This is a genomic window from Pelomonas caseinilytica (assembly GCF_021353235.1).
Classification (GTDB): Bacteria; Pseudomonadota; Gammaproteobacteria; order Burkholderiales; family Burkholderiaceae_C; genus Pelomonas; species Pelomonas caseinilytica.
The window spans coordinates 111,507-165,116 of record NZ_JAJTWT010000004.1 but is presented as its reverse complement, the minus strand read 5'-3'; the positions used below and the strand labels follow the sequence as shown (position 1 = coordinate 165,116).

57 protein-coding genes (1 of these 57 cut by a window edge) are annotated in these 53,610 nt (G+C 72.0%); 33 read left to right on the top strand and 24 right to left on the bottom strand.

Annotation, left to right across the window (positions count from 1 at the left end; genetic code table 11):
- Positions 1-82, bottom strand: the 5' portion of a protein-coding gene (locus LXT12_RS11410) for a DUF3079 domain-containing protein (protein ID WP_233392115.1). It extends 134 nt beyond the left edge of the window; 82 of the gene's 216 nt are visible here — the first part of the coding sequence; its start codon is at positions 80-82; its stop codon lies beyond the left edge, outside the window.
- 59 nt (positions 83-141) lie between these two features.
- Between LXT12_RS11410 and LXT12_RS11405 the strand changes: the two genes are divergently transcribed.
- Entirely contained in the window at positions 142-1,392 is a 1,251-nt protein-coding gene (locus tag LXT12_RS11405) for an NnrS family protein (RefSeq protein ID WP_233392113.1), read from the top strand.
- 4 nt (positions 1,393-1,396) lie between these two features.
- Positions 1,397-2,074 (top strand): Crp/Fnr family transcriptional regulator, encoded by a 678-nt coding sequence (locus tag LXT12_RS11400; RefSeq protein ID WP_233392112.1) that lies wholly within the window; start codon positions 1,397-1,399, stop codon positions 2,072-2,074.
- A gap of 19 nt (positions 2,075-2,093) precedes the next feature.
- Here LXT12_RS11400 and LXT12_RS11395 read toward each other — a convergent pair whose 3' ends face one another.
- The 3 genes from LXT12_RS11395 to LXT12_RS11385 all read right to left on the bottom strand — a co-directional run bounded on the left by LXT12_RS11395 (position 2,094) and on the right by LXT12_RS11385 (position 5,511).
- Positions 2,094-3,023: a hypothetical protein gene (locus tag LXT12_RS11395; RefSeq protein ID WP_233392111.1), complete on the bottom strand. Its 930-nt coding sequence runs from the start codon at positions 3,021-3,023 to the stop codon at positions 2,094-2,096.
- 77 nt (positions 3,024-3,100) lie between these two features.
- Positions 3,101-3,751 carry a Sua5/YciO/YrdC/YwlC family protein gene (locus LXT12_RS11390; RefSeq protein WP_233392110.1) on the bottom strand — a complete coding sequence of 217 codons (651 nt, stop codon included), beginning with the start codon at positions 3,749-3,751 and terminating at the stop codon, positions 3,101-3,103.
- A 5-nt stretch (positions 3,752-3,756) separates the two neighbouring features.
- A complete protein-coding gene (locus LXT12_RS11385; RefSeq protein ID WP_233392108.1) occupies positions 3,757-5,511 on the bottom strand; it encodes an ABC transporter ATP-binding protein/permease in 1,755 nt (584 codons plus the stop codon).
- A gap of 223 nt (positions 5,512-5,734) precedes the next feature.
- Between LXT12_RS11385 and LXT12_RS11380 the strand changes: the two genes are divergently transcribed.
- The 8 genes from LXT12_RS11380 (at position 5,735) to LXT12_RS11345 (ending at position 10,982) form a co-directional block, all read left to right on the top strand.
- Entirely contained in the window at positions 5,735-6,154 is a 420-nt protein-coding gene (locus LXT12_RS11380; protein WP_233392105.1) for an Hsp20/alpha crystallin family protein, read from the top strand.
- A 28-nt stretch (positions 6,155-6,182) separates the two neighbouring features.
- Positions 6,183-6,935 (top strand): SDR family NAD(P)-dependent oxidoreductase, encoded by a 753-nt coding sequence (locus LXT12_RS11375; protein WP_349255022.1) that lies wholly within the window; start codon positions 6,183-6,185, stop codon positions 6,933-6,935.
- Between the two features lie 158 nt (positions 6,936-7,093).
- Entirely contained in the window at positions 7,094-7,795 is a 702-nt protein-coding gene (locus tag LXT12_RS11370) for a PEP-CTERM sorting domain-containing protein (RefSeq protein WP_233392102.1), read from the top strand.
- 171 nt (positions 7,796-7,966) lie between these two features.
- Positions 7,967-8,218 (top strand): response regulator transcription factor, encoded by a 252-nt coding sequence (locus LXT12_RS11365; protein ID WP_233392100.1) that lies wholly within the window; start codon positions 7,967-7,969, stop codon positions 8,216-8,218.
- 10 nt (positions 8,219-8,228) lie between these two features.
- Positions 8,229-8,408 (top strand): response regulator transcription factor, encoded by a 180-nt coding sequence (locus LXT12_RS11360; RefSeq protein WP_233392098.1) that lies wholly within the window; start codon positions 8,229-8,231, stop codon positions 8,406-8,408.
- Positions 8,409-8,638: 230 nt separating this feature from the next.
- Positions 8,639-9,751, top strand: coding sequence for a hypothetical protein (locus LXT12_RS11355; protein ID WP_233392096.1), 1,113 nt, complete (start codon positions 8,639-8,641; stop codon positions 9,749-9,751).
- Positions 9,752-9,838: 87 nt separating this feature from the next.
- The gene (locus tag LXT12_RS11350; RefSeq protein WP_233392094.1) at positions 9,839-10,381 is read left to right on the top strand and encodes a hypothetical protein; all 543 of its coding nucleotides are present in this window, start codon (positions 9,839-9,841) and stop codon (positions 10,379-10,381) included.
- A 31-nt stretch (positions 10,382-10,412) separates the two neighbouring features.
- A complete protein-coding gene (locus LXT12_RS11345; RefSeq protein ID WP_233392092.1) occupies positions 10,413-10,982 on the top strand; it encodes a hypothetical protein in 570 nt (189 codons plus the stop codon).
- 68 nt (positions 10,983-11,050) lie between these two features.
- On the opposite strand, the gene LXT12_RS11340 is transcribed toward LXT12_RS11345, so the two are convergent.
- From LXT12_RS11340 to LXT12_RS11330, 3 genes are read right to left on the bottom strand one after another with little or no spacing between them, the layout of a single operon-like run.
- A complete protein-coding gene (locus tag LXT12_RS11340; protein ID WP_233392089.1) occupies positions 11,051-12,244 on the bottom strand; it encodes an efflux RND transporter periplasmic adaptor subunit in 1,194 nt (397 codons plus the stop codon).
- Positions 12,245-12,246: 2 nt separating this feature from the next.
- Entirely contained in the window at positions 12,247-14,625 is a 2,379-nt protein-coding gene (locus LXT12_RS11335; RefSeq protein WP_233392087.1) for an ABC transporter permease, read from the bottom strand.
- Positions 14,625-15,365, bottom strand: a complete 741-nt coding sequence (locus tag LXT12_RS11330; protein ID WP_233392085.1) for an ABC transporter ATP-binding protein — start codon at positions 15,363-15,365, stop codon at positions 14,625-14,627. The genes LXT12_RS11335 and LXT12_RS11330 overlap by 1 nt, the downstream gene beginning before the upstream one ends.
- A 112-nt stretch (positions 15,366-15,477) precedes the next feature.
- Here LXT12_RS11330 and LXT12_RS11325 point away from each other — a divergent pair, with 112 nt between their 5' ends.
- On the top strand, positions 15,478-16,299 hold the full coding sequence (locus LXT12_RS11325; RefSeq protein WP_233392082.1) for a universal stress protein: 822 nt from the start codon (positions 15,478-15,480) through the stop codon (positions 16,297-16,299).
- A gap of 172 nt (positions 16,300-16,471) precedes the next feature.
- On the opposite strand, the gene LXT12_RS11320 is transcribed toward LXT12_RS11325, so the two are convergent.
- Positions 16,472-17,857 (bottom strand): phenylacetate--CoA ligase family protein, encoded by a 1,386-nt coding sequence (locus tag LXT12_RS11320; protein WP_233392080.1) that lies wholly within the window; start codon positions 17,855-17,857, stop codon positions 16,472-16,474.
- Between the two features lie 177 nt (positions 17,858-18,034).
- Between LXT12_RS11320 and LXT12_RS11315 the strand changes: the two genes are divergently transcribed.
- The 7 genes from LXT12_RS11315 (at position 18,035) to LXT12_RS11285 (ending at position 24,679) form a co-directional block, all read left to right on the top strand.
- Complete coding sequence (locus tag LXT12_RS11315; protein WP_233392078.1) at positions 18,035-18,526, top strand: hypothetical protein; 492 nt, start codon at positions 18,035-18,037, stop codon at positions 18,524-18,526.
- Positions 18,526-20,562, top strand: a complete 2,037-nt coding sequence (locus LXT12_RS11310; RefSeq protein ID WP_233392077.1) for an alkaline phosphatase — start codon at positions 18,526-18,528, stop codon at positions 20,560-20,562. Before LXT12_RS11315 ends, LXT12_RS11310 begins: the two co-directional genes overlap by 1 nt.
- Positions 20,559-21,161 (top strand): TVP38/TMEM64 family protein, encoded by a 603-nt coding sequence (locus LXT12_RS11305; protein WP_233392075.1) that lies wholly within the window; start codon positions 20,559-20,561, stop codon positions 21,159-21,161. Before LXT12_RS11310 ends, LXT12_RS11305 begins: the two co-directional genes overlap by 4 nt.
- 45 nt (positions 21,162-21,206) lie before the next feature.
- Entirely contained in the window at positions 21,207-22,346 is a 1,140-nt protein-coding gene (locus LXT12_RS11300) for an MFS transporter (RefSeq protein WP_233392073.1), read from the top strand.
- 61 nt (positions 22,347-22,407) lie between these two features.
- Complete coding sequence (locus LXT12_RS11295) at positions 22,408-23,175, top strand: class I SAM-dependent methyltransferase (RefSeq protein WP_233392072.1); 768 nt, start codon at positions 22,408-22,410, stop codon at positions 23,173-23,175.
- Positions 23,175-23,978, top strand: a complete 804-nt coding sequence (locus LXT12_RS11290) for a DUF2520 domain-containing protein (protein WP_233392069.1) — start codon at positions 23,175-23,177, stop codon at positions 23,976-23,978. The genes LXT12_RS11295 and LXT12_RS11290 overlap by 1 nt, the downstream gene beginning before the upstream one ends.
- A 146-nt stretch (positions 23,979-24,124) precedes the next feature.
- Positions 24,125-24,679: a protein phosphatase CheZ gene (locus tag LXT12_RS11285; protein ID WP_233392067.1), complete on the top strand. Its 555-nt coding sequence runs from the start codon at positions 24,125-24,127 to the stop codon at positions 24,677-24,679.
- A 12-nt stretch (positions 24,680-24,691) separates the two neighbouring features.
- Here the strand turns inward: LXT12_RS11285 and LXT12_RS11280 are convergent, their stop codons facing one another.
- On the bottom strand, positions 24,692-25,513 hold the full coding sequence (locus tag LXT12_RS11280) for a M90 family metallopeptidase (RefSeq protein WP_233392065.1): 822 nt from the start codon (positions 25,511-25,513) through the stop codon (positions 24,692-24,694).
- Between the two features lie 117 nt (positions 25,514-25,630).
- Here LXT12_RS11280 and LXT12_RS11275 point away from each other — a divergent pair, with 117 nt between their 5' ends.
- Positions 25,631-26,800 (top strand): YbfB/YjiJ family MFS transporter, encoded by a 1,170-nt coding sequence (locus LXT12_RS11275; RefSeq protein ID WP_233392063.1) that lies wholly within the window; start codon positions 25,631-25,633, stop codon positions 26,798-26,800.
- Here LXT12_RS11275 and LXT12_RS11270 read toward each other — a convergent pair whose 3' ends face one another.
- Positions 26,801-27,046: a hypothetical protein gene (locus tag LXT12_RS11270; RefSeq protein ID WP_233392061.1), complete on the bottom strand. Its 246-nt coding sequence runs from the start codon at positions 27,044-27,046 to the stop codon at positions 26,801-26,803. It abuts the gene before it with no gap.
- 64 nt (positions 27,047-27,110) lie between these two features.
- Here LXT12_RS11270 and LXT12_RS11265 point away from each other — a divergent pair, with 64 nt between their 5' ends.
- The 3 genes from LXT12_RS11265 to LXT12_RS11255 all read left to right on the top strand — a co-directional run bounded on the left by LXT12_RS11265 (position 27,111) and on the right by LXT12_RS11255 (position 29,828).
- Positions 27,111-29,162, top strand: coding sequence for a S9 family peptidase (locus LXT12_RS11265; protein WP_233392058.1), 2,052 nt, complete (start codon positions 27,111-27,113; stop codon positions 29,160-29,162).
- A gap of 79 nt (positions 29,163-29,241) precedes the next feature.
- Positions 29,242-29,433: a hypothetical protein gene (locus LXT12_RS11260; RefSeq protein ID WP_233392056.1), complete on the top strand. Its 192-nt coding sequence runs from the start codon at positions 29,242-29,244 to the stop codon at positions 29,431-29,433.
- Between the two features lie 44 nt (positions 29,434-29,477).
- Positions 29,478-29,828 carry a hypothetical protein gene (locus tag LXT12_RS11255; RefSeq protein WP_233392054.1) on the top strand — a complete coding sequence of 117 codons (351 nt, stop codon included), beginning with the start codon at positions 29,478-29,480 and terminating at the stop codon, positions 29,826-29,828.
- Here LXT12_RS11255 and LXT12_RS11250 read toward each other — a convergent pair.
- The 4 genes from LXT12_RS11250 to ylqF form a co-directional block, all read right to left on the bottom strand.
- Positions 29,818-30,342: a hypothetical protein gene (locus tag LXT12_RS11250; RefSeq protein ID WP_233392052.1), complete on the bottom strand. Its 525-nt coding sequence runs from the start codon at positions 30,340-30,342 to the stop codon at positions 29,818-29,820. The genes LXT12_RS11255 and LXT12_RS11250 overlap by 11 nt on opposite strands.
- A 256-nt stretch (positions 30,343-30,598) precedes the next feature.
- On the bottom strand, positions 30,599-31,801 hold the full coding sequence (locus LXT12_RS11245) for an acetyl-CoA C-acetyltransferase (RefSeq protein ID WP_233392050.1): 1,203 nt from the start codon (positions 31,799-31,801) through the stop codon (positions 30,599-30,601).
- Entirely contained in the window at positions 31,801-33,195 is a 1,395-nt protein-coding gene (locus LXT12_RS11240) for a wax ester/triacylglycerol synthase domain-containing protein (RefSeq protein WP_233392048.1), read from the bottom strand. Before LXT12_RS11240 ends, LXT12_RS11245 begins: the two co-directional genes overlap by 1 nt.
- A 66-nt stretch (positions 33,196-33,261) precedes the next feature.
- Positions 33,262-34,215 carry a ribosome biogenesis GTPase YlqF gene (gene ylqF, locus LXT12_RS11235; RefSeq protein WP_233392046.1) on the bottom strand — a complete coding sequence of 318 codons (954 nt, stop codon included), beginning with the start codon at positions 34,213-34,215 and terminating at the stop codon, positions 33,262-33,264.
- 106 nt (positions 34,216-34,321) lie between these two features.
- Here ylqF and LXT12_RS11230 point away from each other — a divergent pair, with 106 nt between their 5' ends.
- Positions 34,322-34,717: a cold-shock protein gene (locus LXT12_RS11230; protein ID WP_233392045.1), complete on the top strand. Its 396-nt coding sequence runs from the start codon at positions 34,322-34,324 to the stop codon at positions 34,715-34,717.
- 6 nt (positions 34,718-34,723) lie between these two features.
- On the opposite strand, the gene LXT12_RS11225 is transcribed toward LXT12_RS11230, so the two are convergent.
- From LXT12_RS11225 to LXT12_RS11205, 5 genes are all read right to left on the bottom strand, one after another.
- Entirely contained in the window at positions 34,724-35,041 is a 318-nt protein-coding gene (locus tag LXT12_RS11225; RefSeq protein ID WP_233392043.1) for an energy transducer TonB, read from the bottom strand.
- A gap of 29 nt (positions 35,042-35,070) precedes the next feature.
- The gene (locus LXT12_RS11220; protein WP_233392041.1) at positions 35,071-36,618 is read right to left on the bottom strand and encodes a methyl-accepting chemotaxis protein; all 1,548 of its coding nucleotides are present in this window, start codon (positions 36,616-36,618) and stop codon (positions 35,071-35,073) included.
- 208 nt (positions 36,619-36,826) lie between these two features.
- Positions 36,827-38,107 carry a c-type cytochrome gene (locus tag LXT12_RS11215; protein WP_233392039.1) on the bottom strand — a complete coding sequence of 427 codons (1,281 nt, stop codon included), beginning with the start codon at positions 38,105-38,107 and terminating at the stop codon, positions 36,827-36,829.
- Positions 38,104-38,781, bottom strand: a complete 678-nt coding sequence (locus tag LXT12_RS11210) for a c-type cytochrome (RefSeq protein ID WP_233392036.1) — start codon at positions 38,779-38,781, stop codon at positions 38,104-38,106. Before LXT12_RS11210 ends, LXT12_RS11215 begins: the two co-directional genes overlap by 4 nt.
- Complete coding sequence (locus LXT12_RS11205; protein WP_255763580.1) at positions 38,778-39,455, bottom strand: YggS family pyridoxal phosphate-dependent enzyme; 678 nt, start codon at positions 39,453-39,455, stop codon at positions 38,778-38,780. Before LXT12_RS11205 ends, LXT12_RS11210 begins: the two co-directional genes overlap by 4 nt.
- Positions 39,456-39,483: 28 nt before the next feature.
- On the opposite strand from LXT12_RS11205, the gene LXT12_RS11200 reads away from it, so the two are divergent.
- From LXT12_RS11200 to LXT12_RS11190, 3 genes are all read left to right on the top strand, one after another.
- Positions 39,484-40,527: a type IV pilus twitching motility protein PilT gene (locus LXT12_RS11200; RefSeq protein ID WP_233392034.1), complete on the top strand. Its 1,044-nt coding sequence runs from the start codon at positions 39,484-39,486 to the stop codon at positions 40,525-40,527.
- 108 nt (positions 40,528-40,635) lie between these two features.
- Positions 40,636-41,772: a PilT/PilU family type 4a pilus ATPase gene (locus LXT12_RS11195; protein ID WP_233392032.1), complete on the top strand. Its 1,137-nt coding sequence runs from the start codon at positions 40,636-40,638 to the stop codon at positions 41,770-41,772.
- A gap of 4 nt (positions 41,773-41,776) precedes the next feature.
- Entirely contained in the window at positions 41,777-42,667 is an 891-nt protein-coding gene (locus LXT12_RS11190) for an NAD(P)-dependent oxidoreductase (protein ID WP_233392030.1), read from the top strand.
- Between the two features lie 132 nt (positions 42,668-42,799).
- Here LXT12_RS11190 and LXT12_RS11185 read toward each other — a convergent pair whose 3' ends face one another.
- The 3 genes from LXT12_RS11185 to LXT12_RS11175 form a co-directional block, all read right to left on the bottom strand.
- Positions 42,800-43,411 (bottom strand): BON domain-containing protein, encoded by a 612-nt coding sequence (locus LXT12_RS11185; RefSeq protein WP_233392028.1) that lies wholly within the window; start codon positions 43,409-43,411, stop codon positions 42,800-42,802.
- A 20-nt stretch (positions 43,412-43,431) separates the two neighbouring features.
- Complete coding sequence (locus tag LXT12_RS11180; protein ID WP_233392026.1) at positions 43,432-44,010, bottom strand: SIS domain-containing protein; 579 nt, start codon at positions 44,008-44,010, stop codon at positions 43,432-43,434.
- 183 nt (positions 44,011-44,193) lie between these two features.
- On the bottom strand, positions 44,194-44,586 hold the full coding sequence (locus LXT12_RS11175; protein WP_233392024.1) for a YraN family protein: 393 nt from the start codon (positions 44,584-44,586) through the stop codon (positions 44,194-44,196).
- Here LXT12_RS11175 and rsmI point away from each other — a divergent pair.
- A complete protein-coding gene (rsmI, locus tag LXT12_RS11170; RefSeq protein WP_233392022.1) occupies positions 44,579-45,502 on the top strand; it encodes a 16S rRNA (cytidine(1402)-2'-O)-methyltransferase in 924 nt (307 codons plus the stop codon). The genes LXT12_RS11175 and rsmI overlap by 8 nt on opposite strands.
- Here rsmI and LXT12_RS11165 read toward each other — a convergent pair.
- Together LXT12_RS11165 and LXT12_RS11160 are read right to left on the bottom strand one after the other, a co-directional pair.
- On the bottom strand, positions 45,480-46,655 hold the full coding sequence (locus tag LXT12_RS11165; RefSeq protein WP_233392020.1) for a PQQ-dependent sugar dehydrogenase: 1,176 nt from the start codon (positions 46,653-46,655) through the stop codon (positions 45,480-45,482). The genes rsmI and LXT12_RS11165 overlap by 23 nt on opposite strands.
- Positions 46,656-46,757: 102 nt before the next feature.
- Positions 46,758-47,108 carry a hypothetical protein gene (locus tag LXT12_RS11160; protein ID WP_233392018.1) on the bottom strand — a complete coding sequence of 117 codons (351 nt, stop codon included), beginning with the start codon at positions 47,106-47,108 and terminating at the stop codon, positions 46,758-46,760.
- Positions 47,109-47,240: 132 nt separating this feature from the next.
- Here LXT12_RS11160 and tldD point away from each other — a divergent pair, with 132 nt between their 5' ends.
- The 6 genes from tldD to LXT12_RS11130 all read left to right on the top strand — a co-directional run bounded on the left by tldD (position 47,241) and on the right by LXT12_RS11130 (position 53,478).
- Positions 47,241-48,704, top strand: a complete 1,464-nt coding sequence (gene tldD / locus LXT12_RS11155) for a metalloprotease TldD (protein WP_233392016.1) — start codon at positions 47,241-47,243, stop codon at positions 48,702-48,704.
- Positions 48,705-48,970: 266 nt separating this feature from the next.
- Positions 48,971-50,101 (top strand): 3-deoxy-7-phosphoheptulonate synthase, encoded by a 1,131-nt coding sequence (locus LXT12_RS11150; protein ID WP_233392015.1) that lies wholly within the window; start codon positions 48,971-48,973, stop codon positions 50,099-50,101.
- 14 nt (positions 50,102-50,115) lie between these two features.
- The gene (locus tag LXT12_RS11145; protein WP_233392013.1) at positions 50,116-50,427 is read left to right on the top strand and encodes a hypothetical protein; all 312 of its coding nucleotides are present in this window, start codon (positions 50,116-50,118) and stop codon (positions 50,425-50,427) included.
- 64 nt (positions 50,428-50,491) lie between these two features.
- Entirely contained in the window at positions 50,492-52,384 is a 1,893-nt protein-coding gene (gene htpG, locus LXT12_RS11140; RefSeq protein WP_233392011.1) for a molecular chaperone HtpG, read from the top strand.
- A gap of 4 nt (positions 52,385-52,388) precedes the next feature.
- Positions 52,389-52,622, top strand: a complete 234-nt coding sequence (locus LXT12_RS11135) for a DUF167 domain-containing protein (RefSeq protein WP_233392009.1) — start codon at positions 52,389-52,391, stop codon at positions 52,620-52,622.
- A gap of 4 nt (positions 52,623-52,626) precedes the next feature.
- Positions 52,627-53,478: an alpha/beta fold hydrolase gene (locus LXT12_RS11130; RefSeq protein ID WP_233392007.1), complete on the top strand. Its 852-nt coding sequence runs from the start codon at positions 52,627-52,629 to the stop codon at positions 53,476-53,478.
- The last annotated feature ends 132 nt before the right edge of the window (positions 53,479-53,610 follow it).

Genomic DNA, 53,610 nt, shown 5'->3' with positions numbered 1-53,610 from the left:
GCGCGTCGGCCGAGCAGTAGCGGTCGCAGCCCCAGCAGATGCGTCCAGGGTTGGCGGGCTTGATGGGGAATTTCTTGGCCATGGTGAAGGCGCTGCCAGGCTGGACCTGACGTCACCATCGCAGGGTGCCCGAACCGGGCGATGACGGCCTTGACGCAGTTCAAGGCGCAGCCCGCAACCTGGCAGCCCCGGCGACTCCTCGACGCGCCTCACCGCCTGGGCTTCGCCCTCGGCGCCGCCGCGATGGCGCTGCTGGCGCTGTGGTGGCTGGCGGTGCAGGCGGCCGTGGCTCTCGGTGGCGCGAGTGGCCTGGCGTGGGCCCTGCCGGCGGCCCTGGCCCACGGCCTGCTCTTCACCTTCGGCTTCATGCCGGCCTTCATGGCGGGCTTCCTGTTCACGGCCGGGCCGCGCTGGCTGGAGCGCCCGGCGGTCCAGGCGCGCAGCCTGCTCGGCCCGCTGCAGCAGTGGGCCGCGGGCGTGGCCCTGTTGCTGGCCGGCGCGCACACGCATCCGTGGCCGGCCGCCCTGGGCCTGGCGGCGCTGGCCGCGGCCTGGCTGCGGTTGATGCTCGGCTTCGCCGCGATGCTGGGCGCCAGCCGCGTGGCCGACCGCCTGCATGCCCGCTGCATCCTCGCGGCCGGCAGCCTCGGCGTGGCGGCGCTGCTGCTGGCCTGCGCGGCCCTGCTCGTCGGCGACATGCACTGGCTGGACGTGGCCGTGCGCGTCGGACTCTGGGGCTTCGTGGCGCCGGTCTTCGCGGCGGCCTCGCACCGCATGATCCCTTTCTTCGCCGCTGCGGGCCTGGCCCGGCTGGAGGCCTGGCAGCCGAACGCGATGCTGCTGCCCATGCTGGGCGGCCTGGCGCTCGGCGGCCTGGCCGACGTGGGGGCGCTGCCGCCCGGGTTGGCCGCGCCGCCGCTGGCCCTGGCGTCGGCCGTGCTGCTCTTCGTGGCGCTGCGCCGGGCCTGGCTGCACCGCACGGCGGGGCCGTCGCAGCGCCTGTCGTCCATGCTGCAAGGGGGCTTCGCCTGGCTGGGCCTGGCGCTGGGCCTGCAGGCCGCCTCGCTGGCCCGCCAGGCCGGCGGCGAGGCGGGCTTCGGGGCGGCCCCGCTGCATGTGCTGACGCTGGGTTGGATGGGCAGCACCCTGCTGGCCACGGCCACGCGCGTGGCCGCCGGCCATGGCGGCCGGCCTCTGGCCGTGGACGGCGCGGGCTGGGCCCTGTACCGGCTGCTGCAGCTCGCCGTGCTGCTGCGCCTGGCGGCCGGCCTGGGGCTTGCGCACGCCGGGCTGGTGCTGGCCGCGGCGGCCTGGGCGGTGGTTGCCACGGGCTGGGCGGGCCGGCTGCTGGGCTGGCTGGGCCGGCCGCGCGCCGACGGCCGGGCGGGGTGAGCGCATGGACAGCGTCGACATCGAAGCCCGGCTGCGGCGCCTGCCCCTCTTCAGCGAGGTCGACGCGGCGTCGCTCGCCCGCCTGGCCGCGGCGGTGCGGATGCGTCCGCTGGAGCGCGGCGCGCTGGCGCTGCGTGCGGGTGACCGCTGCGAAGCCTTCTTCGTCAACCTGGGCGCGCCGATCAAGCTCTTCGTGCTCGCGCCCAACGGGCAGGAGAAGGTCATCGAGCTGGTCGCCGCCGGCCAGAGCTTCGCCGAGGCCCTGATGTTCCTCGGCCGGCCCAGCCCCGTGACTGCCGAGGCCCTCGGCCAGACGCGCCTGCTGGTGCTGCCGCGCGCCGCGGTGCTGGAGGCCATGGCGGCCGACCAGCGCCTGGCCCTGTACATGCTGGCCGGCCTGAGCCGGCGTCTGCACGGCCTGGTGGGCGACGTGCAGGCCTATGCGCTGCAGTCGGGCGTGCAGCGCGTGATCGGCTACCTGCTGAGCGATACGAAGGGCGACGGCCCGGGCCTCGTCGAGCTGCCGGTCAGCAAGGCGACGCTGGCGTCGCGCCTGTCGCTGACGCCGGAGTATTTCTCGCGCGTGCTGCGCGAGCTGGAGGAAGGCGGGCTGATCCGCGTGCAAGGGCGGCGCATCCACATCGCCTCGGTGCGCCGCCTGGCCGCCTATCCCGGCCCCTGATGGCGCGGTGCGTGGCGGCTCAGCCGCCGGTGTCGAACAGCAGGGCCTGGTCGCGGGGCTGCTCCACCAGCAGGCGCACGCGGGCGTCGGGCGCCTCGTCGACACCCAGCTCCGCCAGCAGCGCGCGCAGTTGCTCGAAGCCCAGCTGCGGCGTGGCGCGCAGCACCAGGGCCAGCCGCCAGGGCCACTCGGGCGTGCCGGGGCCGACGACGACGCGGTCCACGCTGCGGTGCTGCTGCAGCTGAGCGAGCAGGGCCGGCGAGGGCGTGAAGCGCTGCCACAGCGCCAGCACCCCGGGCAGCGGAACACGGGTGGGCGGCGGCTTGAGCGTCAGGCATTCGAGCTGGCCGGTGCGCCGCCAGGCCTGCAGGCTGGACAGCAGGCGGTGCTCGCTGCGGCCCAGGCGCCGGGCGCAGTCCGAGAAGGGGCGGGCGCACAGGCTGAGGCCGCGTTCCAGGCTGGCGGCAAGGTCCGGGTCCTCGCAGGCGAGGGAGGCCTCGGCCTGGGGTTCGGTCAGCCTGAGCCTGGCCTTGGGCGGGCAGGGCAGGCGCCTGAGCTGGCTGAGCAGTGCCGCTTCGTCGATGGCCTCGATCTCGGCCCAGACGGAGGGCAGGGGCGGGGCCGCCTGGGCGTTTTCGATGCGATAGCAGCCGGGCAACCGGGCCAGGGCCGTCGTCAGTGCGGCGGCGGCGGCGACGCCGCGGGGCGCGAAGGCCAGCCGCCAGCGCTCGCGCAGCATGGTGTCGCCCCAGCGCGCGCGGATCTGCTGCAGGGCACCGCTGCGGTGCAGCTCGCGGCAGGCGGCCAGCAGCTCGCGCGGCGTGGCGCCGCTGCGGGCGGCCATCTGCCGGAAGGGCGAGGGATGCAGCGGAAAGCCCTGCTGCCAGCCCTGCATCAGGGTCTGGCGCAGGCTGGCGCAGCAACTGGGCGGAGGAACGACGGTGGACATGATGGCCGATGCTCGGCGGCGCGCCGAGCCTGAACCTTGATCTTGTTCAAGACCTACGGCGGGTTCATTGACCCGGGTCAAGGGCTGTCGCAAGCGATCTGACGACCTAGGGATGCGGACGGGCCGGGCTCGGCCGGAAGGTCCGGCGCGATGGGCGCGTCTGTAGCGGCGGGCGCGAAGGCGTCCCGCGCCGGTTCCGGCAGCGGGCCGGCATCGACGGCGAGGTCGGTGCCGGCCTGCCAGCGCGGCGGCAGCTCGTCCACCGACTCCGGGCCCGGTCCCCACGCGGCGGGCGCCAGCAGCAGGGCTTCGTCGAACTGGGCCAGCAGCGCTTCGGTCGCCGTGTGGCCGGCGAAGTAGAGCCGGGCCAGGCCGCGCGCGGCTGCGGCCAGCCGTCGCGGCACGCGGCGCGTGCAGGGCAGGGTGTGGGCCAGGTCGCCCGGCCTGCCGGCACGGATGGCGCGGAAGTCGTCGTCGTCGATGCGTAGGTAGACGGCCGCCTGCGACAGGTCGCGGCACAGCAGCACCGGCGGGTCGCGTTCGGGCGTGCCGGCCAAGCGCGCCAATCGAGCGGTGGCGGCCTTGTCGTCGAGGCGGCAGGCCGGCAGGTAGCCGGCGGCCGTGGGCAGCACGGCGATGCCGCCGGCGCGGATGACGCCGGCCGCGTGGCCGAGCAGCCGCGGCTGCGGGTTCAGCGGATGGACGGTGTAGTGCAGGAAGTGCGGCATGGCGGTCAGGCCTGGTCGGCGCGGGCGGCGCGGGCGGCGGGCGCGGTGGCTTCGGCGGCCTGGGTCTCGGCGGGCCGGGTCCTGCGCAGCTCCCAGCGCCCGCCGCCGATGAGATTGAGCACGCGGCGGTGGAAGCCGGCGACGGCGGCGCGGTGGGCGATGCTGATCAGCGTGGTGCCGCGGTCGCGCAGGCGCTCGTAGAGGCGGCGTTGGTTGGCGTCGTCCAGGGCGCTGGTGGCCTCGTCGAGGATGGCCACGCGCGGCGCGTGCACCAGCAGCCGCGCGAAGGCCAGGCGCTGCTGTTCGCCGCCGCTGAGCAGCTTCTCCCAGTCCTCGCTGCGGTCCAGGCCGGCCTCGCTCTCGGCGAGGTGGCGCAGCTGCACCTCGTCCAGCACCTTCAGCAGGGCGGTGTCGTCCAGCGCGGTGTGGGTGCTCGGGTAGATGAGCTGGCTGCGCAGCGTGCCGCTCTGCAGGTAGGGGCGCTGGGGCAGGAAGAACACGTCCTCCTGCGGCGGGTGGTGGATGCGCCCGCTGCCATGGGTCCACAGGCCGGCGATGGCGCGCAGCAGCGAACTCTTGCCGCAGCCGCTGGCGCCGGTGATCAGCAGCGACTCGCCCGGCGGCAACGTCAGCGACAGGTTCTCCACCAGCACGCGCTCGCTGTCGGGCGCCTTGACGGTCAGCTTGGAGAGCTTGAGGTCGTGCGCCGCCTGGCGTTTGATGCCGCCGTCGGGCGGTGCCGCCTGCAGGGCGGCGGCCATCACGTGCAGGCGGTCGATGCCGGCGACGAAGCGCGACAGGCTCTCGAAGTTGTCGACGATGAGGGACACGGCGCTCAGCACCGCCGCGAAGGCCCCCCCGGCCTGCACGGCCTGGCCCACCTCCAGCCGGCCCGCCAGCACGTCGGCGGCCAGCACAACGAAGGGCACCAGCAGGCTCAACTGGCTGAAGGAGCGCTGGAAGAGGTTCAGCATGAACTGGGCGCGGATCAGCTTCCTGGTGTTGAGCAGGGCGGCGCGCAGGCGCTGGTCGAGCTGGTGGCGCTCCTGCTGCTCGCCGCGGTAGAAGGCGATGGATTCGGCGTTCTCGCGCAGCCGCATCAGCCGGAAGCGGAAGTCCGCCTCGCGCTTGAGCTGCCAGAAGTTCAGCCGGATCAGCGGCCTCCCGAACAGCCCGATGGACAGCACCGTGCCGACGACGGCGTAGACGACGAGGAAGCCCACCAGCATCTTCGACAGCCCCCACAGCACGGTGCTGAAGGCCACCAGCTGCATGACGGAGCCGAGCAGGATGAGCAGGAAGTTCAGCGAGCGCCCCGTGAAGGTGTTGACGTCCTCGGCGATGCGCTGGTCCGGGTTGTCCACGCCGGCCAGGCGGAAGTAGGCGCGGTCGCTCAGGTAGGCGTCGAGGAAGCGGCGCGTCAGCCAGCGCCGCCAGTCGTTGGCATAGGCGTCGCGCGAGGCGTAGTAGAAGGCGTAGACCGGCACCGCGAAGCCCACCACCCACAGCATGCCGCGCACGGCGGCCCAGAAGCGGCCCTCGTCGCGCGCCGACAGGGCCGAGGTGAGCTCGCCGGTCTGCTTGTTGAGCATCACCGCGAACTGCGTGTCCAGCAGCATCAGCACGATCAGCCCCGCCAGCACGGCCCAGGCGACGGCGCGCCGGTCGCCCGTCCAGTAGGGTCGGGCGACGACGAGGAAGCGGCCCCAGGCGGAGGTCGTGTCGGTGGCGGCAGGTGCGCGCGTGGCGCTGGCGGTCATGGTGGGGGCGGCGGCGTGGCAGACGCGCCAAGCCTAGGACCGCCCCCGGGCGCCAGGGTGTCGGACGGCACGCCGAGCCGGCGTCGCCTGCCGCCCCATGCCGGGCACGCCGCTTGACGTGGCGCAAAGCTTTCGGCCGCTGGCTTCCTAAGCTTGTGATCGGCCGGCAGCTTCCAGTCCACTTTTCGGGTGCCCCGCTGGCCGGCGCCCGCAGGAGCCCACCATGAGTGCCTTGACCCGCCTCGACCCGCTCGACGACATGTTTCCCCAGCTCTTCCGCGGCTTCATGACGCCGCTCGCCCAGCGCCACCCCGCGCCGGCCGACATCCGCATTGACGTGAGCGAGACCGACCAGGCCTACACCGTGCAGGCCGAGATCCCCGGCGCGAAGAAGGACGACATCCGCGTCTCCGTGGACGGCAACGTGGTCTCCATCTCCGCCGAGGTGAAGAGCGAGAAGGAGGAGAAGCAGGGCGAGCGCGTGCTCGTGCGCGAGCGCTACTACGGCAGCGCCTCGCGCAGCTTCCGCCTGGCCAGCAACGTCGACGAGAAGGCCGCCGAGGCCAAGTTCGAGAACGGCGTGCTCAAGCTGACCCTGCCGAAGCGGTCGGGCGGCAGCAACACGCTGATCAACGTCCGCTGAGCCAACTGGGAGACCCGCGATGACTCCGCTGCTCAAGGACAAGGTGGCCCTGGTGACGGGCGCCGCCTCCGGCATCGGCCGCGCCGTGGCGCTGGCCTATGCCCGTGAAGGCGCCCGCGTGCTGGTGTCCGACCTCCAGCCCGAGGGCGGGGAGGAGACCGTGCGCCTCGTGCGCGAGGCCGGCGGCCAGGCCTGCTTCGCCCCGGCCGACGTGGCCGACCCGACCGCCGGTGCGGTTCTGGTGCGCCGCGCCATCGAGGCCTTCGGCCGGCTCGACGTCGCCTGCAACAACGCCGGCATCGGCGGCGACCTGGCGCCCACCGCCAGCTACCCCGACGAGGCCTGGCAGCGCGTCATCGCGGTCAACCTCTCCGGCGTGTTCTACGGCATGAAGGCCCAGATCACGCAGATGCTCGCCCAGGGCGGTGGCGGCGCCATCGTCAACATCGCCTCCATCCTCGGCCAGGTCGGCTTCGCCAACGCGCCGGCCTACACGGCGGCCAAGCACGGCGTCGTCGGCCTGACCCAGGTTTCGGCGCTGGAGTACGGCGCCCAGGGCGTGCGCATCAACGCCGTCGGCCCCGCCTTCATCCACACGCCCATGATTGCGCCGCTGGAGGGCGACCCCGCCACCCAGCAGGCCCTGGTCGCCCTGCACCCCCTCGGCCGCCTCGGCGAGCCGGCGGAGGTGGCTGAGCTGGTGCTGTGGCTGAGCAGCGAGCGGGCGTCGTTCGTGACGGGGGCGTATTACCCGGTGGATGGCGGCTATCTGGCGCGTTAGGCCGTCGACCCCCTAGGGTGACGGCCGCCGCTCCGCGTCCTCCTTGCGTTCGCTCAAGGCTGCCGCAGCCTCGGTGACCAAGATCGCATCTCGGCCGTCGATGGTGATGGCCGGTGCGGGTGGCCGCCCTGGCCACCACCCACGCAAGGACCGCGACCATGACAGGCGACTTCAAACCCCGTGCTGCGGCACTGATCTTCACGTTGGCAACCTTGGCGTCGAGCCATGCCGCGACGGCGCTGGCGCCGCTGGAAGGCCGGACGATCACCGGTGCCAAGGTGGACGCCTACGACCCCAGGGCGGTGATGGAATACGACCCGAACATGAATCTCACCTGGCTGCGCGACTGGAACGCGAGCGGCCCCAGGAGCTGGGCGGGTCAGCTGGCCTGGGCGTCCAACCTGCAGGTGGGCTCCTTTGCCAACTGGTCGCTTCCGACCTCGCGCAACCCGGACGGCAGCGGCCCGTGCGCGCTGTACAACTGCACGGGCAGCCAGATGGGCTATCTGTTTTACGAGGTGCTGGGCAATACCGACCATTCGTTCACGAACGCCGGTCCGTTCCAGAACATCCAGCACTATGGCTACTGGTCGGGCACGGCGGACGCGGAGCATCCGGGGAGCGCCTGGTTCTTCCACCTCTACGACGCGGACACCGTTGGCAATAACCGCGGTTTCCAGTGGCGTTCGGATCAGACGGCTTGGCAGGCCGCGGTCGCGGTGCGCCCCGGCGACGTGGCTGCGACCGTGCCTGAGCCCGCATCCTCCGCGCTGATGCTCGCCGGCTTGGCGACGGTGGCGTTGGGCGCGGCCGCGCGAGCGAAGCGACGCGGCGGGCACGCCTATCAACCGGTCGGTTAGTATCAATCGCGGTGCCGGCACCGGGCCGGGCCGCACGATGCCGGGCCCTGCAGGCATACGTGCAACGCGCTGGCGATCGACCGGTGCGAGGGAGGGAGCCATGCTTGCTGGAATGCGCCATTCGCGGAGCTCGGATGCGAGCGCCGCCCCCTCTCGATGGCCGGCGGGCGGTTGACCCATGGCGCCTCGCCGTTCACGGCCCGGGAGGGCGACATCCTCGATGCCATCGCCCATGGCCTCAGCTGCCGGGAGATCGGTGCCGCGCTGGGCATCAGCGAGTCCACCGTGCGCAAGCACCGCAGCAACATGTTCGCGAAGGTGGGAGCGCACAACGCCGCGGGGCTGGTCGTCGTCGCGCGGCTGCGAGGCTGGCTGAGGCAGCCCCAGGGGCCTCCAGGCCGCAGCAGCGCTCTCCGCGCGTGAACGGGCGGTGATGGCCCTCGTCCTGCAGGGCCGCACGAGCAAGGAGATCGCGCGCGAGTTCGGGATCAGCAGCCTGACGGTGCGCAAACACCGCGAGAACCTGCTGAGGAAGCTGGGCCTGCGCAGCACGGCCCAGCTGATGGCGCTCGGCCCGGCAGGCTCCGACGGCGCCGGTAGCGCCGAAGGCTGAGGCCTACGACATCGGGAGTATGGACGGCGCCGGGCGCGGCGCCGCACGATGGGCGCACAAGACGTCGGCGGGCCTCGCGGCCCGACACGACGCCAGGGACGGTCAAACCAACCTCGATCCATGGCCGCCGGCGCCCGTCGCCGGGACTGCGGTGATGGGATTTGCCGCCAATCCGCTGAAACGGGGCGTCAGCACATCTCTTCCCTCATTCACTCGACATGGAGATCGTTATGTCTGGATCGACCGAACAAGGTTTTCAAACCCTCACCCAGCCCAACGGGATCGAGGACGAGAGCGGCACGGCATGGAACGTGCAGCTGACGCGGCTGCTGCGCAACACGGACCGGTATGCCTGGGGCAACTGGACGCTGGACCCGACCATCCGGGTCGGCGCCCTGGGTTGGTTCAACCCCACGGACAGCCAGTTCCAGTGGGCGCAGAAGGACATCGAGGTCCCGTCCGGCATCGTGGCCTCGAGTTCCGACTGGCACCTCGAGCAGGGCGACGTGAAGCAGTCATCCGTGGGCGTGAAGTTCGACGTGCCCTACTTCGACCCCACCACCGGCACCACCGTGACGGTGGGCGTGCAGAGCAGCTGGGACTTCGGCACCAAGGGGTCACTGACGTCGTCGGGCTCGGCCTTCGGCGTGGAGTACGTCGAGGACCCCGCCAGCGTCATGCTGGCCAAGTACGACGAGATCCTGGAGGTGGCCCGGAAGTACAACAAGGCCCACGACGGCAAGATCGACCAGGGGTTCGGGATGATCACCCGCGTCTGGCTCACCGACGGGTGCGTGAACATCGGCTCGCGCGAGGACAACAGCGAGTTCAGCATCGTCGGCTCGGTGGACGGTGTGTCGGCCATGACGGGCAGCGACCAGTCCGCCTCGCTGAAGGGCTCCTACAAGAACACCACGTCGACGAACAACGTCGAGAAGCGCATCTTCCCCAGCAAGGTCAACGAGGTCGAGAGCAAGCCGGTGGCCTACGCCTACGAGTTCACGTCGTTCGCGGGCCGGGTGATCATCCCGCGCTGGGTGGGCGAGATCCCCTATCTCAACCTGTGGCTCGACAACGGCGGCTCCTACATCGTCCACGCCACGGTGACCTACAACCTGGGCAGCGAGAGGAAGGAGCACAAGGTGCGCGTCTCCGGTGGCCTGGATGGCCAGATCACCGGCATCCCGCTGGAGGCAACCAACTTCGACATCCGCATGGACTTCACGGCCGGCGATACGCAGTTCCTGCGTGTCGATCACCCGCTCAACACCTGGGAACTCGGGCGCGGCCACATCAAGCTGACCGGCTGGTGGCCGGGCCGCACCGGTGCGGCCTGGGTCTGACCCGCCCGCTCGCCAGCCAAGGCCCCGCCCGGCCGCCTGCTGCGCCGGGCGGGGCTCGCCCCTCATTCATGAACCCAGGAAACCATGATGAACAAGTCCATGCTTCTGTCCTTGTCGATGGCCCTGCTCGCCGCCTGCGCGCAGTTGCCGCCCGCACCGCCTCCGCCGCCCGATGAACCGGAGGTGGGGGTCGCCTTTCCCTACCCGCTCTACCGCGGGGTGAGGGTGGTGGCCGGCACCGGCAACCAGATCGACTGGAGCGCTGCGAGCTTCGGTGTCTCCGGCCCCGCACCCAACCTCTCGTTGTTCAACAACATGAACAACCCGCTGCTGTTCCCGTGCTGGCTGAGGATCTCGGTCGACGTGCCGGGCAACGCGCCGCCGCCCGTGCCGGGAGCCATCGCCGACCTGACCATCCCCAACCCGCCCCCGGGCGGCGCGAACGCGGGGCCATGGCCGGTCTTCTTCGACAACAATCCGCTGGGCCACTGGTCCATCGCGAAGGCGACGATAGGAGGCGTCAGCAACGCCAATTCAAGCGCCCGTGCCGCGGCCGTCTTCAACGCCATGGCGCATTCCCGCCTGCCCACCGCCATCGTCAGGGACGGGAGTGCGCAGGGCTGTCACTGACCCACCCCGACGCTGCACTGGAGGGATGCCGATGGCCTTCGTCGTTCACTGCGGGCGATGCAGGCTCCCGGCCTCCCGTTGCGGCCTGCTGCTCGCGCAGTGGCAGCGTGCAGCCGCCCGGCAGGGCGCCTTCGTCCACGAGGAGGCGCTGAGCCGCCTGCCCACGCTCGCGCCCGAACTGCTGGCCTGCCTGGGCCTGGCCGAACCCGGGCAAGCCCTCGGCTGGCTGCGAGCCGGCCGAGAGGGCGCGAGCATGGCCTTGTCGCTGCAGATGCTGGCGTGGACCACCCCGCTGCCCACGCTGCCGCCACGGACGTGGCAGGCCATGGCCAACGAGGCGCATGCCGCTGGCCTGCCGCCCGGGCTGGCGCGGCGGGTGGTGACGGGCGCTTCGCTGGCGCAGTGGCTGGGCGCCCTCACCGGGCAGCACATGCGCTCGCCCGCCGATGCCCACCTCGGGCGCTGGGTGCGAGGGCGGACCGCGCTGCGCCTGCTGCCCTGCCTGCGGCCCGTCGGGGCCGATCCCGATCACGATGCCATCCGGCGCATGCTGGACGGGCTGGCTCCGGACGACTGGCTGCTGGTCAACGCGGTCTGGTAGGCCCGGCCCTGCCCACCTCATCACACGGCAACCAGCGCGATGCGGCAGCCAGCGCCGCCGTCACCCCTTCAAATCTTCCGCCCCCTCACCCGACCGCCATCCGCCAGCCCCGCCGGCGGATAGATCACCACCCGCGTGCCCGCCGCCGGCCCCTGCGTGACGCAGGCGTGCGTGGCGCTGCGGGCCGCCACCTCCACCGGCTGCAGCCGGGCCCGCGAGCCGTCGACGACGAAGACCGCCATGCCGAGCGCGTCCGTGCGCGGGAAGACCGCCGCCAGCGGCACCTGCAGCGCCCGCGGCCGGGCCTGCACGACGATGCGCACGCCGACGCGGAAGCCGTCGCCGAGCGAGCGCCATTGCTCGGGCGGGCTGGTCAGCTCGATGAGGGCGCGCACGCGCTGCTCTTCCACGCCCAGGGCCGAGACCTTGGTGAAGCCGCCGGGCTCCACCAGCCGCACGCGGCCCTGCAGCTCGCCCGGGCCGCCCCAGCGCTCGATGTGCACGGGCTGGCCGGGCCGCAGCTTGACGGCCTCGGTGGTCAGCAGGTCGGTGACGACCTCCATGCGCGCGGTGTCGCCCAGCTCCAGCAGCGGCGCGCCCAAGGCCACGGTGGCCTCGCTGGCCTGCACCACGCGCAGAACCCGCCCGGCCACCGGCGCCTTGATGGGGAAGGCCGGCCCGCCGCCGCGCTGGGCCGCGCCGAGAGCCGCGCGTGCCTGCTCGGCCTCGTGCAGGGCGACGTGGCGCTCGGCCGTGGCGGCCTCCTGGTCCTTCTGCGCGGCCAGCAGGGCGAGGCGGTCGGACTCCAGCTTGGTCGGCGCGACGAAACCCTGGCGTGCCAGCTCCTCGCTGCGCCGTGCCTCGTTGCCGGCCTGCAGCACGGCCACCTTGGCGCTCTCCAGCCGTGCCGAGGCCCGCTCGACGCCGGCCCGCGCGGCCTCGACGCGCGCCTGCAGCTCGCGCAGGCTGCGCTCGTCCAGCAGCGGGGACAGGGCCGGCGTCAGCGTGGCGACCACCAGGCCCTCCGTGACGGCATCGCCCTCGCGCAGCGTGATGCGGTCCAGCCGGCCGGCCAGCGGCGCGGAGACGACGTAGCGGTCGCGCAGTCGGGTGCGGGCGTCTTCGTCGACGGTGGCCTCAAAGGGGCCCTCGGCGACGGCGGCGGTCTCCACCTCCAGCGGGCGTGGCGCGAAGGCCCAGGCCAGTGCGGCCAGGGCGGCCAGCGTGGCGCCCGCGAAGGCGAGGGCGGTCGATCGCTTCATGTTCACTCCCTTGTCTTGAGGACGGCCACCATGTCGAGCCGGTCGATGCGGCGGCGCACGACGGCGCCGCTGGCCAGGCCCGCCGCCACCACGCACAGGGCCGCCCAGGCATAGGTGCGGGCGCGGATGACGACCGGGAAGAAGAATTGGTCGGACTTGAGCAGCTCCGAGATGGCGTGGATCAGCCCCCAGCCCAGGCCCATGCCCAGCGGCAATGCGATGGCGATGGTGATGGCCATCTCGCCCAGCAGCATGGCCGAGACCTCGGCGCGGGTGAAGCCCAGCACGCGCAGCGAGGCCAGCTCCCAGCCGCGCTCGGCCAGCACGATGCGGGCGTTGTTGTAGACCACGCCGACCGCGATGACGCTGGCGAACACCGTCAGGATGGTGCTCATGATGCGCACGTTGCGGGCGCTGATCTCCTGCATGTTGCGCACCATCGTCGCCTTGCTGAAGGCGCCGGCCACGCGCGGCAGGGCCTGGGTCGCGGCCAGCACCTCGGCCTCGCGGCCCCGCTGCACGGCCAGCACCTGGCCACCGCCGAGGTCGCCGTCGCCCAGGGCCTGGTTGAGCGCGTCGCGGTCGATGTAGGCGTTCAGGCCCATCATGTCGCGCACCGTGCCGCCCACCTCGAAGACCACGGTGCGCGGCTCGCCCTCCAGCACCTCGGCACGCACACGGTCGCCCGGCTTCACGCCGAGCTTGGCCGCCAGCCGGTCGGTCAGCAGCAGGCCGCGGCCTTCGAGCAGGACCTGGCGGTTGTCCACGTCGACGACGCGGTAGAGCTCGGGCCGCGGCGCGAAGCCGCGGATCAGCACGCGCTCGCGCCGGTGGCCGAAGCTCATCGCCACCGGCACGAAGCGCGTCGTCTCGACGGCCTGCACGCCGGGCAGGCGGCCGAGCTCCAGCCGCGCCGCGACGGCGTCGACGGGGTCGGCCGTCCAGACGGTGAGGTCGCCGCGCAGCGACAGCGTGAACTGCGTGTCGATGATGGCCTCCATCGCGTCGCGGAAGTAGTTGCCCATGATGGTGATGGCCACGGCCGCCGCGACGCCGCCCACGGCCAGGGCCGTGCGCAGCGGCCGGCGCTCCATGTTGCGCGCCGTCATGCGCAGCGCCGGCCCCATGGCGCGCAGGCCCAGGCGCTCCAGCAGCGTGCGCCGGTAGCGGCCCGGCGCTGGCGGCTGCATGGCCTCGGCCGGCGCTAGCCGCACGGTGGCGAGGATGGCGCTGAGCGTGCCGGCCACCGCCGTGCCTGCCGTGATGCCTGCGCTGACCAGCAGCAGCGGCGCCGCCAGCACGTGCTCGAAGCGCGGGAAATGGAAGAACTCCGCGTACAGCGCCGTCAGGCCGGTGCCGAGCCTGTCGCCCGCCAGCACGCCCAGGGCGAGGCCTGCGGCCACGATGGCCAGCACCAGCTTCAGGTAGTGGGCCGCGATGCTGGCGTTGGGGTAGCCCAGGGCCTTGAGCGCGGCGATCTGCTCGCGCTGGGTCCCGACGAGCCGCGTCACGACGACGTTGAGCAGGAAGGCCGCCACGCCGAGGAAGATGGCCGGCAGCACGGTGCCGAGCACGCGCTGCTCCTTGATCTCGTTGTCCAGCATCTGGTTGGAGACCTGGTCGGCGCGGCCGTAGACGTCGCGCCCGCCATAACGCGCCAGCTGGGCGGCCAGGCCGGCCGCCGCGTCCTCGGCGGAGGCGCCCGGCGCGAGCTTGACGGCCACGCGGTTGAAGGCGCCCTGCATGTCGTAGGCGGCGGCCAGGGCGTCGCGGTCCAGCCAGAACACGCCGAAGCCGCGCATGTCGGGCATGCCCCACAGCCCCGCGAAGATGTACTCGGGCGACAGCGCGGTGCCGACGATGCGCAGCCGCCGCAGCCTGCCGTTGACGAGGGCGTCCACGGCGTCGCCGGGCTTGAGTCCGCGCGCCTGGGCGAAGCCTTCGTTGACGAGGGCCGGCAGGCTCCCGTCGCCCGCCGCCGTGTCGCGCAGGGCCGCGAGGCCCTGGCCCGCACCGACGGTGACGAGGTTCATGCGCGGCGGCTGCCTGCGGTCCAGCCCGATCAGCTGGCCGATGATGGGGTCGCTCAGGCCGGGGATGGTCACCCGCACGGCGGCCTCGACGGTGGTCTGCACGTCGGCCACGCCGGGTACCTCGCGCAGGCTGGCCTCCAGGGCCCGGGGCGCGCGCTTCACGCCGGCGAAGAGGTCGGCGAAGCGGCCCTCGGCGTAGAAGCGCTCCCGCGCCAGCGCGAGGGAGTCCACGGCCGACAGGCTGGTCACGAAGCCGGCGATGCCGCTGGCCACGACGAGGGCGATGGTCAGCGCCTGGCTCCACATCTGGCGCAGGTCGCGCAGCAGCTTGCGGTCCAGGGCGCGCATCACCAGCTCAGCTCGGAGGGCGAGAGGCGCTGCGCGTTCTTGTCGATGCGCTGGATGCGGCCGTCGCCGAGATGGATGACGCGATCCGCCATGGCGGCGATGGCGGCGTTGTGCGTGATGACGAGCGCCGTGGTGCCGAGCTCGCGGTTGACGCGGGCGATGACCTCCAGCACCAGCTTGCCGGTCTGGTAGTCCAGCGCGCCGGTGGGCTCGTCGCACAGCAGCACCTGCGGCCGCTTGGCGATGGCCCGGGCGATGGCCACGCGTTGCTGTTCGCCGCCCGAGAGCTGCGAGGGGAAATGGTCGCGGCGTGGCGCCAGGCCCACGAGGCCGACGGCCTCCTCGGCCGGCATGGGGTCGCGGGCGATGTCGGTGACGAGCTGGACGTTCTCCACCACCGTCAGGCTGGGGATGAGGTTGTAGAACTGGAAGACGAAGCCCACGTGTTCGCGCCGGTAGGCCGTCAGTTCGGCCTCGCTGGCGCCGCTCAACGGCCGGCCGGCGAAGCGGATCTCGCCGGCCGTCGGCGTGTCCAGGCCGCCCAGGATGTTGAGCAGGGTGGACTTGCCGCTGCCCGAGGCGCCCAGCAGCACGATGAACTCGCCCCGGGCCACGTCGAGATCCACGCCGCGCAGGGCCTGGACCTCCACTTCACCGGTGCGGTAGGTCTTGGAAAGGCCGCGCGCCTCGAACAGCGGCGCGGCGGCCGGGGCGGGGGAGTCAGCGGGGCGGCCGTCCATGCCGACGATGTTGCGGGGGCAGGCCCGGCCCGGCCTTGCGCTGGCTCAAGCCGCGGGCCGGCAGGCGGCCCAGAATCAGGGTCTTTCGCGAGTCGAACCCTTGGAGGACGGCATGTATCGAAGCCTTCTGGTGCATCTGGACGACGGCGAGCATGGCGCCGCCCATGCGGAGGTCGCGCGGCAGCTGGCGCGCCGCTTCGGCGCCCATCTCGTGGGCCTCGCTCCGGTGGGGCGCATGCCGGTCTCGATGAGCTTCGCCGCCACGGCGGCCCTGGCCGATGCGATGGATGCGGTGCGGGCCCGGGCGCAGCGCCGGGCCGACGACTTCGTGGCAGACTGCCACGCCGCCGGCCTGACCTCGGTCGAGGCCCTGGCGGACGACGAGGACGCCGTCGTCTCCCTCGTCGAACACGCCCATTGCAGTGACCTGCTCATCATCGGCCAGGGCGAGCTGCCGGATGCGAGCATCGCCGTCGAGCAGGTCGTGCTGATGAGCGCGCGGCCTACGCTGGTGCTGCCCTGGGCAGGCCGGGTCCAGACGCTTGGCGAGCGTGTGCTCGTCGCCTGGAACGGCAGCCCCGAGGCGGCCCGCGCGGTGGCCGACGCCATGCCCCTGCTCTGCCAGGCCCGCGAGGTGACGGTGATGCGCTGCGAGCCGCCGGGGACCGACCTGGACGACCTAGGCGGCCTGATGCGCGAGCGGATGGAGGCCCTGCGCCGCTGGCTGATGTGGCATGGCGTGGATGCCCAGGTCAGGCTGGAGGCCTCGACGGTGGACGCCGGCAACGAGCTGCTGTCCCGGGCCGCCGACCTCGGCGCCGACCTGCTGGTCATGGGGGCCTGGGGCCGGCCGCGCTGGACCGAGCGCGTGCTCGGCGGCGCCACGCGCACCCTGCTGCGATCCATGACCTTGCCCGTCCTCATGTCCCATTGAAGTGAGCCCCTCGCCCACTCTCGCATCGCTGAACGCGTGCGAGCCTGGTCGGTCCCCCGCGGGGACGGCGATGCTTGCGGCATTGAGCCGAAAGCATCGCCAGCGCGGGCCGGCTCGGGAGCGGCCCAGCGCTCGGCCCGCAATACGTCGCGTCATGCCGGCCTGACCCCGATCAGAGCCCCACCACCCGCTTGGCCTTGCCGCTGCGTCCGCGCGGGCAGGGCGCGCCGCTGCGGCAGTGGATGCGCACGCCCGGTGCGCCCTGCGTGGACAGGAAGTCGCCCAGGGCCTGGCGGGCCCGGGCGAGCCGGGGCCGGGCCAAGGAGGCGGGCAGGCCGGTGGAGAGCAGCAGCTCGGCCGGACCCTGCTGCAGGAGCTGGAAGTCGAACAGCCCGGCCTCCTCCTCCAGCACCGTGGCGATGGCCAGCGGCACCACCGGCACCGGGCGGCGGCCGGGCAGCTCGAGGTGCAGGGTGTCGTCGTCGCGGCCGAGCACGTCGACGGCGGGCAGGTGCGAGCCGCAGGCGCAGCGGCCGGGCCGCAGCCTGACGCGGTCGCCGAGGTCATAACGGATCAGCGGCTGCACATGGTTGGCCAGGTGGGTCAGCAGCGTCGTCGCGCCCATCTCGCCGGGCGGCACCGGCCGGCCGTCGGCGTCGACGGGTTCGAGGATGACCCAGTCGCTGTTCAGGTGCATCTGTCCGGCACCGCATTCGCTGGCGAGGGTCAGGAACTCGGAGGCGCCATAGCTGTTGACGACCGGCGCCCCGAAGGCCTGCTCGATGTGGCGCCGTGCCGCGGCCGACAGGGTTTCGCCGCCGGTCCAGACCTCGCGCGGTGCATGGGTCAGCCGGCCGGCCCGGTGCTCCTCGGCCAGCAGCACGGCCATGCTGGGATAAGTGGCGATGGCCGCCGGCGCCAGGGCCTGCAGCCGCTCGACGAGCTGGGGCAGGGGCTGCAGGAAGGACAGGCCCCGCAGGCGCTGGCGCAGCCAGGGGTTGAGGCGGCGCAGCCTCTCCATGGAGACGGTGGAGGCGAAATGCCCGTCGGTGGCGCCCACGAAGGCGATGGTGCCGCCGAACCAGGGGTCCAGCGGGCTGCGAGCGGGGCGCAGCTGGCTGCGCCTGAGCCCCTCCAGCGCGTCGTAGGCCGCCATGGCGAAGGCGTCCTGCACGAAGACGCCGGGCTCGCCGCTGCTGCCCGAACTCTCCCAGACGATGTAGCGGCCGGCGAAGGGCGTGCCGATGGTGCCGCGTTCGGCCATGAAGCGGTGGAGGGCCGGCAGCCGCAGCGCTGGGTCGGTCACCCAGTCGTCGAAGCGCCGCATCAGTTCGGCGCGGTGTTGCACAGGTAGCCGCTGCAGGGTCTGCATCGGCGCGCCGAGGTCGTGGCCACGCAGCACGCCGCCGTAGAGGGTGCTGTGGCGGGCGGCATGGGCCAGCAGCTCGCCCAGGCGCCGCCGCTGGCGCATGGCGAGCGCCGCCGCGTCCGCGTGCGAGGCCAAGGCGACGTCGGCCGCGGTCGCGCAGGTCTGCAGGGCATCGAAGGGCGAGAACATCGGCGCGCCTGCCGCTCGGTTGTCGCGGCAGGTCCGCTGATTGTGCGGCGCCCGGGCCGGCATGGGCGGGCGCGTCGCCCGTCGGCTTGTGCTGGGTCAAGGACGGCTTGCCGGAGCGGCGCCGTCACGGCTTTGACACACGGCCAGGCCAGCATACGAGCTTTTGCGAGCCTTTGCATGAGAGCGATCCCCCTGCTGGTGCTGGCCCTGGCCGGGCCCTGCCTGCCGCCGACGGCCCAGGCCCTGCCCCCCGTGGAGCTGGCCTTCGGCGATTTCTTCGTCCGGCCCATCGGCCCGCGCGGCCTGGAGCCCACGGCGCGGCTGCAGGCGGCCAACGGCCGGGAGGTGCGCCTTGTCGGCTTCATGGTCCAGCGCGAGCAGGCCCTGGCGGGTCAATTCATGCTGACGCCGCGTCCCGTCGCCATGGCCGAGCACGCCGACGGCGAGGCCGACGACCTGCCGGCCTCCACCGTCACCGTGCTGCTGCCCGAAGGCCAGCGCGACCGCGTGGTGGCCCACCAGGCCGGGCCGCTGGCCGTGGTCGGCCGGCTCGAATACGGCCCAGCGGAAGACGCGACCGGCCGTGTCAGCTGGCTGCGCCTGCGGCTCGCCGCCGATGCCCTGGACTCGCAGCCTCTCCTTCGCCCGATCCACCCGCAGACCGACTGATGAAACCTCCCTTCCTGCTTCTCGCTCCCGTCCTGGCCCTCCTGGCCGCCGGCAGTGCCGCCGCGGCGCCCGTCGTCACGCGGCTCACGCCGCCGAGCGAACGCTTCGCCAGCGGCCGTGCCGACCCCGTCGTCGCCCGCTTCCTGCCCGGCCAGCGCTTCGACTTGCAGGCCACCGTGCGGCCCGACGCCGGCCAGCGCATCACGGCGGCGCGTTTCTTCATCGATGGCAAGCCCGTCGCCGCGCCCATCGCGTTGCGAGACTGCGCCAGCGGCTGCGTGAAGGGCCTGGCGGCCGAGACCGCCATCGCCACCGTGCGGGCGGTGGGCGTGGAGGCGTCGGGCCGGCATGAATTCAGCGTCGAGGCCACGCAGGCCGACGGGAGCAAGGCCACCGCCACGGGCAACTTCGAGGTCGTGCCTTTCGCCGCGGCGCTGGGCCCCAGGGTGAAGAACATCGTCATCCTGCTCGGCGACGGCATGGGCGCCTCGCAGCGCACGGCCGCGCGCATCGTGCACGGCTATGCCCAGGGCAAGGCGCTGCAGGCGCTGGCCATGGACAGCTTCACGGCCACGGGCTTGGTGAAAACGGCCTCGCTGAACTCCATCGTCACCGACTCGTCGCCCGGCATGACGTCCTACGTGAGCGGCAACAAGAACAACAACAACGAGGAGGGCGTCTTCCCCGACGACACCGTCGACGCCTTCGACAACCCCCGCGTCGAATACCTCAGCGAGTACCTGCACCGCACCCAGGGCAAGCAGCTCGGCATCGTCACCACGGCCGACGTCTTCGACGCCACGCCCGCCGGCAACGCCGTGCACAGCAGCAACCGCGGCGCGGGCACCGGCATCGTCGACCAGTTCCTCGACGACCGCCGCCTCACCGGCCTGACGGTGCTGATGGGCGGCGGGCGCAAGTGGTTCCTGCCGGCCGGCACGCCGGGCTCTGCCCGCACGGACAGCAACGACTACGCCTTCTCGGCGACCGACCCGCACACGGCCGAGATCGTGAAGCGCTGGGGCGCTGCGGCCGGGACGCTGGACAAGGGCCGCGACCTGATCCGCGACTTCCAGGCCGCCGGCTTCGGCTATGCCGCCACCAGGGCCGACCTCGACAAGGCCGACCCTGCCCGGCCGCTGCTCGGCCTGTTCGCCTTCTCCAACATGAACGTGGCGCTGGACAAGATCAACGGCCGCCGCGGGACGGAGAAGAACGGCCTGTCTGGCGGCAGCGTCGTCGAGGACTTCGGCCTGCCCGACCAGCCCATGCTCGACGAGATGGCGGCCAAGGCCCTGGCCGTGCTCAAGCGCTCGCCCAAGGGCTTCGTGCTGATGGTCGAGGGCGCCTCCATCGACAAGCAGGCCCACAACATGGACACCGAGCGCTGGATGCTGGACACGCTGGAGTTCGATCGCGCGGTGCGCGTGGTGCAGGACTTCGCAGCCGAGCAGGGCGACACCCTGGTCATCGTCACCGCCGACCATGAATGCTCGGGCGCGGCGCTGATCGGCGGCTCGGTGGTCACCGACGCCCGCCTGGCCGAGCTGGCCGCCAAGAAGGGCGTGGCCAACCTGCGCAACAGCGTCGTCGGCGTCTACGAGAAGGCCGGCTTCCCGCACTACCGCCTCGCCGCCGACGGCTATCCCGAGACCACCGACATCGACTACCGCCTGCTCGTCGGCTACGGCGCCAACGCCGACCGCCACGAGGACTGGCGCACCAAGCGCACGCCCCAGCGCGACGTGCAGCAGCCCTTCGCCGCCGAGGCGCCGCTGAAGTGGTACCCGGCCAATGCGCTGGAGCGCGACGATGCGCTGGGCGACTACCTCGTCACCGGCCAGGTGCCGGGCGAACAGGCCGTGCACACCGCCACCGACGTGCCGCTGTCGGCCTACGGCCCCGGCGCGCTGGCCTTCACCGGCGTGATGGACAACACCGACGTCTTTTTCAAGCTCGCCCAGGCGGCAATGAAGGGCGTCGTCGCGCCGGCCGATACTTCGGGTTCCCGCAAGCCGCCCAAGCCCAAGCGTTGACCCCCCGCGACACCGCCCCGCCCGCGCCCGCGGCCCGCCCGTGGCGGCGGCTGGCGGCGGTGCTCGTGGTGCTGGCCCTGCTGTGGGCGGTGTTCGAGTTCACGGGCCTGCGGGCCCGTATCAACCCGCAGGCGCTGCGCGAGGTGTTCGCCGAGCACCGCGCCTGGGGCTTCGCCGCCTTCACGGCCCTGTTCGCCCTGGGCAACCTCATCCAGCTGCCGGGCTGGATCTTCCTGGCCTCGGCCGTGCTGGCCCTGGGCCCGGCCTGGGGCGCGCTGGCCACCTTCAGTGCCGCGCTGGTCTCCTGCGTCGTCACCTTCTTCGTCGTGCGAGCCTTCGGCGGCCAGGCCCTGCGCGAACTGCCCGGTCCGCTGGCCCGGCGGCTGTTCGCGCGGCTCGACGCCCACCCGGTGCGCAGCGTGGCCCTGCTGAGGCTGGTGTTCCAGACCGTGCCCGCGCTGAACTACGCCCTGGCCCTGTCGGGGCTGCGCTTTCGCCACTACATGCTGGGCACGCTGATCGGCCTGCCCGGCCCCCTCGTCGTCTATGCGGCCTTCTTCGACACGCTGGCCTCGTGGATGGGCTGGGCCCTGCATTGACCCTCGGGCGGCAGGGCCCGGCACGGCTGGCGATGATGCGCGCCCATGGATGCATCGACCCCTCGCCAGCTCTGGCTGCTGGCCCTGGCCAATTTCGTCATCGGCATGGGCGCCTTCGTCGTCGTCGGCGTGCTGTCGCCGCTGGCCCAGGCCTTCGGCGTGACGCGGCCCGAGGCCGGCGCGCTGATGAGCGTCTACGCCGGAACCTATGCCGTCGCCTCGCCGCTGCTGGTGGCGGCCACCGGCCGGCTGGACCGGCGCCTGCTGCTGGTGCTCGGCCTGGGGCTGTTCGGCCTGGGCGCCTTGGCCGCGGCCCTAGCGCCCAGCTTCGGATGGCTGCTCGCGGCGCGGGCGCTGATGGCCCTGGGCGGCGGCCTCGTCACGCCGGTGGCGGCGTCGGTCGGCGTGGTGCTGGCCGGCCCGGGGCGGCAGGGGCAGGCGCTGGCCATCGTCTTCGGCGGGCTGACGCTGGCCCAGGTGCTGGGCGTGCCGGCCGGCGCATGGCTGGGTTATGCTTTCGGCTGGGCCTCGGCCCTCGCGGTGGTGGCGGCGCTGGCGCTGCTCGGGCTGCTGGCCGTCGCGGCGGCGCTGCCGCGCGGCATCCGCGTGCCGGTGGCCAGCCTGGCCAGCCTGGCCGGCGTGCTGCGCAGCGGCCGGCGCATGGGGGCCGTCGCCTTCACCGCCCTTTTCATCGGCGCCCTCTACGTCTGCTACACCTTCCTGGCGCCGCTGCTGGAGACCCTCTACGGCCTGAGCCGCGACGGCGTGACGGGCATGCTGGCGCTGTTCGGCCTGGGCGCCGTCGCCGGCAACGCCATGGGCGGGCGGCTGACGGACCGCATCGGCCCGCGCTGGACCCTGGTGCTGCTCTGCCTGGCCCAGGCCGTGCTGATGCCGGCGCTGACGCTGCCCACCTGGCCGCTGGCGGTCGTCGGCGCGCTCATCTTCGTCTGGAGCGTGTTCGCCTGGAGCTTCATGGTGCCGCAGCAGGCGCGGCTGGCGGCACTGGACCCGGTGCAACTGCCGGTGCTGTTCGCGCTCAACGCCTCGGCCATCTACGTCGGCGCCACGCTGGGCTCGGCCCTCGGCGGCGCGGTGCTCAAGGGGCCGGGCCTGCACGCGCTCGGCCTGTTCGGCGCGGCGCTGATGGCGCTCGCATTCGCCTCGCTGGCCGCGGGGCGCTGACCTTCGTCACGCCCTCGCGCGCCGCCGCATACTGGACGCCCAACTCAGGAGACACCTGCCCATGAAGACCTGGCTCGCCGCCACCCTCGCCCTCGCCGCCGCAGCCGGCGCGCAGGCGCAAGCCGCCGACCCGCTGAAGGCCGCCGTCGCTTCCGACCACCGCAGCGTCGGCAACGTCGCGCGCGACACCTGGCGCCACCCCTACGAGACGCTGAGCTTCTTCGGCATCAAGCCCACCGACACGGTCGTCGAGCTGTCGCCGGGCGGCGGCTGGTACACCGAGATCCTGGCGCCCTATCTGCGCGAACAGGGCCAGCTCTACGCGGCCGACGGCGGCAGCGCCCGCTTCAAGGCCAAGATGGAGTCGCTGCCCGTCTACGCCAAGGTCAGGATCACGAGCTTCGACCCGGCCAAGGGCCTGCTGGACATCGCCCCGCCGGGCAGCGCCGACGCGGTGCTGACCTTCCGCAACGTGCACAACTGGATGGGCGGCGGCACGGCCCAGGCGGTCTTCGACGCGGCCTTCAAGGCCCTCAAGCCGGGCGGCGTGCTCGGCGTGGAGGAGCACCGCCTGCCGGCCTCGCGCACCCAGGACCCCAAGGCGCCCACCGGCTACGTGCAGGAGGCCACCGTCATCAAGCTGGCGGAGACGGCCGGCTTCAAGCTCGCCGGGCGCAGCGAGGTCAACGCCAATCCCAAGGACACGGCCGACCACCCCGAAGGCGTGTGGACCCTGCCGCCGACCTATGCGCTCAAGGACAAGGACAGGGCCAAGTACCAGGCCATCGGCGAGAGTGACCGCATGACGCTCAAGTTCGTGAAACCTTGATGGCGCGCCGCCACGCGGTGATCGGTTTCGGGCGCCTCGCGCGGGCGCTCGTGCCGGCGCTGCGTGCGGCGGGGGAGGCGGTCGTCGTCGGCCGCCGCAGGCCGGGCGACGGCGAGGCGGAGCCGGCAGACGCGGCCCGCGCGGCCGACTGGGTGTGGCTGACCGTGCCCGACGACCACATCGCCGCGACGGCGGCATCCCTGCCCTGGCGGGACGGCCAGCTGGCCTTGCACTGCAGCGGCGCGACGCCCCTGGCGGCTCTGGCCCCGGCGCCGGCCGCGGCGGGCTTCCATCCGCTCAAGCTGCTGGCGGGGGATGCCGGCCTGGCCGGCGCGCATGTCGGCATCGAGGCCGATGACGCGCATCGGCCGGCGCTGGAGGCGCTCGCCCTGGGCCTCGGCCTCGTGCCGCTGGCGCTGCCCTGCCCGATGGACGCCCGCGCGCGGGCCGCCTACCACGCGGCGGCGAACCTGGCGGCCAGCGGCGTGCTGGCCGTGCTGGCCGAAGCCAGCGCCCTCTGGCAGGCGGCCGGCCTGGCCGGCGACCAGGCCCTGCCGGCCCTGCTGCCGCTGACCCGCGGCGCCCTGGACACGGCCTTGGCGCGCGGCCTGGCGGGCGCCGTCTCGGGCCCCGTCGCACGCGGTGACGTGGGCGTGCTGGCGCGGCACCTGGATGCCTTGCTCGCGGCGGGCCTGGAGGCCGACCTGCTGTTCGCGCTGGGCCGGCGCCAGCTGGCCCTGGCGGAGGCCGCCGGCCGGCTGGACGAAGCCCAGGCCGCGGCCCTGCACGCGCTGTTGCGCTGACGGCCGGCAGGTGGCGCCAGCCGCCCGCGGCGGGTGTGACAAAGGCCTCGTTCGCGCCTCGCGGACAGGGGTGCGGTGCACGGGCCGACGCCTAAACTGGTTCGTGCTCCCGTCGCTGTTGCCGGGGGCGCCCAGGGAGTGATTCCATGTCCGACGCCTCCATCCAGACGCTGATCCGGGCCGACGCGGCGCAGATCCTGCACAACGTGGTCGACGAGCTGCCCGACGCCCGCGAACGCCTGGCCTATGTGCGCAGCATGACGGAGCAGGCGGCCACCAAGGTGCTGACGCTGGTCGAGGCCGCCGCGGAGGATGCCGAGGCCGTGCGCAAGAAGGGCCGCGAGCTGTCCGATGCGCTCAACCGCCTGGCCCTGTCCACCAACATCAGCCAGGACCGTGCCCGCCACCTGATGAAGCTCTGCGCAGCCTACGCTGCCGACGCGGCCAGCTTCGCCTCCCGCGAGAAGTCCCTGCACACCGAGATCATGATGTCGCAGGACTTCCAGGATCTCTCCGGCCAGGTCATCAACAAGGTCAGCCGCATGCTGGAGCGCGCCGAGCCGCCGCTGCGCGACCTGATGCAGTCCCTGCCTCCTCCGCCCGAGCCCCTGCAGACCGACGAACTGCACGGCGTGCAGACGCCCGACAAGGCGCTCAAGCAGGACGACGTCGACGACCTGCTCGCCTCGCTGGGCTTCTGAGCCCGGCTGGCGTCAGGCCCAGCCGGCGGGGTCCAGCCGGTAGTAGCCACTCAGTTCGGCGTACAGGGCCGGATGGCCGGCGGCCAGCTCGACCGGCCGCTCGAAGAACAGCTCGCTGACGACGGCGAAGAACTCCGCCGGTTCGGTCGCCGCATAGGCATCGATCAGCCCCGGCTCGCCGCGCGCCAGCCGCCAGCGCAGGGCATCGAACTCGTTCTGCATCACCGTCGACCAGCGCCGGTAGGCCTCGGCCGTCGGCAGGGCGGGGGCGCCGTTGGCCGGGCCGCCGGCCTGGTCGAGCTGGTGGGCGAACTCATGGATGACGACGTTGTGCCCGTCTCCCGGCGTGGCGGCGCCGCGCCTGACCTCGTCCCAGGCGAGCAGCACCTGGCCCTGGCTCCAGCTCTCGCCGGCGAGCACGCGGCGCTGGTCCGACAGCACGCCGCCCGACTCGGTCACCGGGCGGTCCACGACGAAGGCCGTGGGATAGAGCAGCACCTGGCGCAACTCGGGATAGAGGCCGCGGGCCGCGCCGAGCAGCGGCAGGCAGGCGAGGGCGGCGATGGTGACGCGCATCTCGTCCGTCACGCGCAGGCCGCGGCAGCCGATGATGGGCTTCTCGGCCAGGAAGACCTGCATCAAGCCTTTCAGCCGCAGCTGCTGGCGGGCGGGCAGGCGGGCCACCAGCGGCACGTGGCGGCGCAGCTGGCGGCGCCAGGCCGGCGGGAAGGGCCGGCCGGCGATGCGCTGCCGGCGCCGCCACACCCACAGCGGCCACAGGGCCACCGCGGCGGCGGCCAGCAGGACGAGACAGAAGGCGATCAGCAGTGGCATGGCGGACGGTCCCGGGCCGGTCGACCCGCGTGGCATCCACCCCAGCTGGGGCTGGCGGCCCGCCTTGCAAGCCCCGCCGAAACCCCGGTGGCGCCCGGCTCGCTTAACCTGCGGGCCATGCCCGAGTCCGCCCCGATCTCCCGTCTGCAGGCCTGGCAGGTGCTGCTGGGCGGCATCTGCGCCCTGGTGCTCACCATCGGCCTGGCCCGCTTCGCCTACACGCCGCTGCTGCCGCGCATGCATGCCCAGGCCGGACTCGGCGTGGCCGACGGCGGGCTGCTCGCGGCCATCAACTACGCCGGCTACATGAGCGGCGCCCTGCTGGCCGCATGGATAGAGAGCCCGGCCTGGCGCCAGCGCCTCTACAGCGTGGCCCTGCCGCTGGCCCTGGTCATCACGGCGCTGATGGGCTGGAGCTCGAGCTTCGGCGTCTGGGCGGCGTCACGCTACGTCGGCGGCCTGTGCGGCGCCGCGGGCATGCTGCTCGGCTCCGGCCTGGTGCAGGGCTGGCTGATGCGCTCGGGGCACCGGCCCGAGCTGGGCCTGTATTTCATCGGACTGGGCCTGGGCGTGGCGGTGTCCGCCCTGGGCGCCATGGGCATGACGCGGCTGGACCTCGACTGGGCCGCGCAGTGGCAGGGCTTCGCCTTGCTGGGCCTGGCCTTCCTGGTGCCGGCCTGGCTCTGGCGGCCGCCGGTACCGCCGCCGGTCGTCAAGGCCGCCGCCGGCCGCGCGCCGAGCCGGCAGTGGATGGCCCTGATGGTGGCGGCCTATTTCTGCGCCGGCTGGGGCTTCGTCATCAACGCCACGTTCACGGTGGCCATCGTGGAGAAGCAGCCGCTGCTGGCCGGCCAGGGCCCCTGGGCCTGGCTGCTGGTCGGCCTGGCGGCGACGCCGGCCGTCTTCCTGTGGGACCGCGTGGCCCGCCGCACCGGCGACGTGGGCGCCTTGCTGATCGCCTTCGGCCTGCAGATCGTCGGCGTGCTGCTGCCGGCGCTCTTCGACGGGCTGGCCGCGGCCCTGCTCGGAGCGCTGCTCTACGGCGCCACCTTCATCGGCATCGTCAGCCTCACGCTGGCCCTGGTGGGGCGGCGTTCGCCGTCCAACCCCGGCAAGGCCATGGCGCGGCTGACGCTGAGCTATGGCGTCGCCCAGGTCAGTGCGCCGGCGCTGACCGGCCGCATGGTGGAGGCCAGCGGCAGCTTCCATGCCGCGCTGTGGCTGACGGCCGCCGTGCTGGCCGTGGGGGTGGCCTGCCTGCTGGCGGTGAGCCGCGTCAGGCCCTGATCAGCGGCCGGGGGCCTGGCCGCCCGGCGGTGTGGCGCGGACGCTGTCGCCGAAGCTCTGGGCTTCGGCCCTTTCCTTGTCTCGCTGCTCGGCCGAGCGGCAGTGCTTGCTCGTCATGTGGCTGCCCGTGCGGATCTCGCGCTCGCAGACGACGCCGGGTTCCTCGGCCGAGGCGGTTTCGGCCGGCGGCATCGGGGCGCAGGCGGTCACGAGGAGGGGGAGCAGGGCGAGCAGGGAACGGAGCATGACAAGAGGATGTTGTTTTAGGGCGCCGGAGAATAGCCCGCACCTGACGGACCAACCCAGTGACATGAGACACCTGCTGACAACCCTGATGCTGACCCTGGCGACGGCCTTGCCGGCCCTGGCCCAGCCTGCGCCCAGGCCCTTCGACGCCGAGGCGGCCAATGGCCTGCAGCGCCTGGTCGAGCCGGAGATCTCGCCCGACGGGCGCTGGGTCGTCTACGGCCTGAAGACGGCCGACGTGGAGAAGGACAAGTTCTGCACCGACCTGTGGCTGGCGCCCACGGCGGCGGGCGGCACGCCGCGCCGGCTCACCTTCTCCTGCGAGGTCGCCGGCAAGCCGCACTGGATCGGTCCGGCGGGGGAGGCCATCGCCTTCCTGGCTGCGCGGGGTGGCGACGACGAGCGCAAGAAGGGCGCCCAGCTATGGCAGCTTCCGGTGGCAGCGGCCGGCGAGGCCGAGAAGCTGACGGCGATTCCCGGCGGCATCGAGGACTACGCCCTGTCACCCGACGGCAGGCGTGCCGCCCTCGTCGTCATGGACGAGGCGCCCGACCCCGAGGCCATCGCCGGCTGGAAGCGCAAGACGGCCTTCCCCATCGTCATCGACGCCTTCCATTTCAAGCAGGATCGCGAGGGTTATCTGGAAGGCCGGCGCAAGCACCTTCAACTGCTCGAGCTCGATGGCCGGCAGCTGCGTGTGCTGACTCAGGGCGAGTACGACGAGGCCGCGCCGGCCTGGAGCCCCGACGGGCGCCGGCTCGCCTTCCTCAGCAACCGGGCGCCGGAGCGCGACCGCACCGAGGCCACCGGCCTCTTCGTCATGGACGCGCAGCCCGGTGCCGCGGCCCGGCAGTTGGCCACGCTGACGACCGACAACGACGACGCCCACCCGGCCTGGAGCCCCGACGGCCGCTTCATCGCCCTGGCCACGGGCGACGACGTGAAGTGGAGCGCCTACCAGCAGTGGCGCGTGGGCGTGTACGACACCGCCAGCGGCGCCGGGCGCGTGCTCGGCAGCCTCGACCGCGGCTGGCAGCCGCAGCTGGCCTGGACGCCCGACGGCAGCGGCGTCGTGGGTGTCGTCGACGACGACCGCCACAGCCAGCTCGCCCGCATCGCGCTGGCCGATGGGCGGGTCGAGCGCCTGAGCGGGCCCGGCTCGGCGGCGCAGGCGAGCGTCGCGCGCGACGGCCGCATCGCCTACCTGGCCGGCGCCTGGAGCCAGCCGGCGGAGCTGCAGCTGCTGGAGCCCGGCGCCGCCACGCCCCGGCCGCTGACGACCCACCACGCCGCCTGGCGGGCGGGGCTGGTGCTGTCCGTCGGGCGCGAGTTCTCGGCCCGCAGCGCCGACGGCACCGAGGTGCACGGCCTGCTGGCCCTGCCGCCCGGGGCCCGGCTGCCGCTGCCCACCGTGCTGCTCATCCACGGCGGCCCCAACGGGCAGGACACCCACGACCTCGGCCCGCGCGGCGTCATGCGCGAGCGGCTGGTGGCTGCAGGCTATGCCGTGCTGCAGGTCAACTACCGCGGCAGCAGTGGCCGGGGCCGCGCCTTCCAGCGCGCCATCTTCGGCGACTGGGGGCATCTGGAGGTGCAGGACCTGCATGCCGCGGTGGACTGGGCGGTGGCCCAGGGCATCGCCGACCCGGCGCGGCTGGGCGTCGGCGGCTGGAGCTATGGCGGGCTGCTGACCGACTATCTGATCGCCACGGACGCCCGCTTCAAGGCGGCGGTCAGCGGTGCGGGCAGCGGCAACCAGCTCGGCATGTTCGGCGTCGACCAGTACGCGGTGCAGTACGAGCGCGAGATGGGCGCGCCCTGGGCGCAGCGCGAGCGCTGGCTGAAGGTGAGCTACCCCTTCTTCAAGGCCGACCGCATCCGCACGCCGACGCTCTTCCTCGGTGGCGAGAAGGATTTCAACGTGCCCATCGCCGGCGGCGAGCAGATGTACCTGGCGCTGAAGATGCTGGGCGTGCCGACGCAGCTGGTCGTCTACCCAGGGCAGTTCCACGGCCTGTCGCTGCCGAGCTACCAGCGCGATTGGGAGGCCCGCTTCATCGCCTGGATGGACCGCCACCTGGGGACGCGCCCGCAGCAAACTTCGGCCACGAAGTAACTCCCTGTGACGGCGTCATCCGCCAGCGGGTGCCGGCGGTTAGAGGGTCACGGCCGCCGTCGCGGCCCGGAGACCCACCATGAAACGACTGGCTCTGGCCATCGCCCTGATTTCGTCGGCCCTGCTGTCGGGCTGCATCGTCGTGCCGGCGCACCGCTACGGCTACTACCGTGGCGGCGCCTACGGCGAGTACCACGGCGAGCGGGGGGACTACCGGGGCGACTACCGTGGTGATTACAGGGGCGACTACCGCGGCTACGGCCCGCGATGAAACCTGAGGACGACCGCCGCCGTCGCGCGGCTTGGGAGACACCGATGAAACGACTGCCCTTACCCTTCACCCCGGCCCACGCCGTCGCCCTGGCGGCGGCCGTGCTGCTGTCGGCCTGCGTGGTGGTGCCCGCCCACCATGCGGGCTATTACGAGGCCGCGCCGGCCGTCGTCGTCGACGCTCCGCCGCCGGCGCCCTATGCGGAAGTGGTGCCGGTGGCGCCGTATCCCGGCGCCGTCTGGATCAACGGCTACTGGGGCTGGAGCGGTGGCCGCCACTACTGGGTGCCGGGCTACTACGAGCGGGCCCGGCCGGGCTACCGCTACGAGCCGCACCGCTGGGAGAACCACGGCGGGCGCTGGCATCTGCGCGTCGGCGGCTGGATCAGGCTTTGAGCGGACCGTCGTCGGGCGGCAGGGCGGCCGGCCGGCTGGCGGCCCAGAGCTGCTCGGCCTCGACGTAGGCGTCCTCGCTGAGCTCCAGCACCTCCACCGACTCGATGACGGTCGGTGTCGGCGGGTTGAAGGCGCGCCGGGCCGGGGCGGCGGGGGCGGCGGCGTCGACGGCCGGCGCCTCGCGCGACTGCTGCAGTGCCCGCAGGCGCGAGGCCAGCAGCGCCAGCGGCTGCGAGGCCGACGACTCCGCCAGCATCTCCGCCTGCAGCGCCGCGCGGGCGAGCACGCGACCCGGCAGGCCGCGCAGGCCCGGCCAGCCGGCCGCGCCCAGCGTTTCATCCACCAGCACCAGCTCGCGCAAGGCCAGAGCACCGTCGGCCAGGGCCAGCAGTTCGGCGCGCAGGTCCGTGCGCAGCGCTCGCAACTCGGGGTCGGCGGTCGGCGCGCGACGGCGTTCGACGAACGTCAGCCGTGGCAGGCCGCGCCGCCAGCCGAGCTTGAACGGCCTTCGCATCACGCCCTGAAGCCAGCGCCAGCCGTCGCGGCCAGCCTCCTCGGGTGGCCGGCGCCTGTCACGCGGCGGTCCCGAACTCGTGGTGCCAGGCGCCCCCCTGGCATGACTGGTATGCATGCAGCCCTCCATCGCCCGGGCCCCGCCGCGAGCGGCGGGGATCGGGACGGCGATTCTCGGCATGCACCGCCCGATGGAGGAGTCATGAACTAGGGAGGCCGCCTTGTTTCGGCGACACGGCCTTGAAACCGGGCCGGGTTCAGACACGCTCGATCAGGGTGGCGATGCCCATGCCGCCGCCGACGCACAGGGTGACGCAGCCGGTCTGCTGGTCACGGCGTTCGAGTTCGTCGAGCAGGGTGCCGAGCAGCATGGCGCCGGTGGCGCCGAGGGGATGGCCCAGGGCGATGGCGCCGCCGTTCACGTTGACGCGCTCGGGGTCGAGGCCGAGGTCGCGCGCCGTCTTCAGCGGCACGGCGGAGAAGGCTTCGTTGATTTCCCACAGGTCGACGTCGGCGGCCTGCATGCCGGCCTGGCGCAGGGCCTTGAGGCAGGCCGGCGTGGTGCCGGTGAGCATGAGGGTGGGCTCGCTGCCGGTGACGGCGGCGGCGCGGATGCGGGCGCGCGGCTTCAGGCCCGCGGCCTCGCCGCCGGCCCGCGAGCCGACCAGCACCAGGGCCGCGCCGTCGACGATGCCGGAGGAATTGCCGGCGTGGTGGCGGTGCTCGATGGCGGCGGCTTGCGGATACTTGCGCAGGGCCAGGGCATCGAGCCTCGCGCCCAGCTTCACGAAGGACGGAGTCAGCGCGGCCAGGGTCTCGGCGGTGGTCTGCGGGCGGATGGTCTCGTCCTCGGCCAGCAGCAGGGTGCCGGCCTCGTCGTGCACGGGCACCAGGGCGGGCGCGAAGCGGCCTTCGGCCCGGGCCGCGGCGGCGCGCTGGTGGGAGCGGGCGGCCCAGGCATCGAGTTCCGCGCGCGAGAAGCCTTCCAGCGTGGCGATGAGGTCGGCACTGATGCCCTGGGGCACGAAGCCGATGGCGTCGATGACGCGCTCGTCCTGCAGCCAGGCGCCGCCGTCGCTGCCCATGGGCACGCGGCTCATGCTCTCCACGCCGCCGGCGACGACCAGGCGCTCGAAGCCGCTGGCGACCTTGGCCGCCGCAAGGTTGACGCTTTCCAGCCCCGAGGCGCAGAAGCGCGACTGCGTGATGCCGGCGACGGACTCGGCCCAGCCGGCGTCCAGCACGGCGATGCGGGCGATGTCGCCGCCCTGTTCGCCCACCGGGGTCACGCAGCCCAGCACGACGTCGTCCACCAGGGCGGTGTCCAGCCCCGTGCGCTCGCGCAGGGCCTGCAGCAGCGTGCGCACCAGCCAGATCGGCGTGGCGCGGTGCAGGCTGCCCTCGGGCTTGCCCTTGCCGCGCGGCGTGCGGCAGTGGTGGAAGAGGTAGGCGTCCAGCATCAGGCAATCCCCACGGCGGCTTCCAGGGCGGCGATCTCTTCCTCGACGTAGCCCGCGAGCCGGCCGAGGTTGGGCAGGGCGTCGGTCGCGATGAGGCCGAAGTAGAGGGTGCCGGCGTAGCTGAAGAGGGTGATGTTCATCAGGTGGGTCGCGGGCATGGTGGACAGCGGATGCATCTCGCGCAGCTCGGCGCCCTTGAGGTAGAGGGTGTGCGAAGGCCCCGGCACGTTGGAGACGAGGGTGTTGCCCAGCGGTGTGACCTTGTCGGCCAGGTTGAGCATGCCGGCGATCTGGCCGAGCAGGCCGGTGAGGATGGTGTAGGTCTCGACCGCCTCGGGGGCGACGGAGTCGATCATGGACCTGACGTTGCGCAGCGAGTAGCCGACGTTGCGCAGCCGCACGTAGGCGTCGTCGGTGGGCGGGGACAGGTCGACGAGGATGATGCCGATCTTGTTGCCCGCGCCTTTCTCGCCTTCGCGGCGCAGATTGACGGGCATCTGGATGGTGATGGGCCGGTCCAGCGCGATGCCTTCGTCGGCCAGGTAGCGGTGCATGGCACCGTCCAGGCAGGTGAGGGCCACGTGGTTGAGCGTGGCGCGGGCGACCTTGCGGATGGCGTCGATGCGGGCCATGGGCACCGCAGCCGTGGCGAACTGGCGGCCGGGCGTGGCATTGCCGGTGAAGGGCGTGTCGCCGCTGGCCATGAAGGGCAGGGCGATGGCGTTCTTGGTGAGCTTGACGGCTTCCAGCGCCAGCATGGCGGTGAGCCGCCCGATGCCGACGGCGCGCTGGCTGTTGGCGGTGAGCTGCTTCCAGACGGTGCCGGCCACGGCCTGATCCAGCCGCTTCTTGCGGCCACGCGCAGCGGCGTGGCGGCTGTGGTCCAGCGTCCAGACCGGGGTCACGGCGAGGTCGTCGGGCGTGGTGCGCAGCGACTCCACGCCCCAGCGCGCCATGGTGATGCCGTCGGCCACCGCGTGGTGCATCTTGTAGTAGATGGCGAACTGGCGGTCCCAGAGGCCGGCGATGACGTGGACCTCCCACAGCGGCCGGCTGCGGTCGAGCATGGGTTCGTGCAGCCGGGCGGCCAGGGCGTACAGGGCCTCGCGGTCGTTGGCGCCGCGCTTGAGGGTGTGGAAGAAGACGTGCTGTGCCAGGTCCACCGACTCGGCGCGCTCCCAGCTCGGCATCAGGCCGGCCGACAGGAAGCGGATGACCTGATCGAAGGGCGGCTGCACCTCGGTGTGGGTCAGGAACTCGTCGTAGAGCTCTCGCGCGAACCGCGGGCCGGCGCCCTTGGGCAGGCGGTGGATGTGCAGGCCGGCGACGTGCTTGGGGCTGGCCTCGTTCTCGGCGATGAAGAAGGCGAGGTCAAGCAGGGAGAGTCGGCTCATGGGACGGGGGCGCAGTGGCGGTCGGGCCAGCATAGGCGCGCCCCGCGCCGGCTCACAGCCGGGGAATCACGCGTCTCCGCTGGAGGCCGCCCGGCGCCCGCTGCGGCGCTCCTTGTCGGCGGCTCTCTCGGCTTCGCGCTCGGCGGCCTCGCGGGCCTCCTCCTCGGCGGCGGCCTGGCGCCAGGCCGTCATCTCCTCGGGCGTCTCCAGCGTGATGCGGCCGAGCAGCCCCTGGCGGAAGTCGGCCAGCAGGGCTTCGGCGGCCTTGTGCATCTGCACGCCGCCGCCGCGCACCTTGGCGCCGCGCTTGAGGCCGATGGCCTCAAGCACGGCGTCGTCGGTGCCGAGCTCCGCCAGGCCGAAGCGCTCCTTCAGCCGTTCGGGGTAGTGGCGGCGCAGCACGGCGATCAGCTCCAGCGCCACCTCCTCCTCGTCGAAGGCATTGCGGCCGATGGCGCCGCTGGCGGCCAGGTGGTAGCCGCTTTGCGTGACCGAGATGCGCGGCCACAGCATGCCGGGGGTGTCGAAGAGGTAGAAGCCGTCTTCCAGCACGATCTTCTGCTCGACCTTGGTGATGCCGGGCTCGTCCCCCGTCTTGGCGGCGCGGCGGCCGACCAGGGTGTTGATCAGGGTGCTCTTGCCCACGTTGGGGATGCCGCAGATCAGCACGCGCATGGGCTTGTCCAGTCCGCCGCGGTGGGGCGCGAGTTCGCGGCAGGCCTTGACGAGGGCGCGGGCGGGCGCCTTCTCGCCGGCGTCCAGGGCGATGGCGCGGGTGTGGGCCTGGGCGTCGTAGTGCTCCAGCCAGCGGGCCGTCATGGCGGGGTCGGCGAGGTCCTGCTTGTTGAGCACCTTGAGCGAAGGCCGGCCGGTCGTCAGCGCGGCCAGCAGCGGGTTGCTGCTGGAGCCGGGCAGGCGCGCGTCGAGCAGCTCGATGACCACGTCCAGACCCGCCTTGACGCGATCCTTGATCGCCTGGCGGGTGGCGTTCATGTGGCCGGGAAACCAATGGATGGGCATGCGCTGCGAGATTGGGGGCTTGCAAAGGGGGCATTGTCGGGCTTACATCCCGTTTCGGCGGCCAAGGCGGCCTCCCCCAAGATTTCAGGATTGCGTGAGGGGCGGTATGCGATTCGAAGGAGTGCTGAGCGCGTGGAACCAGGACGCCGGCTACGGGGCCATCCGGCCGCGCGGAGGCGGCGAGGAGGTCTTCGTCGGCCTCGCGGCCTTTCCCACCGACGGCGAGGGCCCGCGGCTGGACGAGCCCCTCAGTTTCGAAATTGTGACGGCGCGTGACGGCCGCAAGCAGGCGGTCAACCTGAAGCGGCTGAAGGCGGCGCCCTTCAGCCCCGCGTTGCGCGAGGCGACCGGCGTGGGCCGCGCCCGGGTGCGGCGGGCGCAAAGAAAACGGCGCCTGGGCCTCGCGGCCGGCGGCGCCGTTCTCGCCTTGGTGCTGGTGGTGGGCGGGATCAAGCTCTGGCCGCCCGGCGCGAAGCCGGGCGAGGTGGCGACCGCCCGTTGATAGTCCTCAGTCTTCGTTCTTGAAGACGAGCTTGACTTCGTGGGTGGCCTTTTCGCCCGGCTCGAACTTCCACTCCATCAGGGCCGACTTCACGGCGCGGTCGAAGACGCGCTTGGGTTCGGCTTCGACGATCTCGACGTCGCTCACCTTGCCGTCGGCCTCGATGGTCAGCTTGGCCTTGACGACGCCGGTGGAGATGCCCTTCTGGGCAGCCTCGCGCGGGAAGTCCGGCGGTACCTTCTTGACCACCTTGGGGGTGGCGTGGGCGGCGAGGGCCAGCATCAGGCTGGCGGCCAGGACGGTGGCGGAACGCAGTAAGGACATGGCGAACCTTTGCAAGTGGGAAAAGGGGTTCAGGCCGCGCGGAAGAAGCCGACGGCTTCGATCAGCCGGGTCGAGCTGTCGCGCAGGGCGTCGGCCGAGCGGCTGAGTTCGCCCACCAGGCTGGTGTTCTGCTGGGTGGCCTTGTCGAGTTCGTTCATGGCGCCGTTGACGACGCCGACGCCGGAGGCCTGCTCCTGCGCCGAGTGCGAAATCTCCTCGATCAGCTGGCCCATGTTGTTGACCTCGTCGACGACGCTGCGGATGGTCACGCCGGCGTTGTTGACGAGGGTGGTGCCGTTCTCGACCTTGACGGTCGATTCCTGGATCAGCACCTTGATCTCCTTGGCGGCGCCGGCCGAGCGCTGGGCCAGGGCCCGCACCTCGGCGGCCACCACGGCGAAGCCGCGGCCATGCTCGCCGGCCCGCGCGGCTTCCACCGCGGCGTTCAGGGCCAGGATGTTGGTCTGGAAGGCGATGCCGTCGATGACGCCGATGATGTCGCCGATCTTCTTGGAGCTGGCGCTGATCTCCTCCATGGTCTCGACGACCTTGGAGACCACGGCGCCGCCGTTGCTGGCCGACTGGCGGGCCGTCACGGCGATGCCGGCGGCGCGGCGGGTCAGCTCGCTGGCGCCCTTGAGCGTGGAGGCGATCTGCTCCACCGAGGCGGCGGTGTTCTGCAGGCTGGCGGCGGAGCGCGTGGTGCGCTCGGCCAGGTTGGTGTTGCTGTCGGCGATGGAGCCGGAGTTGGAGGCGACCTCGCTGGCGGCGGTGGACACGTCGCGCACGACGCCGGAGAGGGCGGCCTGCATGTCCTTCATGGCCTGCAGCATCTGGCTGAGCTCGTCGCGGCCCTCGACCTGGATGTCCTGCGTGAGGTCGCCCGCGCGGATGGCCTCGGCAGCGGCCTGGGCCTTGCGGGCCGGCCCGACGATGGAGCGCGAGATGACCAGGAAGCCGCCGATGCCCAGGGCCACCGCGACGGCGACCAGCACGACGGTCAGCATCACCGAGGAGCGGGCCAGCTCGCCGCCCTTGGTGGCCAGCTCCTTGCCGCTGTCGAACTGCATGTCGACCAGCTTCTTGATGCCTTCCTGCAGCGCGGCCTGGGCCGGGCGCAGGTCGGTGATCAGGCTCTCGCGGGCCTCGTCGGGCGTGCCGTCGGCCTGGATCTTCTGGAACTTCTCGAGGGCGGCCAGGAACTTGGTCTTGCGCTCGCGGACCTCGCCCGCGACCGTCTTCTCGCTGCCCTCGGCGGCGGCGTCTTCCAGGCTCTTGAGCTGCTTCTCGGCCTCGTCGATCGCGCCGGCGATGGCGGCCTTCTGCTTCTTGATGGCGCCGGCCGTGTCCAGCAGCAGCAGGTCGCGCACGGCGCGCGAGATGATGTTGACCTGGCTCTCCAGGCCGTTGGCGGCGGCGATCTTGACCAGGCTGGAGTTGGCGGTGCGGTCCAGGTCCTTGGCCAGCCGGTTGGCATTGGTCGCGCCGAAGACGCCGATGGCGACCAGCAGCACGATCAGCAGGCCGAAGCTCACGGCGAGGCGCTGGCCAATGCGCAGTTGCGTCAGGAAGTTCATTGCAATGAGGTCCTTGTCCGGTGATCCCGGGTGTCGGCGGCCGGATGCCGCGCTCTAACCAACGATGACTTCAGGCCTTGCGGCCCTGGTTTTTCGGCCTACCCGACGGCCGCCGCGCAGTGTGTCCCGACCTGTGACCATTTGCTTCTCGCCTGCGGCAGGCCCCCGTGAAAACGTTCACGTCGCCCCTGCCGCGGTTTGATCGCGGTCAATGCACGGTGGCGGCAGTGCGCAGTCGCACCACCTCGACGGCGTCGACGTCGCCGGCCTGGTGGCCGAAGGATTGGCGCAGGTGGCTGGCCAGGGCGGCCAGCTCTTCAGCCCCGAGGACGCCCGCGAAGGGCGGCATGCCGTAGGGCCGCGGATGCCCCGGCGTGGCGGGGCCGAAGCCGCCGCGCTCGATGACGCGGATCAGGTTGGCCGCGCTGGCCTGCGTGACGATGCGGCTGCCGGCCAGCGGCGGGTAGGCGAGGGCGCCGGAGGCGTCGCGCCGGCCTTCGCCGCGCTCGCCATGGCAGGCGGCGCAATGGTCGCGGTAGAGGGCGGCGCCTTGCTCGCGGCGGCGCAGGTCGGGCTCGGTGGGCTCGGCGCGCGGGACCGCCTGCTCGGGCAGGGCGTGCAGGTAGGTCGCCATGGCGGCGAGGTCGGCGTCGTTCAGGGCCGAGGTGCTGCCGAGCACGACCTCGGCCATGGGGCCGAGCGCGGCATGGCCGTCCGCGTGGCCGTCGCGCAGCCAGCGCATCAGCGCTTCGGCCGGCCAGCGCTGCACGCCGGCCTCGGCCGGGTCGTGCAGTGACGGGGCCACCCAGCCGAGGCCGGCGAGCCGGCCGCCGCGGAAGTCCGCCGCGCCGGCGTCGCCGCCCAGGGCGTCGCGGCCCGCGTGGCAGGCGCTGCAGTGCGCCAGGCCCTGGCTGAGGTAGGCGCCGCGGTTCCAGGCGTCGCCGCGGGCGGGGTCGGGTCGGAAGGTGCCGGGCCGGAAGTACAGCGCCCGCCAGGCGGCCTGGGCCAGTTGCGTGCCGTAGGGCCAGCGCAGCTCGTGGGCGCGGCGCGGCGCGGCCATGGCGGGCTGTGCCTGCAACCAGGCGTGCAGGGCGTCGGCATCCTCGCGGCTGACGAGGGTGGTGTTGGTGATGGGGTGGGCCGGCACCAGCAGCCGGCCGTCGCGGGAGATGCCCAGGTGCAGGGCCCGCCAGAAGTCGTTGGCGCTCCAGCCAGCCAGGCCGGTGGCGTCGGGCGTCAGGTTGGGCGAGAAGACGGTGCCGAAGGGCGTGGGAATGGGCCGCCCGCCGGCCAGGCGCGCGCCGCCCCGGGCCGTGTGGCAGCCGGCGCAGTTGCCGACCGCGGCGAGGTAGGCGCCGCGCCGGGCGTCGGCCGAGGTGGTCGACCGGGGCGTGTCGTCGCCGAGGTGGCGCTGCCAGGCCAGCAGGGCGAAGCCTGCCGCCACGGCGAGCGCGGCCAGCAGCACCAGGCCGATGAGCAGCCGCCTCACGGCGCCAGCCCCCCGCAGCGCAGCGGTGCGGGCGCGGCCAGGGCGGCGGCGGGATGGCTGTCGGCCGCCATGGGCCGGCTGGCGAGGTATTGGGTGATGGCGTTGATGTCCGCCTCCGTCAGCGCCTTGGCGACCTGGGCCATGCAGTCGGGCTCCTGGGCGCGCCGCTGGCCGCTGCGCCAGGCGCCGAGCTGGCCGTTGAGGTAGTCGCGCGACAGGCCGAGCAGGCCCGGCACCACCGGCTGCGTGCCGGTCAGGCGCTCGCCGTGGCAGGCGGTGCAGGCCGGCAGGCGCCGGGTGGCGTCGCCCTGGCGTACCAGCTGTTCGGCCCGGGCAAGCTCGGGCGCCGGCAGCGTGGCGGGCTGGGGCGGGGGGTAGGGCAGGTCCAGCGAGGCGAAATGGCCGGCCAGTTCCTTGAGGTAGTCGTCGGACAGCGGCGAGATCAGCTCGCTCATCAGGCCGTAGTCGCGCCGGCCGTCGCGGAAGTTCAGCAACTGGTTGTAGAGATAGCCCGCCGGCTTGCCGGCCAGCCGGGGGTAGTAGCCGTCGGGCGCGGCGCGGCCTTCCTTGCCGTGGCAGCCGGTGCAGGCCAGGGCGCGCTGGGCCAGGGTGTCGGGGACGGGTTGCGCGTTCACGGACAGCGCCGCCAGAGCCAGCAGCCAGGCCGGCTTCACGTGCGGACCCCGAAGATGGCGCTGCCGACGCGCACCATGGTGGAGCCGGCCCGGATGGCGTCTTCCAGGTCGGCGCTCATGCCGAGCGACAGCGTGTCCAGGTCCAGGCCCTCGTCCTGCAGCGCGGCGAACAGGGCGGCCATGGCCTGGTGCTGGGCCAGGGCACCGGGGCCGGGCTCGGGCACGGCCATCAGCCCGCGCAGCCTCAGCCGCGGCAGGCCGGCGACCTGCCGGGCCAGCGCGGCCACGTCGGCGGGCGCCAGGCCGCTCTTGCTGGCCTCGCCGCTGATATTGACCTGCAGGCAGACGTTGAGCGGTGGCAGCTCGGGCGGGCGCTGCTCGGCCAGGCGCTGGGCGACCTTGAGCCGGTCCACGCTGTGCACCCAGTCGAAGTGTTCGGCCACCGGCCGGGTCTTGTTGGACTGCAGCGGGCCGATCAGGTGCCATTCGAGCTGGCCGCGCAGGTCGATCAGCTCGGCGACCTTGGCCAGGCCCTCCTGCACGTAGTTTTCGCCGAAGGCGCGGGCCCCGGCCTCGAAGGCCTGGCGCACGGCGGCCGCCGGAAAGGTCTTGCTGACGACGAGCAGGCGGACCGCCCCGGGTGGACGGCCGGCTGCGGCACATGCCGCATCAATGCGATTTTTGGTGGCTTGGAGGGAATCGGAGATCGCCATAATCAGCCGAGCTCTTTATCTGCACACCATGGACATCACCCAGCTGCTGGCATTCTCGGTCAAGAACAAGGCATCGGACCTGCACCTCTCGGCCGGCCTGCCGCCGATGATCCGGGTGCATGGCGACGTGCGCCGCATCAACGTCGAGGCCCTGGACCACCGCGCGGTCCACGACATGGTCTACGACATCATGAACGACTCCCAGCGCAAGATGTACGAGGAGACGCTGGAGGTCGACTTCTCCTTCGAGATCCAGGGCCTGGCGCGCTTTCGGGTCAACGCCTTCAACCAGAACCGCGGCGCGGGCGCGGTGTTCCGGACGATTCCGAGCAAGATCCTGAGCCTGGAGCAGCTGGCCGCGCCCAAGGTGTTCGCCGACCTGGCGCTCAAGCCGCGCGGCATGGTGCTGGTGACCGGCCCCACCGGCTCGGGCAAGAGCACGACGCTGGCGGCCATGATCAACCACCTCAACGAGAACGAGTACGGCCACATCCTCACCATCGAGGACCCGATCGAGTTCGTGCACGAGAGCAAGAAGAGCCTCATCAACCAGCGCGAAGTCGGCCCGCACACGCACAGCTTCAGCAACGCCCTGCGCTCGGCCCTGCGCGAGGACCCGGACGCCGTGCTGGTGGGCGAAATGCGCGACCTCGAAACCATCCGCCTGGCGCTGACGGCGGCCGAGACGGGCCACCTGGTGTTCGGCACCCTGCACACTTCGTCGGCCGCCAAGACGGTGGACCGCATCGTCGACGTCTTCCCTGCGGCCGAGAAGGAGATGGTGCGGGCCATGGTGTCGGAGTCCCTCGTGGCGGTCATCTCGCAGAGCCTGTGCAAGCTCAAGGACGGCACCGGGCGCGTGGCCGCCCACGAGATCATGCTGGGCACCTCGGCCATCCGCAACCTCATCCGCGAGAACAAGGTGGCCCAGATGTACTCGGCCATCCAGACCGGCAACAGCCTGGGCATGCAGACCCTGGACCAGAACCTCACCGACCTGGTCCGCCGCAACATCATCTCGCCGGCGGAGGCGAGGTCTAAGGCCAAGTTCCCCGAGAACTTCCCCGGCTGACCGACTCGATAAAAAAGCAACCACAGAGGCACGGAGACACAGAGAGGATTCATGGCTGTCATCTCTGTGCCTCCGTGCCTCTGTGGTTGCATTTCCTAGGAATCCACCATGGAACGCGACCAGGCCTCCAAGTTCATCAACGACCTGCTGCGGCTGATGCTGTCGCGCAAGGGCTCGGACCTCTTCCTGACGGCCGAGTTCCCGCCCGCCATCAAGGTGGACGGCAAGCTCACCAAGGTGTCGCCCCAGCCGCTGACCGGCCAGCACACGCTGCAGCTGGCGCGGTCGATCATGAACGACAAGCAGGCCGCGGAGTTCGAGCGCACCAAGGAGTGCAACTTCGCGATCTCGCCACACGGCATCGGGCGCTTCCGCGTCAACGCCTTCCTGCAACAGGGCCAGGTCGGCCTGGTGCTGCGGACCATCCCGTCCACGCTGCCCACCATCACCTCGCTGGACCTGCCGCCGGTGCTGCGCGAGGTGGTGCAGCACAAGCGCGGCCTGGTCATCGTGGTGGGCGCGACGGGCTCGGGCAAGAGCACCTCGCTGGCGGCCATGATCGACGAGCGCAACGAGACGACCTATGGCCACATCGTGACCATCGAGGACCCGATCGAGTTCGTGCACCCGCACAAGAACTGCATCGTCACCCAGCGCGAGCTGGGCCTGGACACCGACAGCTGGGAGGCCGCGCTGAAGAACTCGCTGCGCCAGGCGCCCGACGTCATCCTGATGGGCGAGCTGCGCGACCGCGAGACCATGGAGCACGCCGTCGCCTTCGCCGAGACCGGCCACCTGTGCATGGCGACGCTGCACGCCAACAGCGCCAACCAGGCGCTGGACCGCATCATCAACTTCTTCCCCGAGGACCGGCGCCAGCAGTTGCTGATGGACCTGTCGCTGAACCTGCGCGCCCTCATCAGCCAGCGCCTGCTGCCGCGCCGCGAAGGCAAGGGCCGCGTCGCGGCGGTGGAGATCCTGCTGAACACGCCGCTGATCTCCGACCTGATCTTCAAGGGCGAGATCAGCGAGATCAAGGAGCTGATGAAGCGCTCGCGCGAGCAGGGCATGCAGACCTTCGACCAGGCCCTCTTCGACCTCTACGAGGCGGGCAAGGTGACCTACGAGGACGCCCTGCGCAATGCCGACTCCGTCAACGACCTGCGGCTGCAGATCAAGCTCAACAGCGAGCGCGCCCGCAGCGGCGACCTGTCCTCCGGCACCGAACACTTGACCATCGTCTGAGCCCATGAGCACCCGAACCTACGACCCGATTCCCGCCCGCCGCGTGGCCTTCCTGGGCCTGGGCGTCATGGGCCATCCCATGGCCGGCCATCTGGCGCGGGCCGGCCACCAGGTCACGGTCTACAACCGCACCACCGCCAAGGCCGAGGCCTGGGTGCAGCAGTACGGCGGCGCCTTCGCGGCCACGCCGGCCGCCGCCGCCCAGGGCGCGGAATTCGTGTTCTGCTGCGTCGGCAACGACGACGACCTGCGCTCCGTCGTGCTCGGCGACCAAGGGGCCCTGGCGGGCATGACGTCGGGTTCGGTCTTCGTCGACCACACGACGGCCTCGGCCGCCGTGGCCCGCAAGCTGCATGCCGAGGCCGCCCGGCGCGGCGTGGCCTTCATCGACGCGCCGGTGTCCGGTGGCCAGGCGGGCGCGGTGAACGGCGCCCTCACGGTGATGTGCGGCGGCGACGCCGCGCCCTTCGACCTGGCCAGGCCCGTGGCCCTCGCCTTCGCCAAGGCCGTGACCCTGCTCGGCGGGCCGGGTGCCGGCCAGCTCGCCAAGATGGTCAACCAGATCTGCATCGCCGGCGTCGTGCAGGGCCTGTCCGAGGCCGTGCGCTTCGGGCAGAACGCCGGCCTGGACATGCATCAGGTGCTGGAGGTCATCGGCAAGGGCGCGGCCCAGAGCTGGCAGATGGACAACCGCGGCAAGACCATGGTGGACGACAAGTTCGACTTCGGCTTCGCGGTCGACTGGATGCGCAAGGACCTCGGCCTCGTGCTCGACGAGGCCCGCCGCAACGGCTCGCGCCTGCCGCTGACGGCGCTGGTGGACCAGTTCTACGCCGACGTCCAGGCCATGGGCGGCAACCGCTGGGACACGTCGAGCTTGATCAAGCGGCTCTGAACCCCGCTTGATGGGCGCGGTAGGCGGCCATCAGGAACAACACGCCACACAGGCACAGAGAGACGGACATTCCGCGCAAGAGGCCCGGTCTCTCTGTGGCCTCTGTGGCCCCATCCAACGGTGGCTGGAGGCTTACTGCTTCTTGGGGGTGATGCGGGCGAGCTCGTCTTCGCTGATGATCTCGAAGGCCCGCACCACCTTCTTCACGCCGCCCACCTGGCGGGCGATCTCGGTGGCGCGGTCGGCCTCGCGCTCGGTCACGCGGCCCATCAGGAAGACCTCGCCGCGCTCCACGACGACGTAGAAGGCGTTGCTCAGCAGGTCGCGGGCGTCGATGAGCTGGGCCTTGACCTTGCTCTGGATGACCAGGTCGTTGGAGCGGCTGGTCAGTGAGCTGTGCAGGGTCACGGCCACTTCGTTCATGACCCTGGTGACGTTCTCCACGCCGCCGACCAGGCGCTCGGCCTCCGCGCGGTCGGCTTCGTTGCGGGCCTCGCCGGTGATCAGGACCACGCGGTTGTAGCTGTTGACGTTGATGTGGACGCGGTCGCCGAGCTGTTCGCGCAGGCGGGAGCCGGCCTTGATCTCGATGGTCTCGTCCTCCAGCTGGGTGGCCGAGGTGCGGCGGTCCGTGGCCACCGTCACCCCGCCCACCATGGCGCCGCCGATCAGCAGCGGCGCGCAGCCGGTGTTCAGCAGGGCGGCCAGGGCGGCGGCGGTCAGGGTCAGGCTGAGCTTCTTCATCGTGGGGCTTCCAATCGGGGTTATTCGTCGCTGCCGAGCAATTGCAGGTCGACGGCGTCGGCCAGGGCGTGCAGCAGCACGCGCTGGGCTTCCACAACGCGCGGCTCGCGGCCATGGCTGACGCGGATCTGGATGTCGGTGTCCTGCAGCAGGCCGCGCCACTCGTCCGCGGCGCCCTGCGGTTGCGCCGTCAGGGCGATGATGCTCATCTCCTGCGCATGGGCCACGGCCACCGCCGGCTGCCAGGCGTCGCGCTGTTCGCGCAGCGGCTCGATCATCACCAGCACGTCGCCCGGGTGGCCATGGGCCTGGAGCAGCCGGGCCAGATCCAGCCCGGCGGCCTCGCGGGCCTGGGCGGCCAGGCTCCACGCGGCCAGCCCCGGGCGCTCCTGCTCGAAGCGGCCAGCCAGCCGGGCGGCGAGGTAGTCGGCGTCGAGGGCGGCCAGGCCATGGGCGGCGCAGAGGATGCGGTTGCCGCCGGTGATGGCGTCCACCACCATCTGCGCGGCCATGGCCAGGGGGCGGGCCAGTTGCTCGGCCGCCTGATAGAGCAGGTCGGCGCTCTCGAAGAACTGCTGCTGGATGCGTTGTTCAATCATGCGGCGCCATCATAGAAGCCCCTCGCCCAGCCTTGCGGCGCTGGACGCGCGCAAGTCTGGTCGGTCCCCCGAGGGGACGGCGATGCTTGTGGCATTGAGCCACAAGCACATCGCCTGCGGGCCAGCTTGGGGCGGCCCGGCGCTGGTCCGCTTGCCAGCCAAGCCTGGCCTCGGAGCGCAGCTTCACTCGGCGTCGAAGGCCCCTTGCAACCAGTTGAGCTTGGCACCGTCGATCGCCACCACGTCGAAGCGGCAGGGCGGCGGGCTGGCGTGGCGCAGCAGGTAGTGGCGGGCGGCGTAGATGAGCCGGGCCTGCTTGGCCGGCGTGACGCTGGCAGCGGCGCCGCCATGCGAGGCGTGGGCGCGGGCGCGCACCTCGACGAAGACCAGGGTGCCGTCGCGGTCGAGCAGGATGAGGTCCACCTCGCCGGCGCGCCGGCTCGGCCCGGCGGCCACTCGATAATTCCGCTCCAGCAGGCGCAGGCCGGACCGCAGCAGGTGGGCCAGCGCCAGGTCCTCGGCGGCATCGCCGCGCGCCTTGGTGTCCGGTTTGGATCGAGAGCCCCAGTTGAACATTGACGCCTCCCTGCTTCGCCAGGCCGCCCAGGCCGCGGCCGGCGGCCAGCAGTATCCCGCCGCGACGCTCTACCTCGTCGCCACGCCCATCGGCAACCTCGCCGACCTCAGCCTGCGCGCCATCCATGTGCTCGGCCTGGTCGACGCCCTGGCCTGCGAGGACACGCGGCAGGGCGGGGCGCTGCTGCGCCACCTCGGCCTGCACAAGCCCCTCATCGCCCTGCACCAGCACAACGAGCGCGAGGCCAGCGCGGGCGTGCTGGCGCGGCTGGCAGCGGGCGAGCGCGTGGCCTATGCCTCCGATGCGGGCACGCCCGCGATCTCGGACCCCGGTGCCGTCCTCGTGCGCGAGGCCGTCGCGGCGGGCTACCGGGTGCTGCCCCTGCCCGGCCCCAGCAGTGCGGTCACGGCCCTCAGCGTCGCCGGCGACACGGCCGCCTCGGCCTTCGCCTTTGCCGGCTTTCTGCCCACCAAGGCGGGGGAGAGGCGCACGGCGCTGCAGGCGCTGCTGGTCGTCGAAGGCCAGAGCCAGGTCATCTTCGAGGCGCCGCACCGCATCGCCGAGCTGCTGGCGCTGCTGGCCGAACTGGCGCCCGCTCGGCGCGTGACCGTCTGCCGCGAACTCACCAAGCAGTTCGAGACCGTGCACACGGCCGAGGCCGCCACGCTGCCGGCCTGGCTGGCGGCCGATGCGCAGCGCCAGCGCGGCGAATTCGTGCTCGTGCTGCATGCCCGCGCGCCGGTCGCGCCGGCCGAGGACGAGGCGCTGCCGCCCGAGGCGCAGCGCGTGCTGGCCCTGCTCGCGGCCGAGCTGCCGCTCAAGCAGGCGGTGGCCCTGGCGGCCCAGATCAGCGGCGCGGCGCGCAACCGCCTCTACGAAGCGGGCCTGGCGCTCAAGCGCGGCGGCGACGAATGAAGCCGCCCAGCGCGGCGAGCCCGGCGGCGAACAGCGCAGTGGTCGCGGGCTCGGGCACGGTGGCCGAGACCTGGTAGATGCTGCCGTCGATGCCCACGGCGTAGAGCGTGCCGTCGCCGCCTTCGCCGAAGCTGGTCAGCGTGGAGCCGCCGAAGGGTGAGGCCAGTGGCGTGACGGTGCCGCCGGCGTAGGTCCAGAGGGCGCCGGAGACGAAGTCGCCGAAGACGTATTTGCCGGCCAGGCTGGCATCGGGGCCGTGGTAGACGTAGCCGCCGATGATGGAACTGCCGACGTCGTGGCCGTAGTCGAAGAGGGGCTCGGTCAGGTTGGGCGGCGTCGGGTCGCTGATGCCAGGCGTCGCGATGGTGCCTTCGCGCACCCGCCAGCCGTAGTTGGCGCCCCGGCCCAGGCTCCCGGCGGCGGCGAAGTCCACCTCCTCGCGGGCGCCCTGGCCGACGTCGGCGATCCAGAGATTGCCCGTCAGCCGGTCGAAGCTGTTGCGGTAGGGGTTGCGCAGGCCGTAGGCCCAGATCTCGTCGTTGCCCGGCACGCTGCCCGTGAAGGGGTTGTCGGTCGGCGCGGTGTAGCCGCCACCGGCCTGGGGCGTGATGCGCAGCAGCTTGCCGAGGTTGCTGTTCAGGTTCTGGGCGTTATTGTCCGGGTCGTTGGCGCTGCCGCCGTCGCCCGTGGCGATGAAGAGGTGGACGGGGTCGGCCGGGCTGAAGCCTATCCAGCCCGCCTTGTGGTTGTCGCGCCCGGCCGGCTGGGCCACCGTGATGACGGTCCGGCCGCTGGCCATGTCGACGGCGCCCGAGCCATTGACCGTGTAGCTCGCGACGACCGTGTTCAGCGTGGCCTTGTCGATGTAGTCGACGTAGAAGCGGCCGTTGGACGCGAAGCCCGGGTCGAAGGCCAGGCCCAGCAGGCCGCGCTCGCCGGCGGTGTCGACCTGGCTGGAGATGTCGAACCAGGTCGAGACGCTGCCGCCCTGCTGCACCTTGATGCGGCCTCCCTTCTCGACGACGAAGAGCCGCGAGTCGCCCATGGGCGCGGTCAGGAAGAGGGGCTGGTCATAGCCCGAGCCGACGAGGGTGGCGGCGTGTGCGGGGCCGGCGATGGCCAGCACGAGGCTGGCGAGGAGGAGGGGCTTCATGCGGCGCTCCGGGGGGACGGATGCGCCGCATGCTGTGCGCCGGCTCCCGCCGGCGACATCCCTAATGCCGCAAGCTTGCGGACAGATTTGTGAGCAGCGGTATCAGCCCGGTGCGCTCGCGGCGCGCGCGTTGTGGCGCTTGCGGTGGATGTCGCGGCTGGCGCCGTCCTGCATGGCGTGCAGGCGGCGGCGCTCCTTGGCCGTGACGGTGCCGTCGGACTTGGCCTTGGCTTCGGCGGTGTCGATGCGGGCCTGCTCCTTCTCGAGGCGCTGGGTCTCGTGGGCCGTCAGGCTGCCGTTGGCGGCGCCGCTGGCGATGCGGGCCTGCTGGTTGGCTTCGCGCTGGTCGACGCGCGGCGTGTTGGTGCCCGGCGCTGCGGCGGGCGTCTGGGCGAAGGCGCCGGCGCCGGCAAGGGCCAGGGTGGCGATCAGGGCGGTGTGCAAGGTCTTCATCGAGGGCTCCTTGTGGAGTGGGTTGGAAGGCCTGGTCACAACGACGCCGGCCACACGGCGGCCGACACGTCCGGGTAAAGAAGCATGTCCATGTCTTGCAAGTGCTGACGGCCGCCTTCCTAGAATCGCCCCATGATCGCCGTCGAACCCACCCTGGCCCGCCTGGCCACCGCCCGCTCCCGACTGCTGGAGCCCTTCGGCCTGACCGAGGCTTCGCTGTCGCAGGCCCTGCGCGTCATCACGGAACACCGTGTCGACGATGCGGACCTCTACTTCCAGACCACGCGCGCCGAGGGCTGGAGCCTGGAGGAGGGCATCGTCAAGAGCGGCTCCTTCAGCATCGACCAGGGCGTGGGCGTGCGCGCCGTGGCCGGCGAGAAGACGGCCTTCGCCTACTCCGACGACATCTCGCTGGACTCCCTGCTGGACGCCGCCCGCACCGTGCGCACCATCGCCGCGGCCGGGCAGAGCCGGCGCGTGAAGGTGCCGTCGCAGGGACGCGTGGCCGGCAGCCGCGAGCTCTACGGCGTGGCCGACCCCATCGCCAGCCTCGACAGCGCCGCCAAGGTCTCGCTGCTCGAGCGGACCGAGAAGATGGCCCGCGCCAAGGACCCGCGCGTGGCGCAGGTGATGGCCGGCCTGGCCGCGGAGCACGAGGTGGTGCTCATCGCCCGCGCCGACGGCACGCTCGCGGCCGACGTGCGGCCCCTGGTGCGCCTGTCCATCACCGTCATCGCCGAGAGCCACGGCCGCCGCGAGGTGGGCTCGGGCGGCGGCGGCGGGCGCTTCGGCCTGGCCTATTTCACCGACGAGATGATCGCCAGCTACGTCGAGCAGGCCGTCCACGCGGCCCTGACCAACCTCGAAAGCCGCCCCGCGCCGGCCGGCGAGATGACCGTCGTCGTCGGCCCGGGCTGGCCCGGCGTGCTGCTGCACGAGGCCGTCGGCCACGGGCTGGAGGGCGACTTCAACCGCAAGGGCTCGAGCGCCTTCTCCGGCCGCATCGGCCAGCGCGTGGCGGCCAAGGGCGTGACGGTGCTGGACGACGGCACGCTGCCCGACCGGCGCGGCTCCCTCAACGTCGACGACGAGGGCTGCGCCAGCCAGCGCAACGTGCTCATCGAGGACGGCATCCTCAAGGGCTACATCCAGGACGCGATGAACGCCCGGCTGATGAAGGTCGCCCCGACGGGCAACGGCCGTCGCGAGAGCTATGCCCACGTGCCCATGCCGCGCATGACCAACACCTACATGCTCGGCGGCCGGGACGACCCCAAGGAGATCGTCGCCTCCATCAAGAAGGGCCTGTACGCCACCAACTTCGGCGGCGGCCAGGTGGACATCACCAGCGGCAAGTTCGTGTTCTCGGCCAGCGAGGCCTACTGGGTGGAGAACGGCAAGATCCAGTACCCGGTCAAGGGTGCCACCATCATCGGCAACGGGCCTGACGCGCTCACGCGCGTCAGCATGATCGGCAACGACATGGCCCTGGACACCGGCGTCGGCGTCTGCGGCAAGGAAGGCCAGAGCGTGCCGGTGGGCGTCGGCCAGCCGACGCTGCGCATCGACGGCCTGACCGTCGGAGGCACCGCCTGAAGATGGCTCGGGCCGGGTGGCCGCGGCCGGCCTGATCGAGCGCCGCTGCCGTCGCGCCGCGCGATGGCTGGTTTGCGCTGGATCGAAGCGGCTCGCGGGCCGGCGTGCTAGATTCCGCACCCATGTCCCGCGCTGCCTACTTTCGCTTTTGGTTTTTTCCCCGCCCCGGCGGTGGAGAGTCCTGAGCGCGCGCGCTGAACACCGACTCCCCAGAAACCGCCGAGGCCGCCAAGCCCGGCGGTTTTTTCTTTCCAAGGTGCCCGAAGATGAATGCGACCAAGCTCCAGTCCGTCGAACCCGAAGCCCAGCGCTGGTACTCGCAGGACGACAAGACCAGCGCCACCGATGACGAGCGCATCCTCGACATCACGCCGCTGCCGCCGCCGGAGCACCTGATCCGCTTCTTCCCCATCCGCGGCACCGCGATGGAGGCGCTGATCAGCCAGACCCGCCAGCGCATCCGCCGCATCATGCAGGGCCAGGACGACCGCCTCCTCGTCGTCATCGGCCCCTGCTCCATCCACGACCCGACGGCCGCCATCGAGTACGCCCGCCGGCTGAAGGAGCAGCGCGAGAAGTACGCCGACACGCTGGAGATCGTCATGCGCGTCTACTTCGAGAAGCCGCGCACGACGGTGGGCTGGAAGGGCCTGATCAACGACCCCTACCTCGACGAGAGCTACCGCATCGACGAGGGCCTGCGCATCGCCCGCCAGCTGCTGCTGGAGATCAACCGCCTGGGCATGCCGGCAGGCAGCGAGTTCCTGGACGTGATCTCGCCGCAGTACATCGGCGACCTCATCTCCTGGGGCGCCATCGGCGCGCGCACGACCGAGAGCCAGGTGCACCGCGAGCTGGCCTCGGGCCTGTCGGCGCCCATCGGTTTCAAGAACGGCACCGACGGCAACATCAAGATCGCCACCGACGCCATCCAGGCCGCGGCCCAGGGCCACCATTTCCTGTCCGTGCACAAGAACGGCCAGGTTGCCATCGTCGAGACGCGCGGCAACGGCGACTGCCACGTCATCCTGCGAGGCGGCAAGGCGCCCAACTACGACTCGGCCAGCGTGGCCGCCGCCTGCGCCGACCTGGCCAAGGCCAGGCTGCCCGAGCGGCTGATGGTGGACTGCTCCCACGCCAACAGCAGCAAGCAGCACCAGCGCCAGCTCGACGTGGCGCGCGACATCGCCGGCCAGATGCGCGAGGGCAGCAAGAGCATCTTCGGCGTCATGGTGGAGAGCCACCTGAACGACGGCGCCCAGAAGTTCACGCCGGGCAAGGACGACCCCGCCCAGCTCGCCTACGGCAAGAGCATCACCGACGCCTGCCTGGGCTGGGACGACTCCGTTGCGGTGCTCGACGTGCTGTCGGCAGCAGTCAAAGCCCGCCGGGGCTGACACAATCGGGGGTCATGCAAGCCCGGATCACCGTCATCTTCGAGACCGGCGCGCCCATCGAGCTCCAGCTCGACAGCGCCGAGGTGTTGAACTTCGAGGCCGCGAGGCGCTGGCTGGACGAGCAATTCGTCCGCCTCGAATGCGAGCCGCTGCGAGGCTCCGGCAAGATCCTGCTGGCCGACAAGATCATCCAGGTCGCGGCCGCGATGGGCCCGGCCGCCTTCGCCGACCCCGCCTGGGCGCTGGATTACGCCCGGGCGACGGCCGGCGCCCTGTCCAAGGCGCTGATCAAGGTCGACGTGCCGCGGCTGGCCGTGTCCTACTGACCCCTCTTGAAACCCGGCAGCGCGGCCCTATCTCGGCCGCGTTTTCGTTCACGGCAATCCCACCATGACCAAGCAAACCCACGCCTTCCAGGCCGAAGTCAAGCAGATCCTCCACCTCGTCACCCACTCGCTGTACTCCAACAAGGAGATCTTCCTGCGCGAGCTGGTGTCCAACGCCAGCGACGCCTGCGACAAGCTGCGCTTCGAGGCGCTGGACAACGCGGCGCTGTGGGAAGACCAGCCCAACCTCGAGGTGCGCATCAGCTTCGACGAGGCGGCCCGCACCCTGACCATCAGCGACAACGGCATCGGCATGAGTGCCGACGAGGCCGCGGCCCACCTTGGCACCATCGCCAAGAGCGGCACGCGCGAGTTCATGGCCAAGCTCGAGGGCGACCAGAAGAAGGACGCCCAGCTCATCGGCCAGTTCGGCGTGGGCTTCTACTCGGGCTTCATCGTCGCCGACCGCATCACGGTCGAGACCCGCCGGGCCGGTCTGGCCGCCGACCAGGGCGTGCGCTGGAGCAGCGAGGGCACGGGCGAATACGACATCGAGGCCATCACCAAGCCCGGCCGCGGCACCGACGTCATCCTGCACCTGCGCGAGGGCGAGGAGGAGTTCCTCAAGACCTGGCGCATCAAGTCGACCGTGGCCAAGTACTCCGACCACATCTCCCTGCCCATCCTGATGCGCAAGGAGGAGTGGGACGCCGACGCCGCCAAGCAAGTGCTCAAGGACGAGTGGGAGCCGGTGAACAAGGCCTCGGCCCTGTGGACGCGCAGCAAGAGCGACATCACGCCCGAGCAGTACGAGGAGTTCTACAAACAGATCTCCTACGACACCGAGGCGCCGCTGGCCTACACCCACAACCGCGTGGAAGGCCGCAGCGAGTACACCCAACTGCTCTACATCCCCAGGAAGGCCCCCTTCGACCTGTGGAACCGCGACAAGCGCGGCGGCGTGAAGCTGTACGTGAAGCGCGTCTTCATCATGGACGACGCCGAGGCGCTGATGCCGGTCTACCTGCGCTTCGTCAAGGGCGTCATCGACTCGGCCGACCTGCCGCTGAACGTCAGCCGCGAACTGCTGCAGGAGAGCCGCGACGTCAAGGCCATCCGCGAGGGCTCGACCAAGCGCGTGCTCGGCATGCTGGAGAGCCTGGCCAACAGCGAGGACGAGGCCGAACGCGCCAAGTACGCGGCGTTCTGGAAGGACTTCGGCCAGGTGCTCAAGGAGGGCATCGGCGAGGACCACCAGAACCAGGAGCGCCTGGCCAAGCTGTTCCGCTTCGCCTCCACGCACGCCGACGAAGGCGTCAGCCTGGCCGACTACGTGGGCCGCATGAAGGAAGGCCAGGAGGCCGTCTACTACATCACGGCCGACTCGCTGGCCGCGGCCAAGCACAGCCCGCAGCTCGAGATCTTCCGCAAGAAGGGCATCGAGGTGCTGCTGCTGGTGGACCGCGTCGACGAGTGGATGCTCAGCCACCTCTACGAGTTCGAGGGCAAGCCGCTGCAGTCCGTGGCCAAGGGTGCCGTGGACCTCGGCAAGCTGCAGGACGAGGAAGAGAAGAAGAAGGCCGAGGAGGCCGCCGAAGGCCTCAAGCCGCTGCTGGACAAGCTCAAGGAAGCGCTCAAGGACCGCGCCAAGGACGTGCGCGTGACCACCCGCCTCGTCGATTCGCCGGCCTGCATCGTCGTGGAGGAGGGCGACGTGAGCGGCCACCTGGCGCGCCTGCTCAAACAGGCCGGGCAGGCTGCGCCCGAGTCCAAGCCCACGCTCGAGATCAACCCCGAGCACGCCCTCGTCAAGCGGCTGGACGCTAGTTCGGCATCTCAGGCCCACTTCGACGACCTGGCCCAGGTGCTGTTCGACCAGGCCGTGCTCGCCGAGGGAGGCCACCTGGAAGACCCGGCTGCCTACGTGAAGCGCGTCAACGCCCTGCTGGCAGGCTGATCGCTTGGCGACCACCACGCTTCAGCTCAAGGCCAAGCCCGGGTCGTCGCGGTCCGAGCTGGTCCAGGAGGCCGACGGCACCTGGACGGCCTGGCTGAAGTCGCCCCCGGTGGACGGCAAGGCCAATGCCGAGCTGGTCGCCCTGGTCGCCAAGCGCTTCGACTGCGCCAAGTCGTCCGTCAGCATCCACAGCGGCGGCGGCTCGCGCTTCAAGCGCGTGAAGGTGGAGACGCGTTGAGGCCATGCGGGTCATCCGGCGCCAGCTCCTGACGACCGCCGTGGCGGCGCTTTCGGCCTGCTCGGCCATGCCGCCCGGCCAGACGCTGGAGCTCGGCGCGCAGCGCCTGTCCTACACCCGGGCCGGCCCGGCCGGGCGCTCGCCGGTCGTCGTCTTCCAGTCCGGCCTGGGCGACGGCAAGTCGGTCTGGGCCGAGGTCATCGGCCGTGTGGCACCCGAGATGGCCGTATTCGCCTACGACCGGCCCGGCTACGGCCAGAGCGGCAACGTGCCCGTGGCGGCTGCAGCGCCGCCGCGCGACCCCTGCACCACGGCGCGTGAACTCCACGCCCTCCTGCGGGCCACGGGCGTCCGGCCGCCCTACGTCCTCGTCGGCCACTCCGTCGGCGGGCTCTACCAGTACGCCTTCGCCCGCCTCTTCCCCGGCGAGGTGGCCGCCGTGCTGCTGCTGGACCCGACCCACCCCGAGCACTGGGCCCGCATGCAGCGCGAGGCGCCGGCCGCCGCGCGGCTGGTGGGCGGCCTGCGGGCGACGGTCTTCGCGCCGGCCATGCAGGCCGAGTTCGACGCCCAGGCGCGGCCCGAATGCCTGGCCGAGCTGCGCGCGGCGGCTCCGCCCGCGGTGCCGGTGCGCCTGCTCGTGCGGTCGAGCTTCGGGCTGGGCGAGGGGGAGGCCTTCCAGGACCTTGCGCGCCGCCTGGAGGCCCAATGGCCGGCCCTGCTGCCCGGTGCGACGCGCCGCCAGGTGGAGAGGTCAGGGCACTACATCCAGAAGGACCGTCCGGACGTCGTTGCCGAGGAGTTGCGGGCCTTGGTCAAGGCCACCGCGGCCGGGCCCGCGGCGGCGGCGCCGTGATTCGTGGCTTTGTGACGGTAATGCGACAAACCCGTCGATGCGGGCTTTCCCGCCGGGCGCGGGACAGCTACCCTCCTACGGGTTTTTACCGAGTCTGCGTTTTTCATGGTCCAGAGTGAGTTTCGCGAGCCC

Bases quoted from the DNA above. Each gene is read 5' to 3' on its own strand.
- LXT12_RS11165 (WP_233392020.1), bottom strand. From the start codon at position 46,655: ATGAAGCCCCTCCTCCTCGCCAGCCTCGTGCTGGCCATCGCCGGCCCC.
- LXT12_RS11310 (WP_233392077.1), top strand. From the start codon at position 18,526: ATGAAACCTCCCTTCCTGCTTCTCGCTCCCGTCCTGGCCCTCCTGGCC.
- LXT12_RS11395 (WP_233392111.1), bottom strand. From the start codon at position 3,023: ATGTCCACCGTCGTTCCTCCGCCCAGTTGCTGCGCCAGCCTGCGCCAG.
- LXT12_RS11200 (WP_233392034.1), top strand. From the start codon at position 39,484: ATGGACATCACCCAGCTGCTGGCATTCTCGGTCAAGAACAAGGCATCG.
- htpG (WP_233392011.1), top strand. From the start codon at position 50,492: ATGACCAAGCAAACCCACGCCTTCCAGGCCGAAGTCAAGCAGATCCTC.
- LXT12_RS11320 (WP_233392080.1), bottom strand. From the start codon at position 17,857: ATGTTCTCGCCCTTCGATGCCCTGCAGACCTGCGCGACCGCGGCCGAC.
- LXT12_RS11160 (WP_233392018.1), bottom strand. From the start codon at position 47,108: ATGAAGACCTTGCACACCGCCCTGATCGCCACCCTGGCCCTTGCCGGC.
- LXT12_RS11150 (WP_233392015.1), top strand. From the start codon at position 48,971: ATGAATGCGACCAAGCTCCAGTCCGTCGAACCCGAAGCCCAGCGCTGG.
- LXT12_RS11285 (WP_233392067.1), top strand. From the start codon at position 24,125: ATGTCCGACGCCTCCATCCAGACGCTGATCCGGGCCGACGCGGCGCAG.
- LXT12_RS11380 (WP_233392105.1), top strand. From the start codon at position 5,735: ATGAGTGCCTTGACCCGCCTCGACCCGCTCGACGACATGTTTCCCCAG.
- LXT12_RS11325 (WP_233392082.1), top strand. From the start codon at position 15,478: ATGTATCGAAGCCTTCTGGTGCATCTGGACGACGGCGAGCATGGCGCC.
- LXT12_RS11205 (WP_255763580.1), bottom strand. From the start codon at position 39,455: ATGGCGATCTCCGATTCCCTCCAAGCCACCAAAAATCGCATTGATGCG.
- LXT12_RS11360 (WP_233392098.1), top strand. From the start codon at position 8,229: ATGGCCCTCGTCCTGCAGGGCCGCACGAGCAAGGAGATCGCGCGCGAG.
- LXT12_RS11340 (WP_233392089.1), bottom strand. From the start codon at position 12,244: ATGAAGCGATCGACCGCCCTCGCCTTCGCGGGCGCCACGCTGGCCGCC.
- LXT12_RS11250 (WP_233392052.1), bottom strand. From the start codon at position 30,342: ATGCGAAGGCCGTTCAAGCTCGGCTGGCGGCGCGGCCTGCCACGGCTG.
- LXT12_RS11270 (WP_233392061.1), bottom strand. From the start codon at position 27,046: ATGCTCCGTTCCCTGCTCGCCCTGCTCCCCCTCCTCGTGACCGCCTGC.
- ylqF (WP_233392046.1), bottom strand. From the start codon at position 34,215: ATGCCCATCCATTGGTTTCCCGGCCACATGAACGCCACCCGCCAGGCG.
- LXT12_RS11145 (WP_233392013.1), top strand. From the start codon at position 50,116: ATGCAAGCCCGGATCACCGTCATCTTCGAGACCGGCGCGCCCATCGAG.
- LXT12_RS11330 (WP_233392085.1), bottom strand. From the start codon at position 15,365: ATGGACGGCCGCCCCGCTGACTCCCCCGCCCCGGCCGCCGCGCCGCTG.
- LXT12_RS11265 (WP_233392058.1), top strand. From the start codon at position 27,111: ATGAGACACCTGCTGACAACCCTGATGCTGACCCTGGCGACGGCCTTG.
- LXT12_RS11405 (WP_233392113.1), top strand. From the start codon at position 142: ATGACGGCCTTGACGCAGTTCAAGGCGCAGCCCGCAACCTGGCAGCCC.
- LXT12_RS11275 (WP_233392063.1), top strand. From the start codon at position 25,631: ATGCCCGAGTCCGCCCCGATCTCCCGTCTGCAGGCCTGGCAGGTGCTG.
- LXT12_RS11245 (WP_233392050.1), bottom strand. From the start codon at position 31,801: ATGCTGGACGCCTACCTCTTCCACCACTGCCGCACGCCGCGCGGCAAG.
- LXT12_RS11255 (WP_233392054.1), top strand. From the start codon at position 29,478: ATGAAACGACTGCCCTTACCCTTCACCCCGGCCCACGCCGTCGCCCTG.
- LXT12_RS11315 (WP_233392078.1), top strand. From the start codon at position 18,035: ATGAGAGCGATCCCCCTGCTGGTGCTGGCCCTGGCCGGGCCCTGCCTG.
- LXT12_RS11130 (WP_233392007.1), top strand. From the start codon at position 52,627: ATGCGGGTCATCCGGCGCCAGCTCCTGACGACCGCCGTGGCGGCGCTT.
- LXT12_RS11175 (WP_233392024.1), bottom strand. From the start codon at position 44,586: ATGTTCAACTGGGGCTCTCGATCCAAACCGGACACCAAGGCGCGCGGC.
- LXT12_RS11355 (WP_233392096.1), top strand. From the start codon at position 8,639: ATGTCTGGATCGACCGAACAAGGTTTTCAAACCCTCACCCAGCCCAAC.
- LXT12_RS11190 (WP_233392030.1), top strand. From the start codon at position 41,777: ATGAGCACCCGAACCTACGACCCGATTCCCGCCCGCCGCGTGGCCTTC.
- LXT12_RS11335 (WP_233392087.1), bottom strand. From the start codon at position 14,625: ATGCGCGCCCTGGACCGCAAGCTGCTGCGCGACCTGCGCCAGATGTGG.
- LXT12_RS11300 (WP_233392073.1), top strand. From the start codon at position 21,207: ATGGATGCATCGACCCCTCGCCAGCTCTGGCTGCTGGCCCTGGCCAAT.
- LXT12_RS11195 (WP_233392032.1), top strand. From the start codon at position 40,636: ATGGAACGCGACCAGGCCTCCAAGTTCATCAACGACCTGCTGCGGCTG.
- LXT12_RS11280 (WP_233392065.1), bottom strand. From the start codon at position 25,513: ATGCCACTGCTGATCGCCTTCTGTCTCGTCCTGCTGGCCGCCGCCGCG.
- LXT12_RS11290 (WP_233392069.1), top strand. From the start codon at position 23,175: ATGGCGCGCCGCCACGCGGTGATCGGTTTCGGGCGCCTCGCGCGGGCG.
- LXT12_RS11350 (WP_233392094.1), top strand. From the start codon at position 9,839: ATGAACAAGTCCATGCTTCTGTCCTTGTCGATGGCCCTGCTCGCCGCC.
- LXT12_RS11390 (WP_233392110.1), bottom strand. From the start codon at position 3,751: ATGCCGCACTTCCTGCACTACACCGTCCATCCGCTGAACCCGCAGCCG.
- LXT12_RS11230 (WP_233392045.1), top strand. From the start codon at position 34,322: ATGCGATTCGAAGGAGTGCTGAGCGCGTGGAACCAGGACGCCGGCTAC.
- LXT12_RS11385 (WP_233392108.1), bottom strand. From the start codon at position 5,511: ATGACCGCCAGCGCCACGCGCGCACCTGCCGCCACCGACACGACCTCC.
- LXT12_RS11185 (WP_233392028.1), bottom strand. From the start codon at position 43,411: ATGAAGAAGCTCAGCCTGACCCTGACCGCCGCCGCCCTGGCCGCCCTG.
- LXT12_RS11240 (WP_233392048.1), bottom strand. From the start codon at position 33,195: ATGAGCCGACTCTCCCTGCTTGACCTCGCCTTCTTCATCGCCGAGAAC.
- tldD (WP_233392016.1), top strand. From the start codon at position 47,241: ATGATCGCCGTCGAACCCACCCTGGCCCGCCTGGCCACCGCCCGCTCC.
- LXT12_RS11260 (WP_233392056.1), top strand. From the start codon at position 29,242: ATGAAACGACTGGCTCTGGCCATCGCCCTGATTTCGTCGGCCCTGCTG.
- LXT12_RS11370 (WP_233392102.1), top strand. From the start codon at position 7,094: ATGACAGGCGACTTCAAACCCCGTGCTGCGGCACTGATCTTCACGTTG.
- LXT12_RS11180 (WP_233392026.1), bottom strand. From the start codon at position 44,010: ATGATTGAACAACGCATCCAGCAGCAGTTCTTCGAGAGCGCCGACCTG.
- LXT12_RS11295 (WP_233392072.1), top strand. From the start codon at position 22,408: ATGAAGACCTGGCTCGCCGCCACCCTCGCCCTCGCCGCCGCAGCCGGC.
- LXT12_RS11225 (WP_233392043.1), bottom strand. From the start codon at position 35,041: ATGTCCTTACTGCGTTCCGCCACCGTCCTGGCCGCCAGCCTGATGCTG.
- LXT12_RS11220 (WP_233392041.1), bottom strand. From the start codon at position 36,618: ATGAACTTCCTGACGCAACTGCGCATTGGCCAGCGCCTCGCCGTGAGC.
- LXT12_RS11400 (WP_233392112.1), top strand. From the start codon at position 1,397: ATGGACAGCGTCGACATCGAAGCCCGGCTGCGGCGCCTGCCCCTCTTC.
- LXT12_RS11345 (WP_233392092.1), top strand. From the start codon at position 10,413: ATGGCCTTCGTCGTTCACTGCGGGCGATGCAGGCTCCCGGCCTCCCGT.